At 42.8% G+C, this 57,671-nt stretch carries 52 protein-coding genes (1 of these 52 running past the window's edge); 18 read left to right on the top strand and 34 right to left on the bottom strand.

Translation table 11 applies throughout. From position 1 onward, the window contains the following. Together udk and apbC are read right to left on the bottom strand one after the other, a co-directional pair. Window positions 1-638, bottom strand: partial view of a uridine kinase gene (gene udk / locus L2729_RS08970; RefSeq protein ID WP_248987970.1) — the 5' portion only. It extends 1 nt beyond the left edge of the window; 638 of the gene's 639 nt are visible here — the first part of the coding sequence; the start codon lies at window positions 636-638; its stop codon straddles the left edge of the window (only 2 of its three bases are visible, at window positions 1-2). Between the two features lie 8 nt (window positions 639-646). Further along, entirely contained in the window at window positions 647-1,762 is a 1,116-nt protein-coding gene (gene apbC, locus L2729_RS08965) for an iron-sulfur cluster carrier protein ApbC (RefSeq protein WP_248987969.1), read from the bottom strand. 160 nt (window positions 1,763-1,922) lie between these two features. On the opposite strand from apbC, the gene metG reads away from it, so the two are divergent. Next, window positions 1,923-3,968: a methionine--tRNA ligase gene (gene metG / locus L2729_RS08960; protein ID WP_248987968.1), complete on the top strand. Its 2,046-nt coding sequence runs from the start codon at window positions 1,923-1,925 to the stop codon at window positions 3,966-3,968. Window positions 3,969-4,040: 72 nt separating this feature from the next. Here the strand turns inward: metG and L2729_RS08955 are convergent, their stop codons facing one another. Beyond that, on the bottom strand, window positions 4,041-4,793 hold the full coding sequence (locus L2729_RS08955) for a Nif3-like dinuclear metal center hexameric protein (RefSeq protein WP_248987967.1): 753 nt from the start codon (window positions 4,791-4,793) through the stop codon (window positions 4,041-4,043). 292 nt (window positions 4,794-5,085) lie between these two features. Between L2729_RS08955 and L2729_RS08950 the strand changes: the two genes are divergently transcribed. Continuing rightward, window positions 5,086-5,427, top strand: coding sequence for a hypothetical protein (locus L2729_RS08950; protein ID WP_248987966.1), 342 nt, complete (start codon window positions 5,086-5,088; stop codon window positions 5,425-5,427). 150 nt (window positions 5,428-5,577) lie between these two features. Here the strand turns inward: L2729_RS08950 and L2729_RS08945 are convergent, their stop codons facing one another. After that, complete coding sequence (locus L2729_RS08945) at window positions 5,578-7,440, bottom strand: choice-of-anchor I family protein (RefSeq protein ID WP_248987965.1); 1,863 nt, start codon at window positions 7,438-7,440, stop codon at window positions 5,578-5,580. Window positions 7,441-7,932: 492 nt separating this feature from the next. On the opposite strand from L2729_RS08945, the gene L2729_RS08940 reads away from it, so the two are divergent. The 3 genes from L2729_RS08940 (at window position 7,933) to ilvN (ending at window position 11,646) form a co-directional block, all read left to right on the top strand. Next, window positions 7,933-9,078, top strand: coding sequence for a multidrug effflux MFS transporter (locus L2729_RS08940; protein WP_248988055.1), 1,146 nt, complete (start codon window positions 7,933-7,935; stop codon window positions 9,076-9,078). A 352-nt stretch (window positions 9,079-9,430) separates the two neighbouring features. Then, a complete protein-coding gene (locus L2729_RS08935) occupies window positions 9,431-11,152 on the top strand; it encodes an acetolactate synthase 3 large subunit (protein WP_248987964.1) in 1,722 nt (573 codons plus the stop codon). Then, a complete protein-coding gene (gene ilvN, locus L2729_RS08930; protein ID WP_101091056.1) occupies window positions 11,152-11,646 on the top strand; it encodes an acetolactate synthase small subunit in 495 nt (164 codons plus the stop codon). The genes L2729_RS08935 and ilvN overlap by 1 nt, the downstream gene beginning before the upstream one ends. Window positions 11,647-11,769: 123 nt before the next feature. On the opposite strand, the gene L2729_RS08925 is transcribed toward ilvN, so the two are convergent. The 3 genes from L2729_RS08925 to L2729_RS08915 form a co-directional block, all read right to left on the bottom strand. Further along, window positions 11,770-12,210: an Hsp20 family protein gene (locus tag L2729_RS08925; protein WP_248987963.1), complete on the bottom strand. Its 441-nt coding sequence runs from the start codon at window positions 12,208-12,210 to the stop codon at window positions 11,770-11,772. A 300-nt stretch (window positions 12,211-12,510) separates the two neighbouring features. Beyond that, a complete protein-coding gene (ushA, locus tag L2729_RS08920) occupies window positions 12,511-14,223 on the bottom strand; it encodes a bifunctional UDP-sugar hydrolase/5'-nucleotidase UshA (protein WP_248987962.1) in 1,713 nt (570 codons plus the stop codon). 383 nt (window positions 14,224-14,606) lie between these two features. Continuing rightward, window positions 14,607-15,278 carry an alpha/beta hydrolase gene (locus L2729_RS08915; protein WP_248987961.1) on the bottom strand — a complete coding sequence of 224 codons (672 nt, stop codon included), beginning with the start codon at window positions 15,276-15,278 and terminating at the stop codon, window positions 14,607-14,609. Between the two features lie 438 nt (window positions 15,279-15,716). On the opposite strand from L2729_RS08915, the gene L2729_RS08910 reads away from it, so the two are divergent. Then, window positions 15,717-16,727: a glutathione S-transferase family protein gene (locus tag L2729_RS08910; protein WP_248987960.1), complete on the top strand. Its 1,011-nt coding sequence runs from the start codon at window positions 15,717-15,719 to the stop codon at window positions 16,725-16,727. Window positions 16,728-16,739: 12 nt separating this feature from the next. On the opposite strand, the gene L2729_RS08905 is transcribed toward L2729_RS08910, so the two are convergent. From L2729_RS08905 to L2729_RS08890, 4 genes are all read right to left on the bottom strand, one after another. Next, window positions 16,740-16,958, bottom strand: coding sequence for a DUF3389 family protein (locus L2729_RS08905; protein WP_248987959.1), 219 nt, complete (start codon window positions 16,956-16,958; stop codon window positions 16,740-16,742). A gap of 79 nt (window positions 16,959-17,037) precedes the next feature. Further along, entirely contained in the window at window positions 17,038-17,520 is a 483-nt protein-coding gene (locus L2729_RS08900) for an FKBP-type peptidyl-prolyl cis-trans isomerase (RefSeq protein WP_101091062.1), read from the bottom strand. Window positions 17,521-17,592: 72 nt separating this feature from the next. Further along, entirely contained in the window at window positions 17,593-18,456 is an 864-nt protein-coding gene (locus tag L2729_RS08895; protein ID WP_248987958.1) for a WYL domain-containing protein, read from the bottom strand. Between the two features lie 127 nt (window positions 18,457-18,583). After that, the gene (locus L2729_RS08890) at window positions 18,584-19,774 is read right to left on the bottom strand and encodes a lytic murein transglycosylase (RefSeq protein ID WP_428848234.1); all 1,191 of its coding nucleotides are present in this window, start codon (window positions 19,772-19,774) and stop codon (window positions 18,584-18,586) included. A 373-nt stretch (window positions 19,775-20,147) separates the two neighbouring features. On the opposite strand from L2729_RS08890, the gene L2729_RS08885 reads away from it, so the two are divergent. Continuing rightward, on the top strand, window positions 20,148-20,507 hold the full coding sequence (locus L2729_RS08885) for a DUF2750 domain-containing protein (protein ID WP_248987957.1): 360 nt from the start codon (window positions 20,148-20,150) through the stop codon (window positions 20,505-20,507). A 189-nt stretch (window positions 20,508-20,696) separates the two neighbouring features. Further along, window positions 20,697-21,263 carry a hypothetical protein gene (locus L2729_RS08880; RefSeq protein ID WP_248987956.1) on the top strand — a complete coding sequence of 189 codons (567 nt, stop codon included), beginning with the start codon at window positions 20,697-20,699 and terminating at the stop codon, window positions 21,261-21,263. A gap of 14 nt (window positions 21,264-21,277) precedes the next feature. Here the strand turns inward: L2729_RS08880 and L2729_RS08875 are convergent, their stop codons facing one another. Then, the gene (locus tag L2729_RS08875; protein WP_248987955.1) at window positions 21,278-22,231 is read right to left on the bottom strand and encodes a chemotaxis protein CheV; all 954 of its coding nucleotides are present in this window, start codon (window positions 22,229-22,231) and stop codon (window positions 21,278-21,280) included. A 224-nt stretch (window positions 22,232-22,455) separates the two neighbouring features. Between L2729_RS08875 and L2729_RS08870 the strand changes: the two genes are divergently transcribed. After that, window positions 22,456-23,100 (top strand): sigma-70 family RNA polymerase sigma factor, encoded by a 645-nt coding sequence (locus tag L2729_RS08870; protein WP_248987954.1) that lies wholly within the window; start codon window positions 22,456-22,458, stop codon window positions 23,098-23,100. Next, the gene (locus L2729_RS08865; protein ID WP_248987953.1) at window positions 23,093-23,758 is read left to right on the top strand and encodes a ChrR family anti-sigma-E factor; all 666 of its coding nucleotides are present in this window, start codon (window positions 23,093-23,095) and stop codon (window positions 23,756-23,758) included. Before L2729_RS08870 ends, L2729_RS08865 begins: the two co-directional genes overlap by 8 nt. A 62-nt stretch (window positions 23,759-23,820) precedes the next feature. Here L2729_RS08865 and L2729_RS08860 read toward each other — a convergent pair whose 3' ends face one another. Together L2729_RS08860 and L2729_RS08855 are read right to left on the bottom strand one after the other, a co-directional pair. Continuing rightward, entirely contained in the window at window positions 23,821-25,428 is a 1,608-nt protein-coding gene (locus tag L2729_RS08860) for a mechanosensitive ion channel family protein (protein WP_248987952.1), read from the bottom strand. A gap of 881 nt (window positions 25,429-26,309) precedes the next feature. Next, window positions 26,310-27,227 (bottom strand): 1-aminocyclopropane-1-carboxylate deaminase/D-cysteine desulfhydrase, encoded by a 918-nt coding sequence (locus tag L2729_RS08855; protein WP_248987951.1) that lies wholly within the window; start codon window positions 27,225-27,227, stop codon window positions 26,310-26,312. Window positions 27,228-27,451: 224 nt separating this feature from the next. Here L2729_RS08855 and L2729_RS08850 point away from each other — a divergent pair, with 224 nt between their 5' ends. After that, window positions 27,452-27,859 carry a YccF domain-containing protein gene (locus tag L2729_RS08850; RefSeq protein WP_248987950.1) on the top strand — a complete coding sequence of 136 codons (408 nt, stop codon included), beginning with the start codon at window positions 27,452-27,454 and terminating at the stop codon, window positions 27,857-27,859. Here L2729_RS08850 and L2729_RS08845 read toward each other — a convergent pair. The 3 genes from L2729_RS08845 to L2729_RS08835 all read right to left on the bottom strand — a co-directional run bounded on the left by L2729_RS08845 (window position 27,856) and on the right by L2729_RS08835 (window position 30,516). Then, the gene (locus tag L2729_RS08845; protein WP_248987949.1) at window positions 27,856-28,602 is read right to left on the bottom strand and encodes an alpha/beta fold hydrolase; all 747 of its coding nucleotides are present in this window, start codon (window positions 28,600-28,602) and stop codon (window positions 27,856-27,858) included. The genes L2729_RS08850 and L2729_RS08845 overlap by 4 nt on opposite strands. 32 nt (window positions 28,603-28,634) lie before the next feature. Next, complete coding sequence (locus tag L2729_RS08840; RefSeq protein ID WP_248988053.1) at window positions 28,635-29,630, bottom strand: M14 family zinc carboxypeptidase; 996 nt, start codon at window positions 29,628-29,630, stop codon at window positions 28,635-28,637. A gap of 124 nt (window positions 29,631-29,754) precedes the next feature. Next, window positions 29,755-30,516, bottom strand: a complete 762-nt coding sequence (locus L2729_RS08835; protein ID WP_248987948.1) for a substrate-binding periplasmic protein — start codon at window positions 30,514-30,516, stop codon at window positions 29,755-29,757. A 347-nt stretch (window positions 30,517-30,863) separates the two neighbouring features. Here L2729_RS08835 and L2729_RS08830 point away from each other — a divergent pair, with 347 nt between their 5' ends. Continuing rightward, window positions 30,864-31,091 (top strand): PGPGW domain-containing protein, encoded by a 228-nt coding sequence (locus L2729_RS08830; protein WP_248987947.1) that lies wholly within the window; start codon window positions 30,864-30,866, stop codon window positions 31,089-31,091. A gap of 233 nt (window positions 31,092-31,324) precedes the next feature. Next, window positions 31,325-32,317, top strand: a complete 993-nt coding sequence (locus L2729_RS08825; RefSeq protein ID WP_248987946.1) for a cytochrome-c peroxidase — start codon at window positions 31,325-31,327, stop codon at window positions 32,315-32,317. Window positions 32,318-32,404: 87 nt separating this feature from the next. On the opposite strand, the gene L2729_RS08820 is transcribed toward L2729_RS08825, so the two are convergent. Next, on the bottom strand, window positions 32,405-32,764 hold the full coding sequence (locus L2729_RS08820; protein WP_248987945.1) for a DUF6508 domain-containing protein: 360 nt from the start codon (window positions 32,762-32,764) through the stop codon (window positions 32,405-32,407). A 309-nt stretch (window positions 32,765-33,073) separates the two neighbouring features. Here L2729_RS08820 and L2729_RS08815 point away from each other — a divergent pair, with 309 nt between their 5' ends. After that, window positions 33,074-33,259 carry a hypothetical protein gene (locus L2729_RS08815; protein ID WP_248987944.1) on the top strand — a complete coding sequence of 62 codons (186 nt, stop codon included), beginning with the start codon at window positions 33,074-33,076 and terminating at the stop codon, window positions 33,257-33,259. A 488-nt stretch (window positions 33,260-33,747) separates the two neighbouring features. Here L2729_RS08815 and L2729_RS08810 read toward each other — a convergent pair whose 3' ends face one another. Continuing rightward, window positions 33,748-34,653, bottom strand: coding sequence for a LysR family transcriptional regulator (locus L2729_RS08810; protein WP_248987943.1), 906 nt, complete (start codon window positions 34,651-34,653; stop codon window positions 33,748-33,750). Window positions 34,654-34,811: 158 nt separating this feature from the next. Here L2729_RS08810 and L2729_RS08805 point away from each other — a divergent pair, with 158 nt between their 5' ends. The 3 genes from L2729_RS08805 to L2729_RS08795 all read left to right on the top strand — a co-directional run bounded on the left by L2729_RS08805 (window position 34,812) and on the right by L2729_RS08795 (window position 37,935). Continuing rightward, window positions 34,812-35,972, top strand: coding sequence for a homogentisate 1,2-dioxygenase (locus L2729_RS08805; protein ID WP_248987942.1), 1,161 nt, complete (start codon window positions 34,812-34,814; stop codon window positions 35,970-35,972). Window positions 35,973-36,036: 64 nt separating this feature from the next. Next, window positions 36,037-37,080: a 4-hydroxyphenylpyruvate dioxygenase gene (gene hppD, locus L2729_RS08800; RefSeq protein ID WP_248987941.1), complete on the top strand. Its 1,044-nt coding sequence runs from the start codon at window positions 36,037-36,039 to the stop codon at window positions 37,078-37,080. Between the two features lie 234 nt (window positions 37,081-37,314). Further along, window positions 37,315-37,935, top strand: a complete 621-nt coding sequence (locus L2729_RS08795; protein ID WP_248987940.1) for a LysE family translocator — start codon at window positions 37,315-37,317, stop codon at window positions 37,933-37,935. A 32-nt stretch (window positions 37,936-37,967) separates the two neighbouring features. On the opposite strand, the gene L2729_RS08790 is transcribed toward L2729_RS08795, so the two are convergent. Then, window positions 37,968-39,182, bottom strand: coding sequence for a GNAT family N-acetyltransferase (locus L2729_RS08790; protein ID WP_248987939.1), 1,215 nt, complete (start codon window positions 39,180-39,182; stop codon window positions 37,968-37,970). A 223-nt stretch (window positions 39,183-39,405) separates the two neighbouring features. Between L2729_RS08790 and ggt the strand changes: the two genes are divergently transcribed. Beyond that, window positions 39,406-41,157, top strand: coding sequence for a gamma-glutamyltransferase (ggt, locus tag L2729_RS08785; protein ID WP_248987938.1), 1,752 nt, complete (start codon window positions 39,406-39,408; stop codon window positions 41,155-41,157). Between the two features lie 90 nt (window positions 41,158-41,247). Here ggt and L2729_RS08780 read toward each other — a convergent pair whose 3' ends face one another. The 14 genes from L2729_RS08780 to L2729_RS08715 form a co-directional block, all read right to left on the bottom strand. Continuing rightward, window positions 41,248-44,424 carry an NAD(P)-binding protein gene (locus L2729_RS08780; RefSeq protein WP_248987937.1) on the bottom strand — a complete coding sequence of 1,059 codons (3,177 nt, stop codon included), beginning with the start codon at window positions 44,422-44,424 and terminating at the stop codon, window positions 41,248-41,250. 198 nt (window positions 44,425-44,622) lie between these two features. Further along, window positions 44,623-45,840, bottom strand: a complete 1,218-nt coding sequence (nqrF, locus tag L2729_RS08775) for an NADH:ubiquinone reductase (Na(+)-transporting) subunit F (protein ID WP_248987936.1) — start codon at window positions 45,838-45,840, stop codon at window positions 44,623-44,625. A gap of 55 nt (window positions 45,841-45,895) precedes the next feature. Beyond that, the gene (gene nqrE / locus L2729_RS08770) at window positions 45,896-46,504 is read right to left on the bottom strand and encodes an NADH:ubiquinone reductase (Na(+)-transporting) subunit E (protein WP_102040038.1); all 609 of its coding nucleotides are present in this window, start codon (window positions 46,502-46,504) and stop codon (window positions 45,896-45,898) included. 8 nt (window positions 46,505-46,512) lie between these two features. Next, complete coding sequence (locus tag L2729_RS08765; protein ID WP_248987935.1) at window positions 46,513-47,136, bottom strand: NADH:ubiquinone reductase (Na(+)-transporting) subunit D; 624 nt, start codon at window positions 47,134-47,136, stop codon at window positions 46,513-46,515. Between the two features lie 3 nt (window positions 47,137-47,139). Next, window positions 47,140-47,913: a Na(+)-translocating NADH-quinone reductase subunit C gene (locus L2729_RS08760; RefSeq protein WP_248987934.1), complete on the bottom strand. Its 774-nt coding sequence runs from the start codon at window positions 47,911-47,913 to the stop codon at window positions 47,140-47,142. Further along, window positions 47,913-48,062 carry a hypothetical protein gene (locus L2729_RS08755; protein ID WP_157822907.1) on the bottom strand — a complete coding sequence of 50 codons (150 nt, stop codon included), beginning with the start codon at window positions 48,060-48,062 and terminating at the stop codon, window positions 47,913-47,915. Before L2729_RS08755 ends, L2729_RS08760 begins: the two co-directional genes overlap by 1 nt. Further along, window positions 48,052-49,266 (bottom strand): NADH:ubiquinone reductase (Na(+)-transporting) subunit B, encoded by a 1,215-nt coding sequence (locus L2729_RS08750; RefSeq protein WP_248987933.1) that lies wholly within the window; start codon window positions 49,264-49,266, stop codon window positions 48,052-48,054. The genes L2729_RS08755 and L2729_RS08750 overlap by 11 nt, the downstream gene beginning before the upstream one ends. Next, window positions 49,266-50,627 (bottom strand): Na(+)-translocating NADH-quinone reductase subunit A, encoded by a 1,362-nt coding sequence (locus tag L2729_RS08745; RefSeq protein WP_248987932.1) that lies wholly within the window; start codon window positions 50,625-50,627, stop codon window positions 49,266-49,268. The genes L2729_RS08750 and L2729_RS08745 overlap by 1 nt, the downstream gene beginning before the upstream one ends. A gap of 628 nt (window positions 50,628-51,255) precedes the next feature. Continuing rightward, entirely contained in the window at window positions 51,256-52,521 is a 1,266-nt protein-coding gene (locus tag L2729_RS08740; RefSeq protein WP_248987931.1) for an ABC transporter permease, read from the bottom strand. After that, window positions 52,518-53,705 (bottom strand): efflux RND transporter periplasmic adaptor subunit, encoded by a 1,188-nt coding sequence (locus tag L2729_RS08735; RefSeq protein WP_248988052.1) that lies wholly within the window; start codon window positions 53,703-53,705, stop codon window positions 52,518-52,520. Before L2729_RS08735 ends, L2729_RS08740 begins: the two co-directional genes overlap by 4 nt. Before the next feature lie 50 nt (window positions 53,706-53,755). Further along, window positions 53,756-54,922, bottom strand: coding sequence for an efflux RND transporter periplasmic adaptor subunit (locus L2729_RS08730; protein ID WP_248987930.1), 1,167 nt, complete (start codon window positions 54,920-54,922; stop codon window positions 53,756-53,758). Further along, the gene (locus tag L2729_RS08725) at window positions 54,919-55,962 is read right to left on the bottom strand and encodes an HlyD family secretion protein (RefSeq protein WP_248987929.1); all 1,044 of its coding nucleotides are present in this window, start codon (window positions 55,960-55,962) and stop codon (window positions 54,919-54,921) included. Before L2729_RS08725 ends, L2729_RS08730 begins: the two co-directional genes overlap by 4 nt. After that, the gene (locus L2729_RS08720) at window positions 55,952-56,638 is read right to left on the bottom strand and encodes an ABC transporter ATP-binding protein (protein ID WP_248987928.1); all 687 of its coding nucleotides are present in this window, start codon (window positions 56,636-56,638) and stop codon (window positions 55,952-55,954) included. Before L2729_RS08720 ends, L2729_RS08725 begins: the two co-directional genes overlap by 11 nt. A 395-nt stretch (window positions 56,639-57,033) precedes the next feature. After that, window positions 57,034-57,423: a hypothetical protein gene (locus L2729_RS08715; protein ID WP_248987927.1), complete on the bottom strand. Its 390-nt coding sequence runs from the start codon at window positions 57,421-57,423 to the stop codon at window positions 57,034-57,036. Window positions 57,424-57,671 lie beyond the last annotated feature (248 nt).

Raw genomic sequence — 57,671 nt, 5'->3', positions numbered from 1 at the left:
TATTTGACTAGAAGGTGCTGTATCCGCGCCTTTAAAATATCGGTCGCAATACGGTTTTTACCGCCACGAGGTACGATAATATCTGCGTATTGTTTTGACGGTTCAATGAATTGTAAAAACATCGGCCGTACAGTCTCTGTATACTGTGACATCACCGATTCCATTGTTCTGCCACGTTCAGCTACGTCACGAGAGAGTCTGCGCATAAAACAAATATCGAGTGGGGTATCCATAAATACACTCGCATCCATTTGCTCACGTAAAGCAGGGTCAGTAAGCAGTAAGATCCCTTCAAGAATAATCACTTTCTTAGGGGTTAAGGTTACTTTCTCATCGGTACGTGTATGTTCGTTATAGCTATAAACTGGAATATCAACAGCGTTGCCTTCTTTGAGCGCTCGTAAATGTTCACAAAGTAACTCGTGATCAAGCGCTTTAGGATGATCGTAGTTAGTTAAAACACGTTCATCCATCGACATATGACCTTGGTCACGATAGTAAGCATCTTCAGCAATAACACCAATTTGATCAGTGCCTAAATCACGGCATAATTCTTCATAAATCGTTTTGGCAATAAGACTCTTACCTGAGGCCGATGCGCCTGCAATTGCGATTACAACACATTGTTTTGAATTCATTTTAAAACCTACTCATCGTCCGATATGCTTATTGACACTTTAGATTGCGCTTGGCATAACGCAAGTTGAGCGCCCACTTTGCGGGCTATTTCACGATACATGCTAGAAACCTGACACTCGCTATCAGCGACTACCGTTGGTATTCCTTTATCGACATCTTCTCGAATATTTAACTGTAATGGCAACTGCCCCAATAGTGGAACATTGTAACGAGTTGCCATTTTTTCGCCGCCATCAGCGCCGAAAGGATGATCTTTATGACCGCATTCAGGACATAAATGGAAACTCATGTTTTCAACAATACCGAGTACGGGAATATTGACCTTTTGGAACATATTCACGCCTTTTTTAGCGTCAGCCAAGGCAATATCTTGCGGTGTTGTCACAATGACGGCGCCACTTACCGGTACTTTTTGCGATAAGGTAAGCTGGATGTCGCCTGTTCCTGGTGGCATATCTATCACCATGTAATCCAGCTCTGGCCATTCGGTCTCAGTCAGTAATTGAATCAACGCACCCGCTGCCATTGGGCCACGCCATACAGCTGCTTGGTCACCATCTAGCATAAAACCTATCGATTGCGCAGCAATGCCATGAGCTTTAGCGGCAGTCATTATCTTTCCATCCGGAGAGACAGGTTTAAAACCTTCAACGCCTAGCATCATAGGAATGGATGGACCATAAATGTCAGCATCCAAAATACCCACGCGGGCACCTTCTGCTGCCAGCGCTAATGCAAGGTTGACAGCCGTTGTTGACTTACCAACACCTCCTTTACCTGATGCAACTGCAATAATTTGTCGTATATTTGGCAGAGGTTCTACCGCACTGATCGCTGACACAGTATCAGGCTGAAAATCGATTTCACACTCGACTTCATCAATTGCATCCAATACCGCTAATGCTTTCGTTACCGCCATGACAATATCTTGATATTGCGTTTGGCACGGGTATGAATAACACAGGCCCAATTGCAAGCGTTTACCTTCAATTGCAAGCTTGGTCACCATGCCTGCGCTCAAAAAGCTTTTGTTTAAATATGGATCTTGGAATGTATCAAGAATGGCTAAAACGGGACTGAGAAGATCATCAGTGAGATGGTAATTTGGATGAGCTGAAGACAAAATGTAGACCCCCTAAATATGATTTGCGCAATTGTACCAGAATTTCATGCAAACATTAGTCTAGATTTACCACAGTTACGCTAGGTTTTGATGAAACTCAGCATTGGATCGGTTAGTATCTATTCCATTCTATTTAGGTTCCCAGCGATTTCGAGAAAAGATGGCCAATTCACAACGTAAAATCTTAGTCACTAGTGCACTTCCGTATGCCAATGGTCCGATTCATTTAGGCCATATGCTTGAGTATATTCAAACCGATATTTGGTCGCGTTTTCAAAAATTACGTGGACATGAATGTCACTATATCTGTGCGGATGATGCCCATGGCACGCCAATTATGCTTAAAGCACAGCAGATGGGCATTGCACCAGAAGAGATGATTGCTCAAGTACAAAAAGAGCATGAAAAAGATTTTGCTGATTTCAATATTCAATTTGATAATTTCCACAGCACTCACAGCGAAGAAAACCGTGAACTTGCCAATGAAATTTACCTCAAGTTACGTGATGCTGGTTATATAAAAACCAAAACAATTTCACAGTTATTCGATCCAGAAAAGTTAATGTTCTTGCCAGACCGATTTGTCAAAGGCACTTGCCCAAAATGTAAAAGTGAAGACCAGTACGGTGATAACTGTGACAACTGTGGTGCAACGTACAGCACTACTGATTTGTTAAATCCTTATTCAGCGGTTTCTGGCGCAACACCAATAATGAAAGATACCGAACATTTCTTCTTCGACTTACCTGCTTTTGAAGGCATGTTGCTTGAGTGGATCCAGTCTGGTTCACTGCAACAAGAGATGGCCAATAAGCTGAAGGAATGGTTTGAACAAGGCTTGCAACAGTGGGACATCTCACGTGACTCACCTTACTTTGGGTTTGAGATCCCTGATGCGCCAGGCAAGTTTTTCTATGTTTGGTTAGATGCGCCTATCGGTTACATGGGTTCATTTAAAAACTTATGCGACAAGCGCGACGACCTCAACTTTGATGATTTTTGGAGCAAGGATTCTACCGCTGAGGTGTATCACTTCATCGGTAAAGATATCGTTTATTTCCACAGCCTATTTTGGCCTGCAATGCTTGAAGGCGCCGGTTTGCGTAAGCCCACAAGCGTTTATGCGCACGGTTATGTCACCGTAAACGGTGCCAAAATGTCTAAATCTAAAGGCACATTTATTAAGGCCCGTACCTACCTTGATAATCTAGACCCTGAATATCTACGTTATTATTATGCCGCTAAACTCAGTAGCAAAATTGATGATTTAGATCTGAATCTCGAAGATTTTGCGCAACGCGTTAACTCTGATCTTGTCGGCAAGCTTGTTAATCTAGCTTCTCGCACTGCAGGCTTTATCTCTAAGCGTTTTGACGGCAAGCTCGCTGATGTGACGGATAAGAGCCTAAGCGAGATGTTTATCGCTAAGCAAGAAACTATCGCTAACTTATATGAGACCCGTGAATTCGGTAAAGCGATGCGTGAGATTATGGCACTGGCCGATACCGCCAACGCCTATGTTGCTGACGCAGCGCCTTGGCAGTTGATTAAAGATGAAGCCAAGCAAGAAGAAGCGCATCAAGTGTGTAGTAATGCATTAAACTTATTCCGAATCTTGGTTACTTACCTTAAGCCGGTATTACCTAAGCTTGCCCAAGACGTTGAAGCCTTCTTACAAATGGAGCTCACTTGGAATAATTTGGATGTTGATCTTGCCGGTCACGAAATTGCCAAATTTAAAGCATTAATGCAACGCATTGAGATGAAGAGTATTGAAGCTATCATTGACGCATCGACTGAGAACCTCCAAGTCACCAAAGACGTTGAAGCGCCTAAAGTTGAAGAGGTGCAAACGGAACTTGAGAAAGAACCGTTAGCAGCCGAAATTAGTTTTGATGATTTCGCCAAGATTGATTTACGTATTGCGCTCATTTCAAAAGCTGAACATATTGAAAAAGCCAACAAACTACTTCGATTAGAGCTTGATTTAGGTGGCGAAATCAAACAAGTTTTCGCCGGCATAAAATCAGCTTATGCGCCTGAAGATTTGGTTGGCAAGCACACGGTAATGGTGGCTAACCTTGCGCCGCGTAAAATGAAATTCGGTGAATCTGAAGGTATGGTACTCGCTGCTGGCCCAGGTGGTAAAGACATCTGGATCCTTGAGCCACATGCAGGTGCAAAACCGGGTATGCGAGTGATGTAACACTCACTGACCATAAAAAAGCCGCTCAACGTAGAGCGGCTTTTTTGTATCCGTTTTCGATATCGACTCAGTCTAAACTGGATTACTGATATCAACAAAATGGTGCTTTAACCCAAATTTATCCGCTAGATGTTTACCGAGCGCCTGAATGCCATAAAGCTCTGTAGCATGATGCCCCGCGCCGTAATACTGAATATTTTGCTCGATTGCGCAGTGATATGTGCGCTCCGATGCTTCACCACTAATAAATGCATCAATACCAAGGGATGCTGCAATGTCTATGTAGTCCTGCGCGCCCCCCGTACACCAAGCAATAGTCTCGACTAGACTTTGTTCGTCACCAAGGTGCAAACACTCTCTTGATAGCGTGTGTGAGATAGCCGCAGCAAGATCTTTTGCCAGTACGGGTGTACTGAGTTCTCCACGCCATATTAAGTCTTGCGCGTGTCCTTCAATCACTCGGGCGTTTTCTATGCCAATCACTTTACCAAGCTCAGCATTGTTGCCTACCTCAGGATGTGCATCTAACGGCAAGTGGTAACCAAACAAATTAATATCATTAAGCAATAACGCTTTAATCCGTTTCTGCTTCATCCCAACGATAATCTCAGGCTCACTTTTCCAAAAAAAACCATGATGCACAATAATCGCATCGGCGTTTAACGCTATAGCTTCATCTATCAAGGCTTGGCAAGCCGTCACGCCGGTCACAATGGTGTTAATCTCTTGCTTGCCTTCAACCTGTAATCCATTAGGTGCGTAATCTTTAAAATTGGCGACCTGTAGGTATTGTGCCAAATACTGGCTTAATTCTGTCCGTGTCATTCGCTCACCTATAAAATGTTCTTTTACATGCCCTATTCTCGCTTTTTATGCCCAAACAAGCCAATTCAAGTTCGATTTAAACAGCACTCTTTTACTGGCAAGCTAACGCCTACCGAAATTGAGATTGTCATATCCCAAATATCAGCAATTTTGACTCACATAATGGCGATAAAATGTCTAAATCATCTTATAGTTGAAGGCATTAGTGGTGAAAATTGGACTTTTTGGTGCATTAAACGATAAAATCACTCGAAACCTTCATGTAAACACAAAAAATAAACAGGTTATTATTATGTCAAAACTGACCAAAGAAGAGGTTATCAGTACACTTGAGGCCACACTTGCTAAGCAAGAAAGCCAAGCTGTTAAAATTGAACAGAAAGGTAGCTGGTACAAAATCGATGGCGGTAAGTCATTACGCTTCAGTGAGTTAGAAGCAATGTTAGCCGAAATGGGTGACAAAAGTGCTCCCGTAGAAGCTAAAACCGATAAACAAGTAGCAGCCAAGCCAGCTGCCAAAATAGCCACTCCTAAAAAGGTCGCAAAACCCGCGGCTAAAAATGGCGGCAAAACAGCAAAAGAACTTTGGCGTGAAAAGTTAGCGGGTAAAGGTCAACTTCCTCGCGGCTTCTAAGTCGGTACTTGCGGCAATTTGAGTATCGCTCATCATTTACCTTGCTTAAGTGCTATAAAACTCCGTTACTCTTGCAGCAACGGAGTTTTTTATTTTAACGAGTCTAGCCCTTAATCATTTTAATCAGCGACTGTGATAAATGACTTAAAGTCAAAAGTGCAGTGCATACACACTGGTGGTTCCACTCACTTCATTGCCGATAACTAACAAAGGCTGCGAAGTAGGACTGTCATCTACGCTGATAAACTTCATCCCTTCTGGGCCGAGATCTCCTGCAAGACTGGCATCACCTTCCACTTCACCCGTATCACTATCAATTTCAAAGTCTGTATCAAAATCACGATTGACCACATAGTCAACAAAGCTGACTGAAAATGGGTTGGTGATATTGTAAATCATAATGCCACCGGTGCGTTCTAAACCGATAAAAGCATAGTATTGGTCGGCTATTTTTCCAATCGCTAATGCCTCTGGTTCGCCGGCCTTGTCATCACTGCGACTATCGCCTTTGTTCTCATCGTTATTATTATTAAAATTGTCTCCAAGTACCGCGGCGGTAATACGGGAAAACTCTGAGCCACTGTCAAACACCTGATTACCATGCTCGTCCCAGATAGAGAATGAGCGTGCGCCATAACTGATAATTTGATCTACGTCACCATCGTTATCAAGATCACCCATGCTAGTCGTCACTTTAAGGCGGCCTAACTGGGTCTTGTCTTGCGCTGTGCTTAATTGTGGGTGACTGGGGTCTAAATTCAAGTCATCTGCTCTGGCTTCTTCTGAAAAGCCATCGTAGTCCCTAGCATCACCTTCGTTGGCGGTGACAATAAAATTGGTCTGCCGCCACTGATAACTACTAATGGTATCGGGTTGATACATGCCGTAGACCCCAGCATATGCACTGAAGTTAATTCTGCTGTCTTTGTCACTAGCGTCAATTCTATTTTCATGTAAGCCATAATCTTTAAGCCCAAGTGGCAGAATAGATTCAATCTTTTTATTTTTAAGATCAATGACGGCAATGGCATTGTTTTCTTGTAAAGACACATAAGCCTTTAGGTTATCTTCACTCACCGCAATATATTCAGGCTCCAAGTCTTGTGCGACAGAGGCATTAGGCCCGTTGATCTTGATCATTGAGTCGAGCTCACTTTCGCGGGATCCGCCTCTGTTAAAATCAGCAAAACCGATAGCTATAGCGGTCATCGCTGGAATATTGTTTTCAATGGCAATCATTGAGATGCTGCCTTCAGGATCAAGGTTATAGGCCGTGTTTGGTTCTCCTTCATTAGCCACTATCAATAACGAACCATCGCGATTAAACGCCACGTTATCGGGTAATGCTCCGACTTCAACGGCATGAAGGAAGCTTGTTTCACCCGCATCATTAATACGGTAAAAAGCCACGAAACCATTGGCTTGTTTACTGTTACCCAGCGCATCACCTCGCTCTATCGCCACCGCGAGCAGGCTCCCATAAATACTTAAACTATTAACCCCGCCCAAATGAGTAAGACCCACATCTACAGCCACATCAATATCAGTGATTTTAACGATATTATTTAGCGCTAGCGCACCACTGCCTGACACCGCATCATTGACATCAATATCAGCTGCATTAAGTACATCGACTTTGCCGCTCTTAGCATTTATCACAAATATTTGCTTCGATAACGGGTCAAAATCAACGATTTCAGCAGCACTCAGTCCGTAGATCTCGCTTTGGTAGCGGCCGACCAGTTCAGCCTTTAACGTCGCCCCCTGGCCATGACAAACAGTTTGGGACTGAGCATCGTCAATCTCACTTTCATCCAAAACACCATTAGCATTTACGTCTAAACCTGACTGCAGTAATTGTCCACCCATAGCGCATTGTTCACTACCAATCGAGAGTGTTGAAATGTTCACCAAGGCATTACTGCCATTTTGCCCAGATGTGCCATCATCACTGCATGCCGTGAGTATTAATGCCGACATTAACAGCGGTACAATTGTGTACTCGTTATTCATTTCATTCCCTTTGTAATAAGCAATTCGCTACCACTACTTTTTTAGCAACTTGAATTATAAAGTTGCCTAATTTAGAACGAAATAAAGTCACGGCAATGACATTTAGATAACAGTTTAATGACAGTCGCGCTAGAAAATGGACTGGCTAATTAGTCCTGAGGCTTTCAACACAAATTGAATCAATTTTTAGCACGATTACAATATAATTTTGATTGGTTAAATGTTTTTAAAACGATAATATAGCGTCGTAAAATACTTTTTATACAATGAGCACCATCTCAATTCGACCTTAAATCAACTAAACTTACGGATCCTTAAAGCATTAATTAAGCCACATTAAGATCGACACCCTAGCTAATATATTCAAGTATTTCCGACAAATCCGCAGCTCAACAAGCAACACTCAAAGAGGCAGTATTGAAGAACACGTCCAACAATGAACAACCAAGCACCCATCCGGTTGGCATCCCCAATTTAGCATTACTCATCCCAATGCTTGCCGCGATTGTAGCCATTACACCGTTAGCCATCGATATGTATTTACCGGCCATGGCAGCGCTAGCCAGCAGTTTTGACACTGGCATTACGTTAGTTCAACAATCCCTTAGCCTATATTTAGCTGGATACGCTCTAGGTATGCTGTGCTTTGGTCCACTTGCTGATAGGTACGGTCGCCGCAAGATGGTGATGATTGGTTTAACGGGCTTTATGCTCACCAGCTTTGCTCTGACATTTGTTCAATCAATTGAAGCCTTTTTAGCATTAAGGTTCCTGCAAGCTTTTATCGGCGCGGCCGCCACGGTTGTTGTGCCCGGATATATTAAAGAAGTTTACGGACAAAATACGGCTAAAGGGATGTCTTATGTCAGCCTTATTATGATGCTTGCACCGCTTATTGCGCCGAGTATTGGTAGCTTAATTCTAGAACTCGGGGACTGGCACCTAATCTTCTTTATTCTAGCGTTTTATGCGCTGGCATTACTTTTTTTAGTATGTTTTAAATTAAAAATGCCGAGTGACCGTGATGCGAGCAGCCGAAGTGGTAAATCATTTTTTGGTGCCTATGCCACCGTATTGACCAAACCAGGTGTGAAGCTCAATATTACCTGTGGCGTACTCACCTCCTTTGCCTTTTTCTGCTATTTAACCGCCTCACCGTTTGTCTATATGGAAGTGTTCGGACTCGACAAATCACTATTTGCCATTTTGTTTAGCACCAATGTTGGTGCACTGATGCTCGCGAATGTAGTCAATAGCAAGATAGTCGGTCGTTACGGCTCAAAAAGAATGTTACGTGTATCGACCATTTTCGGTGCAATAGCCGCAAGCGGCTTATTACTGGTCAACATGCTCGACTTAAACTACCTATTTACGGTTGTTATGTTACTGCCATTAATGGCGTGTCTCGGTGTGATGTCTGTCAATGCCGATGCGATAGTATTGATGAAGTTCCAACAAGAAACCGGCACAGCAACGGCCGTAATCGGCACACTTAGATTCGGATGCGGCGCACTCGCAGGTCCGCTACTTGCGTTGTTTTATACCGGAACCGCAGTGCCCTTCTCTGCACTCATGTTGGCTGCCGTTATTCTTGTCGGCTTATGCCAGCTGTTTAGTAAACGAGAGCCAAACCTATAACAATGTAAGACAATCACGCTTAACGTGATTGTCGACTTTCTATAGCCACTCCTTCCTTTAATCACTTGTAATTCATCACCTACCACTTAGCTATTCTGTCAGCCATATTGAAAATTCTTCATTTAGAACGATTTATTTGCATTCATGCCTTGTAATCATATGGGGGTTTTATATGATGAAGCTGACTCAAATTGAAGTCATTGCCGCACAAGTACCTCTGTGAAGACTCATTTTCAGTTGAGATTAACGGCAAACGAGAGCAAGGATTACCATCCAAGCTTAATTTTAGAGCGATTACCGTCGCTGTAGTGAGATACTGCATACCGTAGCGGTAACTTAAAAAGGAATTATTATGGAGAAGCTATCAGGCGCCAGTATGGTCGTCCGTTCTCTTATCGACGAAGGCGTTAAACATATTTTTGGCTATCCCGGCGGATCAGTTTTAGATATTTACGACGCACTGCACGAAAAATCCACCATTGAACATATCCTAGTCCGACATGAACAAGCAGCCGTGCACATGGCTGACGGTTATGCTCGTGCTACAGGAGACGTTGGCGTAGTCCTTGTCACCTCAGGTCCTGGTGCTACCAATACCATTACTGGTATTGCTACCGCTTATATGGACTCTATTCCTTTAGTGGTTATTTCAGGTCAGGTTCATAGCCACCTCATTGGTAATGATGCATTCCAAGAATGCGACATGATTGGTATATCTAGACCGGTTGTTAAGCATAGTTTTTTAGTCACGGATCCCCGTGACATTCCAACTATCATCAAGAAAGCCTTTTTCATTGCCGCCAGTGGTCGTCCGGGTCCTGTGGTGGTTGATGTGCCTAAAGATTGTATGAATCCAGAAATTTTGCATGAATATCAATATCCAGAAGATATTTCCATGCGCTCATATAACCCCACTACATCTGGCCACAAGGGCCAGATCCGCAGAGGTTTACAAGCACTCTTAGCCGCTAAAAAACCGGTTTTATACGTCGGTGGCGGCGCCGTTATATCTGGGTGTGACAGCCAGATCCTCGCGCTGTCAGAAAAGCTTGGAATTCCAGTGGTAAGCACTCTGATGGGACTAGGTGCCTTTCCTGGTACTCACCCTAACAGTGTTGGTATGCTCGGTATGCACGGCTGCTATGAAGCAAACATGACCATGCATAACAGTGATCTTATCTTTGGTATTGGGGTTCGTTTTGATGACCGCACCACCAATAATGTAGAAAAGTACTGTCCAAATGCCACTATTTTACACATTGATATCGATCCCTCTTCAATCTCAAAAACCATTAAAGTCGATATTCCAATCGTGGGTTCTGCTGATCAAGTATTGGATGAAATGCTAAAACAGATAGAAGCCAATGATTATGGTATTACCGATCCGACTGCCAATGATCATTGGTGGGGCGACATTGCCAAGTGGTGTGGTCGCAAGAGTTTAGATTACCAAAAATCAGATACAAAGATAAAACCGCAGCAAGTTATCGAAGTCATGCATAAATTGACTAATGGTGATGCCTATGTCGCATCCGATGTTGGTCAACACCAAATGTTTGCCGCGCTCTACTATCCATTTAATAAGCCACGTCGTTGGATTAACTCTGGCGGCTTAGGCACTATGGGCTTTGGCTTGCCAGCAGCGATGGGTGTTAAGCTTGCAAAACCCGATGAAACGGTTATTTGTGTCACCGGAGATGGCTCTATTCAAATGAATATTCAAGAGTTATCAACCGCACTACAATATGACATTCCAGTTAAAATCATCAACCTAAACAACCATTTTTTAGGAATGGTTAAGCAGTGGCAAGACATGATTTACGCCGGTCGCCATTCACAGTCTTATATGGACTCAGTACCTGATTTTGCCAAAATTGCCGAAGCATATGGCCATGTAGGCATGACCATTCGCGACCCTGCCGAGCTAGAATCAGGTTTAGAGAAAGCATTTGCGATGAAAGACAAATTAGTATTTGTCGACATTCACGTTGATGAGACCGAGCACGTATACCCGATGTTAATTCGTGGCGGTGCGATGAATGAAATGTGGTTGAGTAAAACGGAGAAAAGCTAATGCGTCGGATTATATGTGTATTACTTGAAAACCAGCCGGGCGCGCTTTCTCGGGTTGTAGGGCTATTTTCTCAGCGTGGTTATAACATTGAAACCTTAACGGTAGCGCCAACAGAAGATAAAACCCTATCTCGCTTAACCATTGCCGTAAAAGCTGATGAAGCTGTTCTTGAACAAATAGAGAAGCAACTACATAAGCTCATTGATGTACTAAAAGTATCTAATATCACTGAGTCTGCGCATGTAGAAAGAGAAGTTGCACTGATTAAAGTCAAAGCGCAAGGTGAGCACAGAGAAGAAGTCAAAAGGTTGGCAGATATTTTCCGTGGTCAAATTGTCGATGTCACTCAGAGCTTATATACGGTCCAATTAATTGGCACCAGTGATAAGTTAGATGCCTGCATCTCCGCCTTGGCAGATGTGACTAAAGTGATTGAGATTTCACGCTCAGGTGTGGTGGGTCTAGCACGCGGCGAAAAATCAATGCGCGCATAGCAACTAAGCTAAATAGCATTAGTAAATTAGCTGATAAAAACAGCCACTAAAAAGGGAGTCTAAAGACTCCCTTTTTTACATCTTACACTGTAAATAGATCAGCCAACGAGGCTGATAATGTATTTACTTAGCATCCAATATTCTTGATGTGCCGATCTCAATTTTTCTCGGTTTTAACGCCTCGGGGATCTCTCTTTTAAGATCAACATTGAGTAAACCATTTTCTAGGTTTGCACCCATAACAGTGACGTAATCAGCCAATTGGAATGTGCGTTCAAATCCACGCTCAGCAATACCTTGATAGAGGTATTTACTCTCTTTATCTTGCTCGGCTTTCGTGCCTTTTACCAGTAGCTTATCACCTTCACTGGTAATATCGAGTTCATCCATCGTAAAGCCAGCAACCGCCATAGTAATGCGATAACGATGTTCGTTAATGAGTTCAATATTATAAGGTGGGTAACCAGAATTACTTTTGTTCGACGCGGCATGTTCAGCAAGTTGCGCTAAACGGTCAAATCCAATAGCACTGCGGTAAAGTGGAGTTAGGTCGTAATTTCTCATGGGTATATCCTTGTATTAAGCAATATATTTAATTAATTTGGCCAACTAGATTGCAAACGCAATGTTGTCGCACCAATTTGTTAAAGGTTAACTTTTATGACCCCGAAGGCATCAATAATCCCGTTAACTTAAGAACCTCGTTGAGCGTTCCATAGTTAATATATGTAGGCATTTTTTTTGTTTTCAAGGCCGGAGTTACAATTATTTGCAGAAATAATAATATTAGTAATATTTTTAGAATATGAAAAAATTGGACATAAAAAAAGCAGCCTCAAGGCTGCTTTTTAAAGAGATATTAAATTAGAGCTTACAAGCCAAAGTGCTAGTACTGTTCAAGAACTGTACATCACCAGCAACAGGAGCAAAATCAGCAACCTTGATATCACCAATATCTTTAATGAATGTATACATAACTTCAGCATCAACATAACCAGTCATAACTGGAGTCAGCTTAGGATAGCCATCACCGCCAGCTGCATTGTAGCTAGGCACTGTAAAGCTATACATTGCGTCAGCAGCGTAGCCTTTGCCATTAATATCGTTAATTGAAACTGTTTTAGCTTCACAATCAACGTCCATCTTAATACCCGCAAGTTGTGGATATGCTCCAGAACCTGTTTCACCGACATCAACTGTTGCTACAACATTCAAATACTCAGTAATTTCAGCACCGGTTAAAGTACTCTTAGTAATTGAGTTGCCAAATGGCTGCACTGTCAGAACATCTTTATATGTGATGTTAGGTCCATCGATAGACGCACGTACACCACCTGAGTTCATTACCGCAAAGTCAGCATCAACTTTAGTGCGCTGCGCATCAGCAATCAGACGACCCATGTTAGTCTGTTGTGTACGAACAACAGCACGTTCACCTTCCAATTTGCCATCAGTAGTGCCGATAATTTCAAGCAGCTCTTCCTGACCCACATTTTGGTACTGCTGCATAACCTCAAGCACGGTAGCATCAGGTGTAATTTCTTCACCAATGAATTGACGAACACCCTCAGCATCTTTAGCTTTCAGGTTAACAGGGATCAACTTGTAGCTGGCTAAATGGAGTTCACCATTGAAATATTCAAAATTGGCTTGACCAACATACTTACCCCATTCATGCGCTTGCATGATGTAAGTACCGTTTTGAACGTCTGGCTTACATTCAGCACCCGCCGTGAACTCTGGATCGTATGCATCGCCTTCCATACAAACAGGATTCTGAGAGTGGCCACCAATAACAGCCGCTAAGTCACCTTCAGTCATAGCACGTGCAAGAGCTACATCACCAGGAGCATTACTGCCGCTAGCGCCATCGGCATAGTGGCCCATGTGAGTTGTTGCAAAAATCAAGTCAGCAGTATCTGCGTCTTTGATATCTTTAATAACTTTCTTAAGCTCTTCTTGCGGATCGGTAAATTCAAGACCACTGATAAATTCAGGATTACCAATTTTAGCAGTATCTTCAGTCGTTAGACCAACAACTGCGATACGAAGTCCATTAACATTAAAAATTTTGTACGGTTCGAAATAACGAGCGCCAGACACTTTGTCGTAGATGTTAGCTGCTAACATCGGGAACTCAGCAAGTTCACGCTGCATATCAACTGTTGATAATGGATTATCAAACTCGTGGTTACCGACAGCCATTGCGTCATAACCAATCAAGTTCATACCAACGAAATCTGGACGTGCATCTTGCAAGTCTGATTCAGGTACACCCGTGTTGATGTCGCCACCAGATAGTAAGATTGACTCACCACCATTTGACTCAACTTCGGCACGGATTTGATCGATCAGCGTCTTACGCGCTGCCATACCGTACTCGCCGTATTTGTTTTCAAAGAAACGACCATGGTTGTCATTTGTATGAAGTACAGTGAAAATAGTACAAGCTTCACCAGCTTCTACACATGTTGTCGGCAATACAACTTCTTTGTTGTCATCATTGTCACTGCCACATGCTGTTAACGCTGTTACAACAGCAGTCGCCACTAGCCCTTTGATTAAAGTCTTATTCATTACAATCAACCCCTTGATTATTTTTATGTTTTCGTAATATTTTAATTAGTTCGGCAGAAATAACCCTATTTTCGCCGTGAAGCATCTTAGCAAAGATTATGCTTTATTTGTGTTACAAATATTACATTAGATGAACTAAATAGCTCTTTTCTAAGTGTTTTATTTCAAATTGCGTGCTAAAAACAGAACAAAGGGGTAACCATATTGAATAAGCGAGGGTGTTCTAAACTGCGGCAACATAAATACTGGGAACTAAAATAAAGCATTTCATCAATTTAGATATTTTAACGGTTTATAAAAGATTGTCTTTAAATGAGAACAAGCGTTGCAACAACTCACAACGCGAAATCGTTCAAAAAACAAGCTATTAGACTATTCTAATCTTACTCTAGGACTTTTTGTAGCCATTTTGAGATATCACGCAGCTGTTCAGGTAGCACATTATGTCCCATATCATAAGTTTGCCACTGATTAACATAGCCTTGCGCTTTAAGAAGTTCGAATGCCATTAACCCTGCACTTAATAGGACAACCTCATCTTGAACACCATGTTGCTGAAGTATTGGGGTCGATACATTCACACTCGCAAGGTCATTTGGCAATTTATCCGCGGTAGGCAAATAACACGACAACGCCATTATTCCTGCCAATTTATGTTGCAGTCTTAAACCGGTGAACAAACTCATTACACCGCCTTGGCTGAATCCTGCTAGCACGATGTTACTCGGCTCAATTCCCAACGCTATTTGTTCATCAATAAGCGCTCTAATGTGAACTTCACTTTCTAAAACACCCTGCATGTCAGCGCGGTCATGTAAGTCCATACTTTTTATGTCATACCATGCACGCATAATATAGCCACCATTAATGGTGACAGCTTGCTCTGGGGCATGGGGAAAGATAAATCGAATAGCATGGTCACTTGGCAGCCCTAATGCTGGCACCACAGGCGCAAAACCAGCACCTGAATCTCCCAATCCATGCAGCCAAATAACACAGGCAGTTGCCTTAGTGAGCGGCTCGACAGTAATTCTCTCTAACGGCTTATCTAACATGACTTTCCTTTTCAATGGTAATGCGAATTAACTGCGTGCAATAATATCAGGAGCAGAGCTGTTAATACCAGTTCCATTAAGTATGTAACCAATTCAGAGCTCTCTCAGGGCTTTCAATTCCAGACGCATTGTGGAAGAAATGGTTATTCCCTTTTAAGGCGATGCAACGCAGGAGTAAAAGTCCTGAGAAGCTCACAACGTGCGGGTTTAAAATCACTTTATACTGCGCATGTGGCTTTCGATATAGAATAACTATTAGCTACAACCCACTTGCTTGCCTAAAGTAATTTTAATTCCCGCTGAATGGGCAACTATTTAATGGAATTGGTATAACACATATTTAATAGAAAGGTTTAAACCACTAAATGCGCTTTAATGTCGACCTTCTGGCAACTAAGCTGTGACTATTAACAATAGATAAAATGGAAACCGAACATAATGGGCTTACTGCATAATGGTCAATGGGTCGACAAATGGTATCCAACAGATGAAACGGCTGGCGAGTTTAGTCGCTCAGAATCTAGCTTTAGAGACTGGATAACCCTAGATGGACAGCCTAAACAAGCAGGTACACTGGGGTTCAAAGCCGAAAAAAATCGCTACCATCTTTACGTATCATTAGCGTGTCCCTGGGCGCATCGAACATTAATCTATCTACAATTGAAAAACCTACAACACATCATAGGCGTTACTGTGGTTGAACCGCATATGCTCGCTAATGGCTGGGAGTTTTCTGGCGGCAACCAAAGCGAAATTGCACATCACATCGATGGCGCTCAACACGACGCATTAAACGCTGCCGATTTTCTCTATCAGATCTATCAAAAAGCGGATGCCAACTATAACGGCCGCGTGACAGTACCTGTGCTATGGGACACGCATACACACACCATTGTCAGTAACGAATCAGCTGAAATTATTCGAATGCTGAACAGTGAGTTTGATCATTTAGTTGATAACGACCGTGATTTTTATCCTGTGCAATTACAAACTCAAATTGATGAATTAAACGCATGGATATATAGCAGCATTAATAATGGTGTCTATAAAGCCGGTTTTGCCACCAGCCAAACTGCCTATAATGATGCTTATGAGCGACTCTTTGATGCACTCGATAAGTTAGAACTGCGGCTTTCAACTAAACGCTATCTGACAGGTAACACCTTTACTGAAGCTGACATTCGCCTGTTTACCACCTTAATTCGTTTTGATGCTGTCTATGTTGGACACTTTAAAACCAATAAAAAGCGCATAGAGGACTACCCTAACCTCTCAGGTTATGTGAAAGATATCTATCAAATGAAGGGAGTAGCAAAGACGGTAAATCTTGAGCATATCAAACAGCATTACTATTTTAGTCATGACATGATTAACCCAACTCGGGTTGTTCCCAATGGGCCTGCACTCGATTTTAACCAAGCGCATGGTCGACAAGACATAACGTCATGATTGCAAACTTAGTTAGCCAATGCCGAGCTCTGTTTTTATGGTTTGAAGCTGTTCGTTGCTGTCCAATTTAATACTCCAACGAACAGCGCCAGCATCGGCAACCATCATTAGCGCATCTGGATGAAACTTAATATCTTCCACCATCGCATAAAGCTGACACTGATTATTTAGTCTGATTTGAACTTCAAATGGACTCAGTACCATTTTGCCACTGCTTAATTCTATGATCATGTTTTGTCTCTGAGGTATTGACTCATTAATCAAAAAAGCCCAAACAATGTTGGGCTTTTTTGTTGCTGATTAAATCAGCTTAGTGGTGGTGACCACCTTTACCGTGGGCGTGACCGTGGGCAACTTCTTCAGGTGTTGCATCACGAACATCAGCCACTTCAATATCAAATGTTAATTCACGGCCCGCAAGAGGATGGTTAACATCCACAGTCGCCATAAACTTACCCATTTTGATAATAGTCACCTGACGTTGACCGTCATCGGTATTAATCAATGCACGCATACCCGCTTTCCACACTTTAGCGCCTTGCAGATGCTTAACCGAAACACGCTGCTCTGCGTCATCATTACGCTCACCGTAAGTTTCGCTTGCTGGCAGAGTGACTGAAAAAGTAGCGCCAGCGTCTTTACCCACAAGTGCTTTTTCAACACCAGGCATCATATTGTTGTGACCATGAAGGTACGCAATCGGCTCAAGGTCTTTATTGCTCTCTAGAACTTCGCCCTGTTCATCACGTAGTGTGTAGTTAAATTGCACTACAGAATTGTCTTTAATACTCATGGTAATCCTTAACTCAAATTTTGTTGCGTGAGCTTAACAAAAGTCTTTCAAAGCCACTAGTGTTATCTCTTGTTACGATTTGGCGCCAGGTACTATGGTCAAATGTTCTATCTGCTGCAGCACCTCATGGTTGGCCAATGCTAATTGGCATACTCCTGAACCAATCTGATGCTTTGCAGAGCAATCAACGCTCCATTGCCGAAGCAGGTAACCCGCTAACGATGCCCGACAATTTAAGGTGAGATGTTTGTCGACCATTTGATAGTCCAGCTCTATTGCCTCAGGGTGAGCTAAAGAGGGGTGAGGAATGAGCGTTAGCTGCACTTCTTGCTGCCAATATTGGTCATTTGCGCAAGTCTCCAAAGATTTAGCACTTACATCTGACATCGAAGCTGCCTTAATTCGCGTCACAACAAAATCAGTAAACACCTGGTTTGCTCTGTCAAAAGCGCGCACATGCCAACGCTGGCCGTTATTAACCAATGCATGGGGCACTATTTCTCGTTGTTTCTTGCCCGATGATACCGACACGTATTCAATAGCAAGTGCCTGTTTAGCTTGAATGGCTCGCATTAGCGCCGCAATGATCTCTGTATTTGGGTGAATAAGCTGTATCGCGTCAATACACACTGCGCTCGGCTTTATGGGGTGTGATAAACCATCGCCAAAGCCCTTAGCCAGCCCATGCAGTATAGCTTCGGGCTCGTGGGTAAATAGCGCGGTAAACTCGGGTAAACGGTGATAGCACTTCGTTTGATGTACCAAGCGCATATTGGTCGGCGCCAATGTTTTATAACTTTGAAAATCACGTGTGGCTGCGGCAAGTCCAGTGGCAAACTTATTAATTAAATCGTGACGGGATACTTGACCAAAATACTGTAGGCTGAAATCGATAAATGCTAAACGTTGACGTTGTGCGTGGGAGAGATTGTCCATTGATATAAGCCATTCCAGTCGATAACTTTATTGATGGAATTCAATCTAATTGATCAACAAAAAAGATGCAATCTTTTTGATTGCATCTTCATTGTAGGAAAACGATATGCCTAATAACCGCTAATGATTACTTTACGGCAAGGGCCTTAAACGTCGCTTCGCTCGGATAGCCGTCAGCAACTAAACCCTTGTCTTTTTGGAATGCTTGCAAGCCCTTTAATGACTTAGAACCCAAAATCCCATCAGGTTTACCCACATCAAAACCGAGAACATTAAGTTGAGTCTGTAACTCTTTTACCCTTGCTCGGCTTAAATTAGGCATTTTAGGCGGGTTAACGTTAAGACCTGCCGCGCCGTTTATTCTGTCAGCAAGATGGCCAACGGCAATGGCGTAGAACGTAGAACGGTTCCATTTCATTATCACATTGAAGTTGTCATAACCTAAAAAAGCCGGCCCGGTATGCCCTGATGGCAAATATAACGCCGCTTGCATATCCGGTGTGCTAAGCGCGCTTCCATTGGTTTGTCTCAAGCCAAGTTCTGCCCACTTAGTCAGTGGCTGCGCTTCAGAACGTCCAAGGTATGCGTAGCTGAAATCCGCAGGCAGTGTTACTTCACGCCCCCAACGCTCCTCTCTTTTCCAGCCTAAGTTTTGCAAAAAATTGGCTGCTGATGAAAGCGCATCTTCCGTACTGTTCCAGAGATCGACTTTGCCATCACCATCACCATCAACCGCATATTTGGCATAAGCTGACGGCATGAACTGTGTGTGTCCCATGGCACCAGCCCAGGACCCCACCATTTGTTTTTCATCAAAGCCATACTGCTCTTTTAGCTTTAATGCTTGCATCAACTCAGTAGTAAAGTATTGGCTTCGACGAGGATCACATGCCAATGTTGCCAAAGAGTTCAGCACCGACATCTTACCTTTATATGAACCAAAATTAGTTTCAAGCCCCCAAAATGCTAATAAGTACTGCGGGGGAACGCCGTATTCTTTGGCTAAGTCTTGCAGCAGTGCTTTGTGCTCTTTATAGAGTTTTCGCCCTTGTTGAACTCGCCAATCAGTAACCCGCTTAGTGAAGTAATTTTCAAACGAGGAACTAAATTCAGGCTGTTTATTATCCAGTTCCATCACTCTAGCCACATACTTTACATTCGCGAGTGTGGTATCGATGGTATGTTGCGACAAACCTTGAGATTTAGCCGTTTGCTGAAGATTGGCCACACAAGTTCCCCAGTCGGGAGAAGCCACAGAAGCGATAGCGGTGGAACTTGTTAATATAAGCGTTGCTGCCAGGGGGATTGATTTAAACAATAGAAGACTCCCAAAAAAAATTTAATGACACTAACGTGTTACTTTGACGTGTAGAGATGAAGCTTACCTTAAACCGGTGAGTTAAATGATGATCTTTAATTCATTAAACACTCTATTTGGACCTGTAAGCTGATTTACTCGAAAAACAACATCCTGCAGCATTAATATAGACTAAATCAATGTCGTTATTGCAGTTATCTTCACTCATTTGCTTAACCGCTCAATTTCCGCACGCTAGCCCATAAACACCTGAGCTTATCACGCTAAAAACGTCGTAGAAAACCATTAAATAACTTGCTAAAAGTAACATGCAGTTGCAGACTATTGTGAGTGGATATAATCGATATCTTCCAATAACCAAAAGAGATTAATCATGACTGAGATCACTCCAGCATTAGAAAGCTTTATTAATAACGTAAAGCAACACCAAGTGGTTTGGGGCCTGCAAGATGAAACAGGTGAAGGTTGGGTCGTATGTGATTCATCTGAATTCGAAGCGACTGATGTGATGCCTCTATGGTCGGAAGAAGCGCAAGCTAAAAGCCATTGCACTGACGAATGGCATGGCTATAACGCGGTTGCCATTACACTTAATGAATTTTTAGACTTTTGGGTTGCAGATCTAAATGACGATGGTGTGCTGGTCGGTGTTGATTGGGTAGCAGAACAAGACTGCCTTGAAATCGATCCCATTGTGCTAGCCACTTCACTCGTTAATGTTGAAGAAGAGTAAATTTTTCTCCAAAGCGAATAAGACATTAAAAGTAAGCGCCAATCATCTGTGATTGTGCGCTTTATTTTTAAGTGAAACCCGATTTTTATCAATGCTATTAAGTGAGCCATTGTGTTTGAATTAGCCCCTTTAATCGACATCCCATTTGACTGCAGACACCAATGTTGGTTTTGTGGCGAACCCAGTTCCATGCAATTGAGTTATATCAAAGAGCACTACACACCGCACCCATCTCTTATGGTTCCCGCGTGTAAAGAGTGCTGTAAAATTGCTAACCAGCATAAGCTGACCTCTATCTGGGATTGTAAAATGGCGGTCAAAGATGAGCTGATGAGAATTTATGAAAAGCATCTCGCCATTGGCATCAATTGGACAAAACAAGAGCTCGAAGAATCAGAGTTTGAAGATAAAGTCTTTGGCGGATTTAAAAAAAGTGCTTGGATGATGTATGAGATAGCCAGAGATAGAGTTAATTATCCAGCTTGGCCATTGAGCCTTACTGGTGTCACCATTGATGACTACGGTTATAACGCTGACTTTAATTTTGATGGCGTCAATTACAGTTCAGTGACTCAAGCAATTAAATTCTACGCTAAACAGTTTGTGCTCGATAAGCGTTTTTTAGAAGACATCATTAGCATTGTTGGCAAACAACGGTTTGGTTTTGCTATTCGAGTCGCACAGATCAATATTGCTGCCGCTCCAGAACTCAAGCGACAGATCATTAGTGACTTAAAGCAAGAACAAGAAGACTAAATTATTGACTGGCTCTACTGCGCCTTAATCAATTCTGATTGGCGCAATTTATCTTGAACAACTTCGACGAGCAGATCCGGCTGAAATTTCGAGATAAAACGATCACAACCCACCTTTTCAACCATCGCATTATTAAAACTACCACTCAGTGACGTATTCAAGGTGATATAAAGATTACTCATACGCTTGTCGTTACGGATCTCGTGGGTCAGCTTATAGCCATCCATTTCGGGCATTTCTGCATCGGTGATCAACATGATGATATGCTCAGTTACATCGATACCATCATCGCACCATTGGGTTAATTGATTTAATGCCATCAAGCCGTCTGAGACTTCAATCACCTCTAAGCCTAATTGTTCTAATGTCTCTCTTACTTGACGCCTTGCGGTGGCCGAGTCATCTGCGATGAGTACCCTTCTTCCCTGCATTAATGGCAGTAATTGTTGATCTAATACACCGTCAGATAGCTTAATGTCGTAATGAATAATTTCAGCCAGTACTTTTTCAACATCAATAATTGACACCAATTCTTGTTTATCTTGATATTCAACCCGCGTTATTGCCGTCAGATAATTATTCCGTCCTACTGTTTTGGGCGGCGGTAAAATATCGCTCCAAGTAAGATTGACAATGTGCTCAACCTTGTCGACTAAGAATCCCTGCACTGAACGATTGTACTCGGTAATAATAAGGTTACTGTTCTCATGCACAACAGAAGGTCTAAAGCCGATGGCCTTACGAAGATCAATCACTGGTATTGCTAATCCACGTAGGTTAGCGATACCAATGATACTGGGGTGACTCCCAGGCAAGGTACTTAAAGGTGGCACTTTTACCACTTCTTTCACTTTGAATACGTTAATGGCGAATAATTGCGTCACACTAATTCTGAACAACAAAAGTTCTAATCGGTTTTCACCAACAAGCTTTGTACGTTGATCAACACTTGCGAGCATTTGCGTCATACGGATTCACACCTAAAGTACTATAAGAACGACGATTATAACGATATGAAGTATAAAATCACTAAGCTAAGGCTAACGTTAAGGCCTACCTCTCATTAAAAGTACCTCATCTCCTATCGGCAAAAAGTGACCAACAGCTTGATCCATTCTGCCACTAGCTGCGTAATAACGTTAAGGAGCTGATACTGAAAGTATCGGCGGCGTTACAACACAGAGTGAGAATAATGCAAAATATTCAATCACAACGTTCGCAAAGTCGTTATGCTAAGGGTTATGTCCTCTACAATAAGCCCTATATGGAAGAGAAAAATTCCGATATAACAACTGAACAACTAAAAGAAAAGCTTATTAGTGTTGCTAACAGCCGCAGCAGGTCCGACTACGCGATGCTGTTTAGCTATTTCGCGCCCAAAATTTTAGCCTTTGGTCACCAACGATTATCCACCCAAGGCTTAGCGATGGATCTAGTGCAAGAAACAATGACAGCGGTGTGGACTAAGGCGCATCTATTTGACGCTGACAAAGGCGCAGTAACGACTTGGATATTCACCATTATGCGCAATCGCTGTTTTGATATGCTGCGCAAAGTTCAGCACAACAGAGAAGATACGGTCAGTGATGATATTTGGCCTATTTTTGAAACCGCTGAACATGTCGAACCAGAAGATCACATGCTAACCAACAAGTTAATGAAGCATGTCGATGAGCTACCACCACTACAACAGCAAATTGTCAGGGGGATTTACTTACAAGAACTAAGCCAGCAGGAACTCGCCAGTAAACTTAATGTTCCTCTAGGCACCGTTAAATCGAGATTAAGATTGGGTTTGGTCAAACTTAGAAGCATTTTGGAGAAACACCATGATTAATTACCATCCAAATGACGACATGTTGCTTGAACATGCTAAGGGCAGCCTCAGTCTAGCAATGACAACCGCGTTATCTGCTCATTGTGAACTTTGCTCAATATGCCAAGAAAAACTGACCACTATGACTCAGCAGCATGCACATATTGCATTAATTGAAGAAGATGCCGCGGCTGATGAACTCGAAACCAGCATTGACCTTGATGATATGTTAAATAGCATTATGCTTTTAACCCCATCGTCCACCAGTGAAAGACTATCACAGAGTGCCATCGTCACAGTGAAAGGTCACGAATATCAATTACCTAAAGCTTTCAGGCAGCAGGTTCGTGAGACTTGGAATGGCTTAGGTAAAATTAGTCGAATGCGGCTTGAAACTGACAGTGGTGACGCACGCGCGAGCTTACTGCATATCGACGCTGGTGGAGAAATACCTGAACACACTCATCAGGGAACCGAATTAACGCTGTTACTTGCAGGCCATTTTGAGGATGAATTTAATCGTTATGGCCCAGGGGATTTTATTTTACTCGATAGCGACCACCAGCATACGCCTAAAACTGAAGATGGATGCCTTTGTTACACGGTAGTCGATGCCCCTTTGCGATTTACCAAAGGGATCAGCAAACTGCTAAATCCTATTGGTGAACTGATTTATTAAAATAGTATAGCCCTAAAAAAGGCCGCTGATTAGCGGCCTTTTTTTATTCTAACCCTATTGCTCTATTCTGCTGCAATAGGCACTACTGGCACAATTCTAGTGCCATGTTTTACCACTGTATTCATAATACTAAAATGCAGATCTTCAGAGACCAGCTGAAATTCAGCAAAGTCGGTAGTACCAATGTAAGCAAACACATTGAGTTGCAGGCCGTGTAAGCCAAAACCTTTGAATGTCACTCTTAACGGTGTCTCATCTACTTTTTCGTGCTCTATGAGGAGTGCACGTATATCTTCGATGATGCCATGTAACTGCGCTGTCGTGGTTTTATAATCCAAGCGGATATCAGTCTTTAAACGGATTTTCTCCCGCTCAGAAATGTTTTCAATATCCATTTCAGATAAACGTGCGTTTGGTACATTTATCACCGTTCTATCAATAGTCCTAATGCGAGTGCAACGTAGACCAATCTCTTCTACGGTTCCCGTAATCGTCCCAAATCGACCAACATCCCCAACCCTTATCGGTGCTGATGAGTATAGGGTGATGGTACCAATAAAGTTCTCAATAGATTGCTTAGAGGCTAATGCGATCGCAACACCACCAATACCAAGACCGGCAAGAATTGTGGAAGCATCAAAACCAAGATGTTCTAACCAGATCAAAATAGTCAGCGCAACTAAAATCACTCGAAGAAAGTTTGCTAATGGCCGCAGTAAAGAAGCGGTTTGGCTTTTACCCTGACTAATCCAACGTAAGCGCAAACTGTTTTGCAGTACATCTGCTAAGTTCCAGATAAACCAAATAACGGCGATAACAAGTAAAAACCCCGTATTAACGACTTCCATTACATTGGCTGAAAGCGTGGTATTCGCCATCCATGCACGGTCCAATAATAGCGCAAGCAAAAGGCGTGAAGGACCAACGACAAGGTGCGCAACATCATCTTTATACTGATATTTGCTACGTAAAATAAGTTTTTTTGCAAACCAAGTTAACGGAATTACCACAAACAATGCCAAGACGAGATAACTTATCAGCAGCGCCCATTCCCATAAGTTAAGTTTAAATAGGTGGCCTGGTGGAATATTTTGTACGTACCACTCAACGACAGGCCCATAACCAAGTTCGCTATAAAGCATCGGCACTTTAGCCACCGTCGCATTCGATATCTTCCAGATTTTACCTAGCTGTTTATCAGGTACTTTTTGCAGTAAAAGTGTTATCTCATTACCTTTAACTTCAACTCGGCCAAAAGCATCTCGGTAATTTGGCAGTTGGTCATCGCTAGTACCACTTGGTAAATCACTGATCTCTTCTAGATTAACCCAAAGATTACGCTCTATAATTGCCACTAGTTGCTTTGCGTATTCTGGCCCAAGCTCTTTTGACATGCCTTCTGGCAAATAACGTAAATCTAAGTATTTGGAGGCCTTTTCGAAGTTCTGTTCAAATGTTGCTTCAAAAAAACCTTCAATGGTGCCTCGAGGTGTATCTCTAAATAAGCTGTCTTTATAGTCATAAGTACTGGCTTTAACGCTCGTCGGTTGCACTTCTTCAGTAGGCTCTGCACTCTGTTTAACAGCGCTCACTAGCCCTGTAGCGCCATATGCCACGGATATATTGCCCATTAGCATGACGAGCAGTAGAGAGAAAATAATCCTTGTCATCGATAGACTCCATTTAAATACACCGATAGTTAATAATATCGACAAAATATGATTAAACTTAGCACTGATTAACGTATTGTTAACACTTAATAATAAACTATCTTAAACACAAGCGTTTTAATTTTAATTGTTGACAAGATTCATTTACTCGATATAATCCAGTCAGTTTTTAGAGATATACCCTTTTTTGATATACTTTCACCGCCTTCTGTAAACATCCACGATTCGTCGTTTGATCCCCACATAAGCGTTATCACAACTGGTTCAATCATCTTAATAGACAGTCATTTTACTGTCATATCTTTATGTTTTACTTTGTTCAGCTTGAGATTAGTTTTGTTTTTGCGACATAAACAACACATTCGTTAACAAAACTGACTACAAGCCACTTGTATAAGCATAAAAAGATGAGTACTCTCGAATTGAACTTAAATTCATCTTTCGCAAAAATGCTAAGGATATCTTATTGTTATAAATCACTACCAACTTGGTAGCTTTAATAAAAGGAGTGTGACCATATGTCATACCTAGTAAATGGACACGAAATTACAGTCAACTTTCCAGTAGATTCAATTTCAGTCAACAAATCTTCAATCGCCTTCACAGACAGTCAAGGCAAAAACAGACAGACTTTTTCAAAGCGCACTGAAGCGCTTAAATTTATGAATTGGTTATTGTCTTCAAGTAAGTAATTTTCAATTAAGTAAAAAATGACTTTTCGATACACTTCCTCTCACTCGTATCGATAGTTTGTCTTCATAGACAAACGAGTAGGACTGAAACATATTCAGCTATTTGGTCAACTTCATTTGGTTTAGGCTTTACCTCTGCTCAGGTAAGTAGCCTAACCAAGTGGAAACACCCCACTCACGATACACTCATTACACTGCCGCATATTTACGTTGATAACGTGGCAACATTGTCACATTTCCTAATAAACCCCCTTGATGAATATAGAGAATATCTGCGTTAGGATGAACAGTTAAATACTGCTCGACACACATCCACCCCTTAGGATCATACAGTAATTCAAATTCAATCCCCTGCTCACCCACTTTACGCCAAATGTCATAAAAGGTTTTATATAGCTTTCCGAAATGATATTTTTTAGCTGTGCTTATGATCTCTGGGTGAAATGAAGTGTCATTGATTAGCTCAGAAAACTGCTGATTAAGGTAGTCTTCATCTCCTACACAAGCGCATGTCATTACTTTTATGTTGTTATTATTAAGTACAAAATATTCATTTAAGAATACCGCAGTAGTGCCGGTTCCAGACGGTAGAAAAACAGTCAATTCATCTAGCTGACTAGACGCTAACCAGCTGACAATCTCTTTTGCAAGTTGGTGTACCCCTTCCCGAGCATAAAGACAACGGCCTCCCTCAGGAACAAACAAAGCCTGACTATCATTTGGTAACACATCTTGCTCGATATACTCTTTACAGCCCCTACCCTTCCTATTAGCAACCAAAGACAGATCGATGACGTTTGCGCCATTTGCGATAGCCGCTGCATAATTTCCCTTTGACGATGCTAAAACTTGTGCTGCAATATGATCAGTATAAAAATCAAGTTGCCAACCTTTTAATTTGGCTAAAGCTGACATCGAATAAAGCGAGTTTGCAACAGGAGAGCCATAACCGACTAATCGGGTAATGCCTGGGAAGTCATTATGTAGAAAGTAAGCAAATTTACGAGCCTTGTTGCCAGAGAAATCTTTATGTAACAGATCATCTCTTTTTACAAAAACACGGCAACCATTAAAGTCGATACTATCAACTGGAGTGAGAGTAAACACAGAGAATTCTCTTAATGTAATGAGAGTCTATTGTAACGCTTTACTTAGTGCAGTTTTGACTTCGATGTCTAAAATTACTAACTTTTGGTCTATTCCGTTATTCGAAAACATTCACAAACCAAAAACAACTTACAAAACAATCCATTAAAGCATGGCGCGAAAATTGCTTCATACAATATAGCAGTGCCCACAGGGCAGTACATTTTTATAGTGAGGGATCTTTCATGGCAGTTTTACGCTTAGTGTTTAATATAGCTTGGTTTGTGTTGGGCGGCTTTGTAATGGGGCTAGCGTGGTGGTTAGCCGGCCTTCTGTGTTTTATTACCATAATTGGTATTCCATTCGGAAGAGCGTGTTTCGTTATAGGTGAAATGACATTTTGGCCATTCGGGCAAGACTCTGTCAGTCGACGTTCTTTAACAGGAATGGAGGATTTAGGCACAGGTGCATTTGGCATGCTGGGTAATATTGTGTGGTTTTTACTGTTTGGTATTTGGCTTGCCATTGGTCATATCGTCCACGCTTTTGCATGCGCCGTTACCATTATTGGTATTCCGTTTGCGATACAGCATTTAAAGCTCGCCATTTTAAGCTTAACGCCTATAGGTCAAACCGTGGTAGCAAAAGCTTAAGTCGATGACAAAAGTACTTTTTCCAGCTGCGCAATTAGCGCAGCTGGACAATCTAAACTAATATCATGTCCCGCCGCTTCAAACTCAATCAGTTCAGTTTTATAATAAAGTGCCAGTTGTACACTACAACTTGGATTAACTAACCTATCAGAGCTACCATTGAAAACAAAAATGGGCTGCTGTAAATTATCAGGGCTTTGAAAGTTACCACAGGCCCATATTTGCCTAACGACATTATGCATCTTGCTTCGATAATCTAACCTTAGTTCACTCCAATGCTCACACATCGCTTGATTGTCACCATAACGCTCACTCGAGAGTTTAAGCGCTGTGCACTCTAACCAATGTACCGGCCCCTGTTTGACTCGCCTTAGATAGGCTATAACGATGGCTTTTAAATTAAACCTTGCATACCAAGGAGACAGGTTAGCCGCACTTGCGTTGATAACAACCACCTTAGTTACTTTTTGTGGCGCTAAGCGAGCCATTTCAAGCGCGATCATTGCGCCCATAGAAAGCCCTATAAGACAGTTGTCATTGCCTGCTAGTTGTTTAACTAATGCCTTAGCATATGCCGTTATGGTTAACGGGCTAGTGCAATCACTCAATGTCCCATTGCCTAACGTATCGAGCGCGATAACATCAATTTTATTCGCTGCCATTTGCACCGTTAAATCATCTTCAAATTCTCGCCAATGACGCTTATCTCGCATCAGGCCCCTAATAAGTACCCAGCTTTGCATAGTCCGCCCTTAAATACCTTTTATGCCTGCCATTAGTTATACCAGTCTTGCATTGCAGCAGCGTATTGACGAGTCAATAACTCACCACTCATGTCCTCTATAACTCGGCTCGCCGCCAAGTCCATTAGAAACTGCATCAATACTGTGTGTTTTCGCAACGTTCTTACATGTCGATGTTGTTTTTGAGGGTTAAATAAACCGGCAAAATTGAATAGCTGTCGTGGATTTTTCTTTACCCATGCCCAAGAGCCCATCTCCAATGTCAAAGGCAGCAACGGCGTGTCATTTTGCTTCATTGCCAAATAATCCCATATATCACCATGAGTACGATAAATAAGGCTCTGGGGGGAGAACTGATAATGATTATGGTGCGGGAAGCTTGCTTTATAAAGCTGCTTTAAATGATAAATTTGGCCTAAACTCTTTATCGGTTGATGAGACCCTGCAAACGGAAACCAAATATGATCTGATAATCCAAATCCTGAGTGTGCATCCAGTGAAATAACACTAGAAGCATTTGATTGCAGTAATTCTACATAGCTGATTAAGGCGGCGGTTTCTGGCTCCACCCCTTTTGTACCTCGATACCAGGGTAATAGCGGAGTCACTCTTTGCCCACCCACTAAAAAGGTCACTTTCGTTGTCGCATCAATTGGCGCGTTACGCATTAAATCCACTTGCTGACCATTGCACCGAGTGCCATTTAGCAAGCCTATTGGATTAACGATAGGCACAAATGCAATTCTAATTTTTGTTAACAGAATTTGTAACTGACTATCCCAGTCCAGCCTGGCTAATAGGCTTTCGAGTAACGCGAGGATCACTTGAGTACCAATTCTTTCGACTCCATGTACACCTCCAACAAACAGCACACAAGGCTTGTCTGCTACTTCACTGCCTAGTTCAGCACAAATGACAGGGAAAGACTGATTTTTATATGTCAGTTCAGTTAGTATTTTGGCTCGCAATTGTGGAAAGGATTCAATCAGGGCTGTTAGTGTATTGAGTTCTGGTGGCGTTATCTGCATCATACCACTTGCAAAAGAGATGAATAGTGCCGTAACAATAACAGCAGATTAAGACAACATGAGGTCAGCTACATGACAATATCTGATGGGTAATATCAAATCGTTCGAGCCTAATTAAACGAACTTAATCGACCATATTGTCTTTTAATATTTTATCGACATCTATTTGTTTCAAACCTCGATTAAACAAGTCTCGCCACTTCTTCCCCTCTGCATTATTTTTAAAGGCAATATAGAGTTCTTTTTTTGTCAGTGTGCGTTTATTTAACTGAACTCGACTGGCGACAGACTCCATATCGGGTTGCACAAGCAGGTAACGCAGCACATAAACATCAATAACCGCAGCGTCAATTCGTCCAGACACCACTTTTTTAATGTTATGAATGTCAGATGCGACCACTTCAACAGGCTGAACACCTTGAGCAATCATGTTATCGAGTTGCTCGGTATTAACATAACCTTGCACCACACCAATATTGTATTGGTTAAGGTCGCTTTGCTCTGACCAACTAATAGGATGCCGTTTTTGCTCAACCAGTCCCAGCGGGCTGCTTCCCATCGAGTCTGAAAAAACAAACTTGTCTGTTGGATAAGCATATTCTGGTAAATATCCAGAGTATTTTGAGTCCGCTCTTGATGCCATTCTTACCGCTCGGCTCCATGGATAGAAATCGACCTCCACTTTATGGCCTACCGCAGCAAGAGCGGCTCGCGTAATAGCAATACTCGCACCCTCATTTTTGAGCTGACTTCCAGAATAAGGCGGCCAATGCAATGATGTTAAGTACAGGGTGTCCGCACTCACCATTGGTGAGAAGCAAACCGCTATCAGTATCAGCCGCCTAAGCGCTGGAACAATATTAATCGTTCGGCGTACATAATCCATTAAATAACAACACATGTATATTTCGCAGCCTTTCGTTTAGTAAGCCGTTTCAGTTTAACTGCTCTCGTGATGACTCACTGTCATTACCCCCTATTTTAGTCAATGGTACCAATATCACCAAGCTCACTGTACAAAACAATGTTATCTCTTATTGGCTATAAACACTCAATTTTGGCTAAAGCGGCTCTTGAGGATGCGAAAACAAACAGAAAAGGATTTGTTACAGTTCGGTCAAGAACTGAAGATTAAATGCGCATATACTAAACGCTATAACGCTAAATGAATGAACCTGCGCATAACGCGTCATGCATCTTTAGCAGCTGATACATACACCCTTGGAGTCAAAGATGTTAAAAAGAGCACTTATCACCATTGTGGGTGGTATATTGACCTTAACAGGTGCTGCACTGATTATTCTTCCTGGTCCAGCTTGGTTGCTGTTACCTATTGGCTTAGCCGTATTGAGTATTGAATATCCTTGGGCTCATCGTTGGCTAAAGAAGAGTCAAAACCACATGAGTAACACTGCTCGCTCGCTCGATAGAAAAATCCTACTGCGTAAGATGAAACGATAACAACCGTTATGTTATTCAATGGTGATAACCATCACCATTTCTAGGACGAAAGGTAAAGCACTCTAGCCAGCCCTACCAAGGCAATTTTCAATAGTCTGCGACTAAGGTCGCAATAAATCAATCCAAACTAACGATAGCCTCAATCGAAATAAAGCGTTACCCACTATAAAGATAACTATTTATTATGGCCTTAGAAATAATAACCACAATAATTGTAAGTCTATAGGGTAACCATGATAAAACTGACCACGCTCACTATCGCTATTGCAGCAATCTGTTCTGCTAGTTCATTTGCAGCAAGTGAACCTATTGAAATAATCCCCGCCGCGGTTATCACTAATCCAGAAAAAGTTGAACTGGGTAAAATGCTATTTTTCGAGCCTAGACTGTCTAAATCTGGTTTTATCTCATGTAACTCTTGCCACAACCTATCACTTGGCGGCGTTGATGCACTGCCAACATCTATTGGTCATCATTGGCAGCAAGGTCCTATAAACTCACCTACAGTATTGAATGCCGAATACGGCTTAGCCCAATTTTGGGATGGCAGAGCTAAAGATCTGCAAGAGCAAGCCGGTGGTCCGATTGCCAACCCTAAAGAGATGGGCTTTAGCCATGAACTCGCGGTTGACACTATTCGCTCTATGCCAGCGTATCAAACACGCTTTGCCAGCGTGTATCAAACAAACAATATCAGTATTGATGCAATAACGGATGCCATTGCTGAATTTGAAAAAACACTGGTAACACCTAATGCACCTTTCGACCAATACTTGCTTGGCGATAAAAGTGCCATTAATAGCGATGCAAAAGCCGGCTACCAGCTTTTTAAAGACAAAGGTTGTGTCAGTTGCCATAACGGACCAGCCGTTGGCGGGACTATGTACATGAAGATGGGGCTAGTAAAACCTTTCCATACAAAGAATCCTGCTGAAGGACGAAAAGGGGTTACGGGTAAAGAAGCCGATAAATTTGTCTTTAAGGTGCCTACGTTAAGGAATATAGAGCTAACCTACCCTTACTTCCATGACGGCAGTGTATGGAACCTTGCTGACGCCGTGAATACCATGGCAGATATTCAACTAGGTCAAGCTTTAACAGCGACAGAAACCAAGCAAATGGTGTCGTTTTTAAATTCGCTTACAGGTGAGCAACCACAAATAGTCTTACCTATCTTGCCACCTTCAACACCGAATACGCCAAGACCAGTGCCTTTTGCAGACTAGATAATCTAAACTCGATTTAAAATGTGATGACAGTAAAAAGCCGCTAAATGCGGCTTTTTATTTTCAAATGAATGTTCTATCTACTCGTTACATAACAGGTTCAAACGATAATGCTTTAAATCGTTCTGCAATCGCATTAAGCACCCCTTGGCGGCGCATATTACTCAATACACCGGGGCTAAATCGATCTAACCTCGACATGGCGGTGACCAATAACTGGCACTCATATAACGTGGCGTCGGCAATATACTCAGGACGTTCAACCATATAACTATTGTTATACCACTCATCCCATTTAAAGCTTTCGAGTAATAATCCTTCACGTGCTAGATCAGCCACAAATTCTTGTAAACGTTTGTCTGACACAAAATGGTTACCAATCATAAGATCTTTAGCATACTCATTATATAAACCAGTAGCGTGGCTCTGTATTGTTGAGTTGTTCATACTGTACCTCCGTTTAGAACTGGTCTTTTTGCCTCGGTGTATAGAGGACAAAATATGCAGAATGTGTAAACATTGATTTGCATAAGCCATACCAGCTTTTAATGAGGCAATTCTAATTGAAGGTAACTGAACACAACCTTAACAACGGATAGTCAAATTAAGCGACTGTTATAAAAAGAAATAAATACAGTGCTATTAAAAAAAACCGCTTTATCAATACGCTGTTAAGGTTGATAAAAGCATCACAGAGTACCTAGAAACCTTATTTTGGCCTCCTTACTCAGGTCCACTTTCAACGGTTATTGCAAAATGCAGTCGCAATTTGCGATAACGATACTAGGGGCTGTTGATCTTTCACGGTTGTTTTTGCCGCAGTTTATTGGCTATTTTGACAAGGCGGAGGCTATGTCGTTTAGTCATTCTCCACAAATTGCCTACAACACCGTAAAAATAGCCAAGAAGCGCGGCCCTTCGGGTTCGTTTCAATACTTTTAGTCTTTTATGACTAGAATGCGTTACGAGCTTTTCGCTTAGCCAGCTAAGCATCATCGCTCAAGCCTTCTACTAAAATCATTATTCTTTACGGGAAAGAGTCGAACAAAAACTAAGCTCGAAAGATCAACAGCCCCCTAGAGCTTGATAAAGCATAACATTAAGCCCGCTATAACATTTACCACCCGCAGGATGCTGTTATTACTTATTGCCAACACATCTGCTCTATTCTCGCTTATGTGTTGGCTAAACACGATAAGGATGAAAAGCAAAAAGGTAGAAAGAAGAGAACCTCTGCCGCCAGAATGGCAGAAGACAGGTTAGGTGATATTCAATTTTTAAGAGCTAGGATAACGGCACCTGTAGACTCTTATGGCAACATAGCCATCAGAGCCATCGATTAACCTTAATCGTATGATCAAAGAGAGAATCGACATTATGATTAAAGCTAACTTACACCCAAGTAAAAAAACGTCATCCTTAATAAATAATTAAGTTAATGCAGGAGGTTCTTCGGCATTAAACTCTTCCATAATCAACTCGGTAAACAAACGCCCGGCTTTGCCGAGTGGTCGCTCCATGGTAGAGACCAATTGCGGCGTAAAGCTGTAGCGGTTACCACCATTGAAATCGACTTCAGCTAACTGACCACTGGCCAGCTCCTCTGTTATCAAAAAGTCTGGCATCCATCCAAAACCTAATCCCATCAACAGGGCATTTTTTTTCATAATGAAGCCCGAAAGATAAAACACCTTATCACCACCAAACTGCAGCTCATCGCGGTATCGTTTCTCCGGAGAAGAATCTTCAATGGTTAATTCAACATGGCGTTGCAGTTCAAATAAGCTAATATTTTTTTCACTGGCCAAGGAGTGACTATTGGCAACAACCAAAATACTGGTAATTTGAGGTAAGGCTTGCGGCCGGTAATTGGGACCCGTTCGATAATCTTTAACCAACATTAAATCGGCACTGTCCCGTTCGAAGCGCTCCTGCACGCCGCCCAAAAACTCCATATTCAATTGTACTTTTGTAGGTATTTGCTGCTCAGCCATTCGTTTTAATGCCCGCATAATAGGCTTCATTGGCAATGCACCATCAACCACTAACTCCAACTTGGGTTCCCAGCCCTCACTAAATCTGCTGGCTAAATGCTCAATATTTGCTAGGTATTGCAGTAACCTTTGGCCTTCAGCCAAGATAACTTTACCCTCAGGCGTTAATTCTGCACGGTATTGATCGCGACAAAAAAGATTTACACCTAGGTGTTGCTCTAGCTTTTTGACTTGATAGCTCACTGCCGACTGCGCTTTGTGCAATCGCTCTGCAGCCTTAGCAAAACTGCCTTCTTCGACTAATACTTGCAGTACTTTAAACGCATCTACATCAATACGCATTTGGCTCTCCTAGCGTAAACACAAACATACCATCTATTTTTTAGATGGAGATAGAGTAATTATTATTCTTTTTTTTGCGGTTGTTAGCAACTAAATTGATACCTAGATCACGTTATCGACTAGATAAGTGCAATGTGCACATTACAAGGAAAGCGAGCATGCCATTTTATGTGAAGCAAGGGAGCATTCCCACAAAGCGTCATATCACATTTAAAAAAGACAATGGGGAGCTCTATCGTGAAGAGCTGTTTTCAACCCATGGCTTTTCCAATATCTACTCCAATAAGTATCACCATAATATGCCGACCAAGGCATTAGAAGTTGCGCCTTACCGTCTGTCTCATGGTAAGGACTGGCAAGACTCTTTAATTCAAAACTATAAGCTTGATACTAAGCTGGCTGATAGTGAAGGTAACTTTTTCAACGCTCGCAATAAAATATTCTTCAATAATGACGTTGCGATGTACACCGCTAAGGTAACAGAAGATACAGACGAGTTTTATCGTAATGCCTATGCTGACGAAGTGGTGTTTATCCACGAAGGTGAAGGAACGCTTTATAGCGAGTATGGCGCTTTAGCGGTTAAAAAGTGGGATTACTTAGTTATTCCGCGCGGTACCACCTATCAATTGAAATTCAGTGATTATAGTGCTGCACGCCTATTTGTTATTGAGTCCTCAACCATGGTTGAAGTGCCAAAACATTTTCGCAACGAATACGGACAGATGCTTGAGTCGGCGCCTTACTGTGAACGAGATATCCGCACCCCTGAGCTACAACAAGCGATCGTCGAAAAAGGCAATTTCTCTTTAGTCTGTAAGTTCGGTGATAAGTATCAACTGACCTCGCTAGAGTGGCACCCATTTGATTTAGTCGGTTGGGACGGTTGTGTATACCCGTGGGCTTTCAATATCCAAGAGTATGCGCCGAAAGTGGGTAAAATCCATCTTCCACCATCAGACCATATTGTCTTTACAGCGCATAACTTTGTGATCTGTAACTTTGTACCACGTCCATATGATTTCCACCCTCAATCGATCCCAGCGCCCTACTACCATTCAAATATAGATAGTGATGAAGTGCTTTATTACGTTGATGGCGACTTTATGAGCCGTACCGGTATTGAAGCGGGCTACATGACATTACATCAAAAAGGGGTGCCTCATGGACCACAACCGGGTCGCACAGAAGCCTCAATAGGCAAAACAGAAACTTACGAATACGCAGTGATGGTCGATACTTTCGCCCCACTCAAATTAACTGAACATGTAAAGAACTGCATGAGCATCGACTACAACCGTTCTTGGATTGAAAGCTAAGCAATTAACCAAGCACACCGGCCATCAACGTAATGGCTAGTCTGAATTGATAAAGGATATAACAATGGCAAGCGAAAAAAACCCACTAGGCCTACTCGGTATTGAATTTACTGAGTTTGCGACGCCTGATCAAGATTACATGCATCAGGTATTTATCGATTTCGGTTTTTCTTTGTTGAAGAAATCTAAGTCAAAAGATATTTTGTACTATAAGCAAAATGACATCAATTTTTTACTTAATACTGAGCGTAAAGGGTTTTCTGCTGAATTTGCTAAGAGTCATGGTCCAGCCATTTGCTCAATGGGTTGGCGTGTTGAAGATGCTAACCTCGCCTTCGAAGGCGCTGTAGCGCGTGGCGCCAAGCCTGCGACTAATGCAGCATTGAAAGATATGCCATACCCAGCCATTTATGGCATTGGTGATAGCCTTATCTACTTTATCGATACCTTTGGCGAGTCGGACAACATTTATGCCACTGACTTTGAAGATTTAGATGAGCAAGTTATCACTCAGGAAAAAGGCTTTATTGAAGTCGACCACCTAACCAATAACGTCTACAAAGGGACGATGGAGCATTGGTCAAACTTCTACAAAAATATTTTTGGCTTTACCGAAGTACGTTACTTTGATATTAAAGGCTCAAAAACAGCGCTTGTTTCTTATGCGCTGCGTTCTCCTGATGGTAGCTTCTGCATTCCGATCAACGAAGGCAAAGGCAGTGACAAGAACCAAATCGATGAATACTTACGTGAATATGACGGACCAGGTGTACAGCATTTAGCCTTCAGAAGCCGTGATATTGTAGGTTCTTTAGATGCGATGGAAGGTTCATCGATTCAAACTTTGGATATTATTCCTGAGTACTACGAGACTATCTTTGAGAAATTACCCCAAGTCACTGAAGATCATGACCGTATTAAACATCACCAGATCCTGGTTGACGGTGATGATGATGGTTATTTATTGCAGATTTTCACCAAAAACCTGTTTGGTCCTATTTTTATTGAGATCATTCAACGTAAAAATAATGAAGGGTTTGGTGAAGGTAACTTTAAAGCATTATTTGAATCAATTGAACGTGATCAGCAACGACGCGGCGTACTTTAACTTTAATACTGCACGTTAATTAAAGTGCTCGCATAAAAAACGTTTATAACACCTTACCTCTCCATGATAAAACCAGCTATAGCCTTATCAATTGGCTAAGCTGGTTTTTTTCTGCCCCATAGTCTCCATATTTATAACTCGTTAGTATCCAAAGCTAATTATCTTCTCTACAATGACGCTTCCGTTTTTCCCTAAGCTACTAATCCCTTTTTAACTCACGAGACTTGCCACGCCATGCCAGATATCGCTTTACTCGCCGTATTTTTACCGACCTTCTTTTTCGTCTCGATTACACCCGGTATGTGTATGACGTTGGCCATGACACTTGGTATGAGCATTGGTGTTCGCCGCACTATGTGGATGATGCTAGGCGAATTGGTCGGTGTTGCATTGGTCGCTGTAGCGGCGGTAATGGGGGTTGCTAGCATTATGCTCAATTACCCCGAGATGTTTGCAGTACTCAAGTGGGTTGGCGGTCTTTATCTCGCCTACATTGGCGTTAATATGTGGCGTTCTAAAAGAAAAATGGCGTTAGTCGAAGGTCAAACTGCACCAAGTGTCGGCAATATAGAGCTGATGACACAAGGCTTTATGACCGCGATTGCTAACCCCAAAGGCTGGGCTTTTATGGTTTCGCTATTACCGCCATTTATTAGCGTAGAGCGTGAAGTTGCGCCGCAGCTTTTAGCCCTGCTCAGTATTATTATGCTTACCGAATTCACCAGCATGATGGCCTATGCCACCGGTGGTAAAAGTTTACGCGTGTTTTTAAGTCGCGGTGACAACATTAAGTGGATGAACCGTATTGCAGGAACGCTAATGATCGCGGTCGGATTTTGGTTGGCGCTAGGCTAGGGGCTAGCTAGAAGCAACAGCTTCGCTATTTCTTAGCTGGGGTCTTGTCGATAAGGCAGCTTGCAGGTTAATTGCTGCATATAAGTTTTAATATTGTCAGCCTCCTGAAAAGTAAAGTTTTCAATCGCACTGCGAAACTCGGGGTGAAGTACCTCGTGAGTCGAGTATGTCGCCATAGGCTCAAAACCGCGGGCCACTTTATGTTCCCCTTGAGCCCCAGCGTCAAATACTGCCAATTGATTCGCAATGCAGTATTCAATGCCTTGGTAGTAACAGGCTTCAAAATGTAAGCCGTCGATATCAACCAAACTGCCCCAGTAACGGCCATAAAGATGGGTTTTAGACTTAAAATATAGGGCTGATGCGACCACTCCCCCTTCAACATTACGTACCAATAACAGCAATACGTTGTCGGGTATTGTATTAGCTATCGACTCAAAAAATGCCAAATTGAGGTAACCAACATGGCCTGAACGTTTGGCATAGGTTTGCCTGTAACAGGCATAAAACGTATGCCACATTGCTGTCGTCGCTTGCGCTGCATTGATAAATTCAAAGCTCAGCTCATGTGGCGTCAATTTAGCGCGTTCTTTGTTAATGTCTTTACGCTTACGAGATGTTAGTGCCGCTAAAAAATCATCAAAATGTTGATAACCTTTATTTTGCCAATGAAACTGAGTACTGAGTCGTTTCAAGCAAGAGTGACTGTCTTCAGCAGGTTTGGACATCTCAATGAACTGCTCTTTTGGCAGGAATAAACAATGCCAGCTAGAAAACCCATGCTCCAGTAAACTGCCATCCAGCTCTTTTTTAATCACATCCCACACTAATGACGGTTGAGTAACATCACTGGCAATACCGATACGTTTCCCTGTGACGGGGGTAAATGGAATAGCAGAGACAAGCTTTGGATAATAAGGGATTTGATGTTTGTCGTAAGCCTCAGCCCATGCCCAATCAAAGATATACTCCCCGTAGGAGTGTGTCTTTATGTACAGCGGCATAACGGCAATGATCCGAGAGGACTCGCGCACTAACAGATGTAACGGAGTCCAACCCGTTTGCTGGCTGACACAACCACTTTGTTCTAGCGCCGCTAAATAGGCGTGTTGATTAAAGGGATTGTTATCATCCATTAAATCATCCCAAATACTCGCATCCACAGCATCGATAGCGCTAATAAACTCTAAGCTTAGATCCAACGCCGCTCGCGGTGGCTGCTCCACTGTTAACTGATTTTTGTCCAAACTTAATCCCTGAGCCTTTAGTAAAAGTGATGTTCAATAAGCCTGTTAGCGCCTAATACTGCGCCTTTACCTTATCGCTATTGCATTTAATTGCGATAACCGTCACATTGCTAAACTCAAATGAAGAGTTGGACTCAAGACCTAGAGTTAACCTGGCGCTAACGTCGAGTTAACCAAGAGATCCAACCACAATAGACAATACAAAAAATACAAAGGATTGAAAATGCGTATGTTTAAGAGCTTAGCATTTGCCATCTCCATGGCAATTCCACTCACAACTCTAACATTAACCGCCAGCGCCCCGCTATCGGTTAATGCTGCTGAAAATTCCATATACAGCCATATGGCAACCGCTCTCCCCGTATGGGCCGAGCACGGTATGGTCGCGAGCCAAGAAGCATTGGCGACAAGGGCGGGAATTGAAATTCTTAAACAAGGTGGTAATGCCGTTGATGCCGCCGTTGCCGTAGGATTCAGTCTTGCAGTGACTCTGCCGCGCGCCGGTAATATTGGTGGCGGTGGTTTTATGTTGGTTCATTTAGCCGAACAAAACAAAACCATCGCGATTGATTATCGTGAAATGGCCCCTGCTAGCGCGCACAAAGATATCTTTCTCGATGCGAACGGCAATGCCGTCAATAAACTTAGCCGTGAGCATGGCTTGGCGGTTGGCGTACCAGGCACTGTCATGGGCATGGAATTGGCGTTACAAAAGTACGGCACCATGAGCATGACGCAAGTGACTCAGGCCGCGATTAAAATGGCTAAAGATGGCATCATCGTCACGCCCGATCTATCATCCTCGTTAACAGGGTTAAAAAGACGTATTGCACAGTGGCCAAGCTCTGCTGCAGTGTTTTACAAAAAAGACAATTCCGACTATCAAATTGGTGACACGCTTAAACAGCCAGAGCTAGCTCACTCGCTATCACTCATCGCAACACAGGGCAGTAAGGGCTTTTACCAAGGTGAAACGGCTGAAAAAATTGTCACGGCGATTAAAGCGGCTGGCGGAATAATGACCCTTGATGATCTAAAAACCTACCAAGCTATCGAAAGAAAGCCCGTAACAGGCAATTACCGAGGCTACCAAGTGGTATCAATGCCGCCTCCCTCCTCTGGCGGAGTGCATATTATTGAGATGCTCAACATACTCGAGCAATACCCTATTGATAAGTTAGGTCACAATACCGCTGCCACTTTGCATTTAATGACAGAGGCGATGAAAAGAGCTTATGCCGACCGTAGTGAGTATTTAGGTGACCCAGACTTCGTCAATGTTCCCGTCGAGGCTTTGACTAACAAAGATTACGCTAAAGCCTTAGCTAAAAAAATCAACATCAATAAGACCACGCCCAGCAGTGAGATAAAACCAGGTAAAATAGCGCCTTATGAAAGTAATCAGACCACCCATTATTCTGTCGTGGATAAGTGGGGCAATGCAGTTTCCAATACTTACACGCTCAACTTCAGTTATGGCTCAGGTCTAGTCGCTAAAGGAACGGGGATTTTACTCAATAACGAGATGGACGACTTTTCAGCAAAACCAGGTGTACCCAACGGTTTTGGCTTAATTGGCGGAGACGCAAATGCGGTTGAAGGCAGAAAACGCCCCTTGAGTTCAATGAGTCCGACGATGGTGATGAAAGACGGTAAACCTTACATCATCACTGGCAGTCCAGGCGGTTCACGCATCATCACCACCACCTTACAAGTAATAATGAACGTAATCGACCATGGCCTGAACATCGCAGAAGCCACTAATGCTGCGCGTATTCATCACCAATGGTTGCCCGATGTGCTCCGTGTAGAGCATACGTTAAACCGCGATACTCGCGACCTACTTGAAGCCAAAGGGCATCACATAAAGGTGAATAATTCGATGGGTTCAACTCAATCAATTATGGTCACTGACCAAGGTGTTTTCGGTTCATCTGACCCTCGCCGAGCGGGCAGTGAAACCCTTGGTTACTAACGCATAAGAGATAAATAAAAGGCGCTTCAACATTGAGTTAAAGCGCCTTTTTTATTGCTAGCGAACGTCATTTACTTCCAAAAAAAGAGCTTAAAAGTCTTGCTCACCTTTTATCACTTTTGGGAAGCCGCTAATGGCTTTGGAGGTTTGCATTCCGGCCATTGTTGCCGCTTCAACACAACTGGCATTAATCCCGGTTTTTATCCAATCGCCAGTGACGAAAAGGTTATCTATCCCCGTACCATCAGTTGCGATACGATACTGCGTACTGCCTTTTACTGACATCACATAACGCTCAGACGGGTCGACATTGGCTCGCCAGTATTGGCTATCAAACCTCGCTACGCCAGAAGCCCCACTCTCATCATGTAACCACTTCCATGGGAATGATCCTGCTGTATCAGCCAGAGAACTGCCCGGCGTAGGAACATTGCCCCAGAGTTTATAGATTTGATGAGTAAGCTGGCCAATGGCCCCGGCTTTTGCCTCTAATGTCTTTTGAGTTTGAAAATCGATATCACTGCTCGGTGGATAACTATCGACAGGTAAAGCCGAGCAAAAGTAACTGGCATTTTTAGGCTGTATGCCTGGCCAATCTTCTTTATCGATAAGATGGGTTAATGACGCCCAAGTGTCAAAAGGTTCAGTAAAGCCCGATAACACGGGTTCTTCACCATTATCAGGCCTTAAAGGCCAACCCATGCCCGCTAAATCTTGATCCATCCATAACTGATAAGCCTGCGTTGCAACCGTTTTGACCTTGTCGACGCTAAGACTTAGTGCTTTGCTCTGTGCCATCACTTCGCTGGCAACATGTGGCACTGAACCAATTGATAAACCAAAGATCACTGTGTCAAAATCGACTCCTTTCAGTAGTTGTTTTTTTGGTAAAGCTTTACCGTAATGTGCTCGGTACACTTCATCCCAATCACTCCAAAAGTGTTCCAAGTTAATATCATTATCTTGCATTAACTGTGCTTGAATCGGCTCAAGTTGATCTGAATTTGGCTTGCTAGGCCAACAATCTAAGCCTTTTACATCGACTAGAGGTGAATAAGATTCCAGCCCCTCTTTTAAAGCCACTTGCTCGGTGATCTCAATCGCCTGAATACTGCCATCTTTGCATTCAAGATTATCGACTTTATTGAAGAAATGAAAATTAACGCCACGGCGTTTAAGCACTTCATAGTAAGGCGTAAACACGGTATCGCCCATACCTGCTTGCATCTCCCACATCACCCCGCCTTGATAGCAAAGCGCAATGCGCATCATAGACCGAATGATCGTCCCCGCCTCAAGATTCGGTTTGTCAAAGTTGCCTTTTTCATAAGCAAACACCAGATCATAAAAACCACGTACTGGCGCAGAATCAACTGTAAATGTTTGGTTGGCACCGTGTTTGGTTAACCATTCACGATAATCATAATCGTTAATCACATCAAAACCGTGCTTAAATACATCATCAACAAACATGCCTTTAAGAATGGTTAAGCCAAGATCCGCGGCAATATACAAGCGGCGCAGCTCATCATTGGTTTCTAGTTTGTCAACGAAACGTTCTTGCAAACGCGCTCTAAAGGCGTCGACAGCTGATTCGACAAAACCGCCTTCATCTTCAGTATCATGATGATGTGCTTCACAGTCGCGACCGATCATTTGATTGAAATGACATTCCAACTTATCGGCAAGTGATGACAAATTCAATTTTGCGTCATCAATAGAATCTTCAATGTTGTCGTTTAGCTGTTCAAACCATTCCCGACTGAACCAATGTATCGGCTTTGCAGATTCTTTAGTCGCAGCGGTATCTTCATCTTCTAGTGCATCTAGCAGATCGTCCATCTCGGTTAACCAATGGCGGATCCAGCTAAATGCTGCCTTGACCACTTTCCACAGTGTTAGCACTTCCGTACTGTCACCAGGCAAGCCACTACGCTCAGGAAATTGAATAGGCCAACTGTCAGAATCGCCTCCCACATCTTCTTGCAGCACAATAAAATTATGCGGTTTAAAGGCATCTAAAAATGTCGCGAGTGGTGCCCCCGCCGGTCTATCAAGTTCTTCGTACGCTTTACGCATTAAGCTAAAGGCATTTTGATAGAACCCAAACCAGATATGCAGGCCATGCTCTTCAATACGTTGGCCTTTATCAGCATTACGTCCACTGGCCCCTTTTCCACCAATACGCCAGCCCATTTGATAAACATCTATCTCATAACGATTTTTCCAACCGGGTTGCTCCGTTAGGCAAACAGCGGCCGTCATTGCTGCGACGCCGCCACCCAATATCGCGATTTTTTCTTTTTTAACGATCGAGTTATCAACAAGCACCTCGCCTTGCGGTACCTCAAAATCGAAATTAACATGGTAAGGCAACAGTACATGCTGCTCACCCAGCTCAACGCCAAGTGAGTCTTTAAATGAGAATGAAGCATTGTCAAAAATGGTCGCCAGCAAGTCATTTTCTAATAACGCAATTGAATGTACTTTATTCACTTTGGCTGGCGCTGCGGTAATGGCTTGATACACCGCTTTGTTACCCGCGCTATCCGGTAACTGCTTGAGGAACACTTGATCGATTGCAGGTTTAAACAACAAACTAAACAATTGGGTTTCACCCAACTTATCAAGCTCAGGGATAAAGTCAGTCTGCGCTTTAAACAAGTCCCATGTCTGGCTGATGGCTTCTAATGTCGATAATTGTTGCTCTTCCGCTGCCTCGCAATCAACGCTAAGTAGGGGGTGAATGGCAAGTTCACTCTCCGCTGAGAACACCTTAAAGCTTTTAGCAGATAAGCTAAGCTTGGTTAGCGGCGCTCCCACCTCAGGCATTTCGTACTCGCACATGTACTTGGGATAGCCAAAAAGCTCACGGCCATTGATCAGCGCCATCGCGTCGTTGACAAAAATATGTAACGGGTGGAAGTAAACATGACTCACGTCATCACTGTCACTGCTGTTTTGCCTCCCCACCATCACCCAAGTGACAATATCGGTTTCTTGGATCCAGCCTTTATCTCGATCTTGAGGAGCCTCAGAATAGGCTTTCTCTACCCGCGTAAAACTGGTTAACACGTAGGGTGATAACACTCTGAAATACATGGCACCGCCAGCCACTTGATTAAGACAGGTATCGATAGATTTTTGCAGGTTTGCCATTTTGCCTTTTAAGAAAAAGCCGTACATATCCGCTTTACTTAAAATCAGTGGTGAGTGCATTAACATTGAGCCAGGGGGATAGATAAAATTGGGGCGTTGAGCGTCCATTGCCAGTTTCCTGTAAGTTCCAGAGTAAAAGTAGTTAACCCCTTATTAAAACAGTAAAAACACTGATTAACAATGGCGGTACGTTTATACTATTTCACGTTACATCTTGGTCTAACATCGAATAGGTTTGTAGTTTTCAGCCAATAAAAAACGCAGCCGATGGGCTGCGTTTTATTATTTTAAACGATGGGGATTAGCTTAGTCACCAAAATCATCGAGTAAGATATTCTCAGGTTCCACGCCTAAGCTTTCAAGCAGGTTGATCACCGATGAGTTCATAATCGGAGGGCCACACATGTAGAATTCACAGTCTTCTGGCGCTTTATGATCACGCAGATAGTTTTCAAATAAGACATTGTGAATAAAGCCGGTGTAACCTGTCCAGTTATCTTCAGGTAACGGATCAGACAGTGCCACATGCCAAACAAAGTTTTCATTCTCTGCAGCAAGCGCATCGAAATCCTCTTGGTAAAACACTTCACGTGTTGAACGTGCGCCATACCAAAAGCTCATCTTACGCTGAGTTTTTTTACTCTTAAGTTGGTCGAATATGTGTGAACGCATCGGTGCCATACCTGCACCACCGCCAACAAATATCATTTCAGCATCCGTTTCTTTGACAAAGAACTCGCCAAATGGACCTGAAATCGTCACAGTATCACCCGCTTTCAGGTTAAAAATGTACGAAGACATTTTACCCGGCGCCACTTTATCATTTGGCGGCGTAGCGATACGCACGTTCAACATGATGGTGCCTTTCTCGTCAGGATAGTTAGCCATTGAATATGCACGTAGCACTTCTTCATCGACTTTAGAGACTAACTTAAAGAGGTCGTACTTAACCCAATCATCACGATATTCAGCTGGAATATCAAAATCAGCATAGTTAACTTTATGAGCCGGCGCTTCAATTTGAATGTAGCCACCTGCTTTGAAGAGTACATCTTCGCCTTCTGGAAGTTTAAGCAGCAACTCTTTGATGAACGTCGCAGTGTTATTATTAGAAATAACCTCACACAGCCATTTTTTAACACCAAAGATCTCCTCTTCAACTTCGAGTTCCATATCGGTTTTCACAGAAACTTGGCAAGCGAGGCGACAACCTTCCTTAGCTTCTTTCTTGCTGATATGGTCTAGCTCGGTAGCCAAAATATCACCACCGCCCGATTTAACGGTCACTCGGCACTGGCCGCATGTTCCGCCACCGCCACACGCTGATGGAATAAAGATATTCTTATTTGCGAGTGCTCCGAGTAATTTATCACCCGCTGAAGTTGAAATGCTCTTCTCTGCATCATCATTAATACGAATGTTGACGTCACCCGTAGACACCAGTTTACTTTTGGCGAACAAAATCACCATGACCAAGATGCTAACCACAACGGTGAACATACCGATACCAATTGCCATTTCCATCGAATCTACCTTTTGTTTAATTCGTTTTCATTAAGCCGTTTAATCGCTAACTGACTTAAATAGAAATACCAGAGAAAGCCATGAAGCCTAACGCCATCAAGCCTGTGGTAATAAAGACAATACCAATGCCTTGCAGACCTTCTGGTATTGCATGGAATTTCATCCGCTCTCTAAGCCCTGCGAGCATGACAATAGCCATCGCCCAACCAAAGCCTGAACCTGCTGCAAACACCACTGACTCGCCTAGATTGTAATCACGGTTAGCCATGAAAATAACGCCAGCAAAAATCGCGCAGTTTACCGTCAGCAAAGGTAAGAAAATACCTAAAGAGTCATAAAGTGCAGGAATGTACTTGTCTAAGAACATCTCTAGGATTTGCACTAGCGCAGCAATAACACCAATAAAGGTGATTAACTGTAAGTAGCTCAAGTCCAATGCTGGATATCCTGCCCATGCAAGTGCACCAGGCGCTAAGATATTGGCATAAATCAACTGGTTAAGAGGGACTGCTAAGACCATCACCACGATAACCGCAACACCCAATCCGAAAGATGTCGATACTTTTTTCGATACCGCTAAAAAGGTACACATTCCCATAAAGAACGAGAGCGCCATATTGTCGATAAACGCCGCCTGAATAAACAGGTTTATATAATGTTCCATATCGCTTACTACCCTCGTTTACGCTGAATGACGTTTATTGACCAAATCATTAAGCCAATTAAGAAAAACGCACTTGGCGGTAACTTGAACATTTCATTGGCTAAATACCAGCCACCGTTTTCAACAGTCTTTAGAATCTCATGCCCAAATAAGGTGCCGCTACCCAAGAGTTCACGTACAAACGCGACGCCTAATAAGATAACGCCGTAACCCATTGCATTACCGATAGCATCAACCACTGCTAGATGCGGCGGATTCTTCATGGCAAACGCTTCTGCACGTCCCATAATGATGCAGTTGGTAATAATGAGTCCTACGAATACCGAAAGCTGACGTGATAATTCATAAGCGATGTCTTGCAATACCATATCAACGATAATCACTAACGAAGCGATAATCGTCATTTGCGCAATAATACGAACACTATTCGGGATCAGAGAACGTATGCTTGAGATAATGAGGTTTGAAAACACCAGTACAAACGTCACGGCCAATGTCATCACCAATGCAGTTTGCATTGAGTTACTGACGGCCAGTGCCGAACAAACGCCAAGTACTTGCATGGCGACTGGATTATTACTAAAAATGGGACTGGTTAAAATGTCACGAGTCGATGCAGTTTGAGTACTCATCAATTACCCCTCCGACGCTTTTAGCTTATTAAAGAACATTTCGAATCCTTGAGCGCCAAACCAAAACTGCACTGCTCGCTGAACGCCACGGCCGGTCATGGTTGCACCACTAACGGCATCAACGCCATGTAGGTCGCCCGCTTTAGCACCCCCTTTAACGATCTTAAATGAGACCTTACCGTTAGCATCAAAAATCTGCTTACCGTGCCATTTATCAGTCCAATCTGGATCATTAAGAAAGTCGCCAATACCTGGGGTTTCACCATGTTCATAAAACACCACGTTCTCTATGGTATTAAAGTCGGATTGCAGCGCAACATAGCCGTATATCATCGACCATAAGCCTTTACCGTAGATAGGCACCACGACGCTGGTTAACGTGCCATTGTCGTCAAAAACTTTGAACACTCGCGCTTGATCAGCACGGGTCTTAATTTTTGCTTTATCTTTCTTTCTCTCTAGTTTACTCGACGTTTCTGGGTTTATCGCCGCCATACGCTCGTCAAAATCAAGCACTCCGGCATTGGCTTCAACAACACCGGTATCAAGCGACACCAACATCGATTTAACGTCTTTATCAAAAATGGCTCTAAAGTCTTTATCTGCGATATCGACATCTGCCGCGATTAATACATTACGCTTAAGTTCATCACGCTTTTTTACCAGCTTGCGCTCTTTAAGTAGCTCTGCTGTGCCAGTGATCATAAATGAGCACAATAGGCATAGGGTCACCGTAAAAATCATGGTGCCCACAAATGAATCTTTCTTAAATGCCATTACGCTTTATTCCTCGTATTGACCTGCTTTGCACTTGTTGGCGTACGATAAAGTAGGTACTCAAATATCGCTTCCCAAAGTTTTGCTAACAACATTGCTGGCATTGCCACTGCGGGTAAGTCAGCTTTCTGATTAGGTTTAAAGGCCATTGCGTTTAAGTCTCCGTTTAATATTGGCTTTAGCCACGAGATAATCGAAGATAGGCGCCCACAAATTAGCGAACAATATTGCCAACATCACGCCTTCAGGCATTTTGGGGTTAACCACACGGATAAGCACGGTCATAAAGCCAATGAGCAGACCATAAGCCACCTTACCTTTACGGGTATAAGATGTTGTCACTGGATCAGTTGCCATAAACATCATCGCAATCGCAAAACCACCCGTGACTAAATGCCAAGTCCATGGCATAGCAAAGAGTTCATTTTTAGATGAGCCGATAATATTGAACAAGGTTGCTGTCGCGATCATGCCAGCCAATACACCCGCAACGATACGCCAATCAGCAAGGCGAGTAAGGATTAAAAATCCACCACCAATAAGTAATGCCAGCGTGCTGGTTTCGCCAATCGCACCAACGGTAAAGCCGAAGAAAGCGTTCCACCAATTAGGGTCTGAAAATGCTTCGTACCAAGCGTAATCAGCAAAGCTTAAATCGCCAGCAGCGGTTTGCATCAGTGTTGTTGCACCTGAGAAACCATCGACCGCAACCAATTGAGTCACCGCGGTAACTTGTGATGGATAGGCAAAGTAGATAAAGGCAAGACCTGCAAGGGCTGGGTTAAGGAAATTATATCCCATCCCTCCAAACACCTCTTTTGCCATTATTATGCCAAACGTTATCCCCATCGCAACTAACCAAAGTGGTGTAGAAACCGGTAAAATTAGCGTAAATAGCAGTGCAGTAACAAAGAAGCCTTCGTGTAACTCTTGGCCACGGACTTTAGCAAAGACCATTTCCCAAAACAGACTCACCAACAGCGCCGTTAAATAAATAGGAGCATAAAGGCTTAGACCGTAAACAAATAGGCCAAAAAAACCAGTTTGCTCTGTCATTCCACCAAAAACAAAATTAAAGGGGATAAGCTGCCAAATATCGGAAGCCACTAGACCTGATGCTATAGCGATTTGCGCTTGTAACCCAATATTGTACATGCCGAACAATATTGCTGGCATTAAGCACAAGCCAACAATCGTCATGGTTCTCTTTACGTCAATTGCATCACGTACATGGACTTTGCCTTTAGTGCTGCGACCATTTGCAACTAATAAAGAGTGTAAGTAGCCTCTGACTGAGCTGCCCGGTGCATAATAATCCTCTTGGATATCAGGCTTTTTATCTTGCTGACTCATCAACCTTCCCTCTCAATAATTTCTAAGCAAGCACGTAACTCTTTACCAAAGTCGTACTTACCTGGACAAACAAAGGTACACAACGCGAGATCTTCTTCATCGAGTTCGAGCGCTCCCAAAGCTTGTGCTTCATCTGTATCTCTAACAACAAGATCGCGGACCAAGAGTGTTGGCAATATATCCAGCGGCATCACTCTATCTAATTGACCGAAAGCCATCATGGCACGAGCCGAACCACCGGTGTGGGTGGTGAAGTCAAATAGTTTCTTAGCACCCTTAAAGCGAGATGTTACCGCTCGGGTAATTGAAAACTTCTCAGAGCCGCCTCTGATCCAAGGCAAAACCTGATGTTTTGAATCTTCTTGAAGGACACTAATTTGATTATGGAAACGACCCAGAAAATCATGTGCACCAAATGCAGTATGCCCTGATAGCACAGAGCCAGAGACCACACGGGAGTTGCCCTCTGTGAGTTCGCCGGCAACCACTTGGGATAAACATGCGCCGGTTTGAACGCGGATTAATCGAGGTTCAATAACATCTGGCCCTGCGAGTGAAACGACGCGGTCGGTATAAATTTCACCGGTTAAGAACAGCTTGCCGTAAGCGATGACATCCTGATAACCCAAATGCCAAACTGGACGCTCAATACTCGCAGATAAGATAAAGTGAATATGGGTACCGACAAGCCCTGCCGGGTGCACACCAGTAAAACAATGATTGCTTACATGCGCTAAATCGCTACCAGGGAGTTCTGCACCAGGAGCCTGACACAAATGGACTTTACCATCGGTTAGGTGACCCAGTACCGCGATACCTGCAGCGAAAGATTCAGCTTGTTCAGCAATAACAATACGAGGGTCTGCTGCCAATGGATTGCTGTCCATTGCGCTGACAAAAATACCTGAAGGCGTAGTGTCTAACTGAGGTACTCGAGAGAACGGGCGAGTACGCAGCGCCGTCCACAGACCACTGTCGACTAATTTAGATTGCACTTGGCTGCGTTCTAGCGCGGCGATATCGTGACTAATACCAAAGTTAATAGCGTCACCTTGGTTACATTCAATGACGATAGATTGAAAAAGTCTACGATCGCCACGGTTGATAGCGATGACTTTACCGCTAGCAGGAGCGGTGTACTTTACGCCAATGTTCTTTTTATCTTCCAAAAGAACCTGACCTTTTTGCACGAGTTCGCCCACTTCGACTAGCATAGTCGGTTTTAGGCCAACATATTCTTCTCCGAGAAGGGCAACATGGGAGCAAGATTTGCTAGTGTTAACAACTTGCTTCGGTTCTCCTGCAATAGGCACATCGAGGCCTTTTTTCACTGTTATAACTGGGTTTGAATAACCTGTCATCACAAACATCAACCGTTAAATAATTGGATGACTAATAGTAGTTGTTTGTTAACTAATATTCCACGTTTAACATCACACTTTACGGTCGATTTCGTAACTTAACTACAGAACACATTAATCCCAAGCTAGATTGACACTATTACGCGGTAATTAATTAATACAAACGTGACGTAATGTAATTTTACAACACAAACCAGTGATCACTTTCCGCTCAAGGATTGTGCTCTTAATGACCTAAATCAGATTATTTTTTGGAAGTAAGATAGATATTTCAATAGCCGCGATATCAACCCGTATAAATTAGTTCAAATCACTACTGGTATACAAATAACCAGTCGTTTAGGCTTTTACTATAAAATCCTTCTTCTTTGATGACATCTAATAAAACTACACAAACTTGAAAGTTTACTCATAATATAAAACTGAGCACTTTTTTTGTAAAAAAATAGCTATCTTATTGGATAACAATGATAAAAATGAGAATTTTGCGGTGGGTCTAGCGCTGATGTGTCGGCACCTTAAAATAGTGTTATCTAGGTTAGACGTCATCAATAAAAAAGGGGCAATAAATTTATTATTGCCCCCTTCACAGGTTACTTTTATCGCTTCACTAGAGCCTATAAGCTATTTAATCGCGCTGTAGCGCAACAATCGGGTCTAACCTTGCCGCCTTTTTTGCAGGATATAGACCAAAGCCAACCCCTATCGTCATACAAACCCCTAAGGCAAGCACAATGGCGAAAGGAGACCAAGCAACAGGCCAACCTGCGGCAGTGGAGATAACCAATGCCAGCAATAATCCAACCCCTATACCGATAATGCCACCGGTGGCTGATATTGCGATACTTTCAATAAGAAATTGACGTGCAATATCTTTGCGCTTGGCACCTAAAGCTCTCAATAACCCTATTTCACCGGTTCTTTCTAAAATGGTCGCTAACATAATATTCATTATGCCTATACCGCCCACAAGCAAAGAGATCCCTGCGACGCAGGCCATCACGATATTAAATATTTGTTGGGTTTTTTGATGCTGCGCTAGCAGATCCGCTGGCACCACGACATCAAAGTCTTTTTCGCCGCCATGACGACGATTGAGCAGATGCTGCACACTTTTAGAGGCCAATGTGGGGTCAATGCCGTCAACAAGTGCTAATTTAAAGGAGTCCAGCTCATCTTCTAAATGTTTAAACTGCATCTTTTTTAATGCTGTACTGAGTGGGATAAAGACTTGGTTCCGCTCGCCACCCAATTTAACACCTTGAATCGTTGACTTGGTTCCCTCTTTCTCAGACAAAACCCCCACCACCGTAAACCACTGATGGTTAACTTTAACTAAACTGCCTATCGCGCTGCCCTGTGGGAATAGGCTCCGTGCCGCTTCAGGCCCAAGTACGGTCACTTGCTGAAAATGCGACTCATCAGCCGCATTAAGCGTGCGACCCTCTCCTAAATCTAATGCACTTAAATCAAAGTAGCTTGGCGTTACGCCCAGTACTTTTGCATCGCTTCGACCTTTCAAACTAAACAAGCTAAATACTTTGACGTTTTTTTCTGCGCTCCAGTTTTCAACAAAAGGTAAGGTATCATTAGCACTGTCGATATCCCTTAGACTTAAGCCAATACTATGTTCGCGTATCGACTTTAATGCTTCACCCTCAGTTGCTCTGGCGTTTACAACGAGGTTGTTCACCCCCATTGATTCAATCATCTTTAACGCTTCACGTTCAGCGCCTTCACCAACACTGAGCATCGCGATCACCGCACCCACACCAAAAATCATGCCTAGCAAGGTTAATAAGGTGCGTAACTTATGATGACGCATCTCATCGAAGGCTTGTTTTATACCATCCCAGTAAATCGACATATTTGCCGATGGTCTGTTACCCGTCATACTCGATTCCTTTTCGGCGGCGTCGTAAGGGCGATAGTATCGCCTGGTGTGAGGCCTTCGGTAATGACAGTACGATTTAAACTGCGGTTACCTGGCGCTACTTTCTGCTTTATAAAGCCTGCTGACGTTTTTAAGTAAACCCAATAATCACCTGATTTCTGGAATAAAGCTTGATTCGGCACCGTGATGACATTTTTAAGATCTAATGCATGAACATTGGCGTTAACTTGTCTGCCGGGTTGCATCACTTCAACCAAGGTTTTATCAATGCTCACGACCATCTCAAAATAGTTAACCGGACTGTCTTTCTCTTTCGCTTTTGACAAAGCGTCAAGCTGGGACACAGTGCCATGTATCGGCATTTCAGGATAAGCATCAAGATATAACGTCACCGATTTACCCACCGCTAAACCCAGAGCTTCAGACTCGAGCACATACAACTTGGCTTGCATCTTTGACGTATCGGGTAAAGTACCGATTGTCATGCCGGACCACATCATATCGCCCACAACCGGTGGTACCCCGCTCCAACCCGGTTTAGCCACAAATACGCCATCATGAGGGGCGATAATCTGCATTTGGTTTAGGTTATTTGAATAGCGAGTCATTTTCGCCTTATGACCCTTCTGCTTAAGCTTAATCAACTCCTGCTCAGCTTGTGCTTGAGAACCATGCTGATCGATGCCCCAGTTATAAAACATCATTTTTGCTTCTAAATAATCTTGATTACGCATCTGGTCGATAATGTCTATCTTGGTATACACTCGCTCATCTTCACTAAAGAAGCGATCGGCGAGCTCGCGTTCCTGCCCCGTTAACTTAGTGTCTGTTGTTAAAGTCTTATCGATAGTGTTGTCTTTCTCTGTTTGGATCTGACTGTCTAAGCCTAAGCGGTCAAAGTCCAACTTCTCCATTTCTAAACGATAACTCTCACGAGTTGAGTCCATAGTGGCAACGACATCACCCGCTTTTACATTGCTAAAGTTATCCATGATCCATGCCAGTGATTGTGGCCCTCTAAGCCCAGATGGCACGGTTACGGTCGTTGAATTACTGGCCTCTAGCTCCCCTGCTGCAGGGATATCAACCTTAAAATCAGCTGTCGCGATTTCAAGCGTTAACACGCCATCACTAGATTGTTGACTACAGCCTACAGTGCCAATTAAAAGCAATGTGCTTACCATGCTAATCGCGATACGGATTGCAGTCGAGTTGTGGCTTTTCAATGGATTATTCATGGTAACAGTACCTCATCGCCTTCATTTAAACCGGAGGCGATAACAACCTGCTCCTTTCCCATCGACCCTAACGATACCGATTGTTTACTATCGCTAAATAAGCCTGGGGTATACACGTAAGCATTACCCTGCTCGTAATGCACAGCATCAACAGACAACAATAATTCTGGGATATCATTGGCGATATCGATACTGATTTTTGCCGTCATTCCAGGCCTCATCAACTCTGTATCCACCTCAGCAATACTGGCTACAGCATCAAAGATAACCAGAGGAACATCCTGATTTTTCACCCTAAATATGACACCAAGTTCTTTGATCTCACCATTAAAGCTTTTTTCTGGATTAGCATCTAATCGAATTTTTAGCTTCTGCCCAACCTTAACCCTACCGGCTTCAACTTCAGGAATCGTCATATTAACTTGCATATGCTTAAGGTCTGGAATGCTTAACAGCGTATCCCCATTAAACACATTTTGGCCTTCGGCGACTTTATTACCTTGTTGATCATTACCGTAAACGACCATGCCGCTGCGGGGAGCTATCAAAGTAAGAGATTGGATGCCTTTTTTTAGCGCAGCCACTTCGAGTTGAAACTTTTGTTTATCTCCTTCAAGCATTTTGACTCTTTGTTCAGCACCCATGATCTCAAGTTCAATTTTCTTGTTAATCAAGCTCACTCTATCCGTTGCAATAATCGCATCACGCTGATACTTCTTTTTATCGATGACAGAGATGGTTTCATCAGAGATCTCAACTTTAAGCTGGCTTTTTTCCTGGTTCATTTTAGCTTCAGCTAACTCTAGCTTTAGCTCCTCCAGCTTCTTCGCATTGCGAAGTTTTGATGTAGCTAGATCTTGTATGGTTGTTTCTAAACTTGCCGTTTTAACCGAAAGTCGCTGTCCCAGCTCAGAGGTGTCAAGTTGAGCAACCTGATCGCCTTCACTCACAACCCCACCTTCCGGCGCTAACATTTTAATTTGATATTGCCATACACGTCTAACCGCTGGCGGTTTTAGGTTGACCGTATTAGACGAGACTAACTCGCCGGTCACCTCGATTTGCTGACTCAATACACCGGTTTCAACTTCAGTAATGGCGATGTCTGAGCAACCCACTAATAAAACACTCAATAAAGAAACACTCAATAACGATGCTTTCATGATGCATCCCTCTTAGGCTCGACTAACACACTCATTCCAGGAATAATTTTCACCCGTTCATCCCCTGAAAAAGCAATCTGAACCCTAAACCAATTACTATTACCCCAAGCAGCTTGTTTGGTTGCTTGGCGACTAATACCTTGAACTGAGCCTTTAAGGGAGATGCTTGATTGCGAGTCCAATCGAAGCTGTACCGGCTCACCAATGGTTAACCTATCAGCGTCAACCTCATTGACCCAAGCAATCACCTCTAGCTCATTCATCGCTGGAATAGTGGCGACTTGGCGACCAATTTGAACTGAGTCACCCACGGCAAATTTTTTATCTGACCAAGGATCCCGTGAATATAAAATAGGGCCATCTAGATTAGCGTTTATCTCTAACTGTTGAAGACCTTTAAGTGACTGCTCTAACTCTCTTTCAGCCCGTGTTCTATCAATCTGTAACTGTGCTATTGACGCAACTCTCTTGTCAGTGATCTCTTTCAGTAACTGCGCCTTTTTAGACAGTTCAGATATGGCTTTAAGCTTATTAAATTGATTATCGGCATAATTCTTAGCCGCGATATAATCGGCAGGGATCCCAGCATCTAATTCTGCTTTTTCCAGCTCCAGCCTCGATTGTTTCAGGTCGAACTCCGCCTGCAATATTTGCGCATCGAGCTCTATCGATTGACTCTGTTCTTGCGCCGTGACTCTTAACAAGCTCGCTTCCAATTGCTCAATTCGGTTCGCAATCGCGCTTTTGTCAAAAATAACTACAACTTCGCCAACCTTAGCAATGCTGCCCTCAGGTAGCATCCATTTGATCTGGTAGCGCCAGGCATCACCGGCTTTGGGCACCATAATCGCTTGTGAGTCTACTGACGATATTTTCCCGGTTAAAAGCAAAGGCGATAACTCAGCGGGCGAAGGTGACAGTGGTGCAGTATTGAGCTGTGTAACGGGCTTGACGGCCACTTCATTTGCGTAAGCTAGGCTGGGTGAAAAGGCCAATAGAAGACACAAACTGCTTAGCCCTATAATCGTATTAGGCTGCATTAGTCGCCCTCTCTTCAATCTCAACGATATCGCCATCTCTCATACGAATAATTCGCTGTGCATATGCGGCAACCTCCTCTTCATGGGTCACCAAAATAATGGTTTGGCCAGCCTTATGCAATTCAGTGAAAAGGGCCATAATTTCAACTGACGTTTTGCTGTCGAGCGCCCCTGTTGGTTCATCGGCGAGTAAAATTGCAGGTCGATTAACTAAAGAACGGGCGATTGCGACGCGCTGCCTTTGGCCACCTGAAAGTTGATTTGGACGGTGATCATGCCGAGTCTCTAAACCGACTCGGGCTAGTAACTCATGTGCATAACTAGGGTCTTGATCAGGATGGTCCGAAAACCTTAAAGGCAGTAACACATTTTGTAATGCTGATAAGCGCGGTAATAAGTGAAAACTTTGAAAAACAAAGCCTATCTCTTTATTTCTAACGGCCGACAATGCGTCATCATCCAATTGAGCGACTTCTTGCTCGTTCAGGCTATAGCCTCCTGAAGATGGTTTATCTAAACAGCCGATAATATTCATCAAGGTGGACTTTCCCGAACCTGAAGGCCCCATAATCGCAACGAATTCATTTTTAGCGATACTAAAGCTCACTCCATTGAGTGCTTTTACACATGTATCACCCATGGGATATTCTTTTTTTAAGTCATGGACTTCTATCATAAAAATGCTCTTTATATAGCAATGAACCAGCCGAACAATGGGCCTATCATACAACTAAAGCCCAAATGATATAGCTAGCCCTTGTGAAAAATTTTGTAAATTATCGTGATATTAACAAGCCCGTTATCTATCGATAGGCGAGTAGAATGGTTTATCGACAGTGGGAAGATGGGGGAAGGATAGTATTTGACTTAACCTTGTTTGCATTTTTCATCCTGATAGCAGCGCTCCAATCCATTTGGAGCACATTTTAGTCTGCAAACAACTTACTGATTATTCTTTATAAACACAACAAATAATACGATTAACAACGTGTAAATAATTCAACTCATTTATCTATACCAATCACCAATATTGCGTCACTCATTAGTCGTTAATTAAGGTCGGCACCTCAACTATACCAACAAAGTGCCAAGTAGAGTGAATACCGAAATTACCACGAAAAATATCCATTGGAATAGGTGTTTAAATGGCTGTTCAAGATCACTGTTAAAACCAATATAGATTTGCCATATCGCGAATAAGCCGAAGTTAAGGGCAATAAACACCAACATGCCAAAACTATGCATTTGAGAAACGGCTTCAAAAGCGCAAGCCAATAGAATAAACGTTGAAAGTAGCAGAAAGACTGAAATATAGTGAAAGACACATTGCATCACGGACTTAGCGATGGGGTCGAAAACAGCCTGCTGCATGGGCACTAAGAATTGTTGCCTGTCATAGGTGAAGTGCATGACACAAGTTAATGCAGCAATGACCCCAGCCAGTAAAAAATAGATATTCATCCCTTGCTCCGACACGATTTTTTCTTTTAAAAACAGCGCCAAAACCCTGCTTTTAAAGATAGCTCATATTTTAAGTGTTACTCATACCGGATTAGACAGGGAATATCATGGTTATCTTACAAAAAAAGAGAGCTTTCGCTCTAATGCCGATCAGTTAGTCAATATTTGATCGGTTGACCGATCTTCTCAGCATGCGAAAATCCGAATGTATTCCTTACATTCGGATTTTTTATGGACGTATCTCAAGC

Origin of the sequence: Shewanella gelidimarina (assembly GCF_023283945.1) — a bacterium.
Lineage (GTDB): Bacteria > Pseudomonadota > Gammaproteobacteria > Enterobacterales > Shewanellaceae > Shewanella > Shewanella gelidimarina.
The sequence above is the reverse complement of the archived record's forward strand: the minus strand, read 5'-3'. Positions and strand labels throughout refer to the sequence as shown.

Bases quoted from the DNA above. Each gene is read 5' to 3' on its own strand.
- metG (WP_248987968.1), top strand. From the start codon at position 1,923: ATGGCCAATTCACAACGTAAAATCTTAGTCACTAGTGCACTTCCGTAT.
- L2729_RS08955 (WP_248987967.1), bottom strand. From the start codon at position 4,793: ATGACACGGACAGAATTAAGCCAGTATTTGGCACAATACCTACAGGTC.
- L2729_RS08950 (WP_248987966.1), top strand. From the start codon at position 5,086: ATGTCAAAACTGACCAAAGAAGAGGTTATCAGTACACTTGAGGCCACA.
- L2729_RS08945 (WP_248987965.1), bottom strand. From the start codon at position 7,440: ATGAATAACGAGTACACAATTGTACCGCTGTTAATGTCGGCATTAATA.
- L2729_RS08940 (WP_248988055.1), top strand. From the start codon at position 7,933: ATGCTTGCCGCGATTGTAGCCATTACACCGTTAGCCATCGATATGTAT.
- L2729_RS08935 (WP_248987964.1), top strand. From the start codon at position 9,431: ATGGAGAAGCTATCAGGCGCCAGTATGGTCGTCCGTTCTCTTATCGAC.
- ilvN (WP_101091056.1), top strand. From the start codon at position 11,152: ATGCGTCGGATTATATGTGTATTACTTGAAAACCAGCCGGGCGCGCTT.
- L2729_RS08925 (WP_248987963.1), bottom strand. From the start codon at position 12,210: ATGAGAAATTACGACCTAACTCCACTTTACCGCAGTGCTATTGGATTT.
- ushA (WP_248987962.1), bottom strand. From the start codon at position 14,223: ATGAATAAGACTTTAATCAAAGGGCTAGTGGCGACTGCTGTTGTAACA.
- L2729_RS08915 (WP_248987961.1), bottom strand. From the start codon at position 15,278: ATGTTAGATAAGCCGTTAGAGAGAATTACTGTCGAGCCGCTCACTAAG.
- L2729_RS08910 (WP_248987960.1), top strand. From the start codon at position 15,717: ATGGGCTTACTGCATAATGGTCAATGGGTCGACAAATGGTATCCAACA.
- L2729_RS08905 (WP_248987959.1), bottom strand. From the start codon at position 16,958: ATGATCATAGAATTAAGCAGTGGCAAAATGGTACTGAGTCCATTTGAA.
- L2729_RS08900 (WP_101091062.1), bottom strand. From the start codon at position 17,520: ATGAGTATTAAAGACAATTCTGTAGTGCAATTTAACTACACACTACGT.
- L2729_RS08895 (WP_248987958.1), bottom strand. From the start codon at position 18,456: ATGGACAATCTCTCCCACGCACAACGTCAACGTTTAGCATTTATCGAT.
- L2729_RS08885 (WP_248987957.1), top strand. From the start codon at position 20,148: ATGACTGAGATCACTCCAGCATTAGAAAGCTTTATTAATAACGTAAAG.
- L2729_RS08880 (WP_248987956.1), top strand. From the start codon at position 20,697: ATGCAATTGAGTTATATCAAAGAGCACTACACACCGCACCCATCTCTT.
- L2729_RS08875 (WP_248987955.1), bottom strand. From the start codon at position 22,231: ATGACGCAAATGCTCGCAAGTGTTGATCAACGTACAAAGCTTGTTGGT.
- L2729_RS08870 (WP_248987954.1), top strand. From the start codon at position 22,456: ATGCAAAATATTCAATCACAACGTTCGCAAAGTCGTTATGCTAAGGGT.
- L2729_RS08865 (WP_248987953.1), top strand. From the start codon at position 23,093: ATGATTAATTACCATCCAAATGACGACATGTTGCTTGAACATGCTAAG.
- L2729_RS08860 (WP_248987952.1), bottom strand. From the start codon at position 25,428: ATGACAAGGATTATTTTCTCTCTACTGCTCGTCATGCTAATGGGCAAT.
- L2729_RS08850 (WP_248987950.1), top strand. From the start codon at position 27,452: ATGGCAGTTTTACGCTTAGTGTTTAATATAGCTTGGTTTGTGTTGGGC.
- L2729_RS08845 (WP_248987949.1), bottom strand. From the start codon at position 28,602: ATGCAAAGCTGGGTACTTATTAGGGGCCTGATGCGAGATAAGCGTCAT.
- L2729_RS08840 (WP_248988053.1), bottom strand. From the start codon at position 29,630: ATGCAGATAACGCCACCAGAACTCAATACACTAACAGCCCTGATTGAA.
- L2729_RS08835 (WP_248987948.1), bottom strand. From the start codon at position 30,516: ATGGATTATGTACGCCGAACGATTAATATTGTTCCAGCGCTTAGGCGG.
- L2729_RS08830 (WP_248987947.1), top strand. From the start codon at position 30,864: ATGTTAAAAAGAGCACTTATCACCATTGTGGGTGGTATATTGACCTTA.
- L2729_RS08825 (WP_248987946.1), top strand. From the start codon at position 31,325: ATGATAAAACTGACCACGCTCACTATCGCTATTGCAGCAATCTGTTCT.
- L2729_RS08820 (WP_248987945.1), bottom strand. From the start codon at position 32,764: ATGAACAACTCAACAATACAGAGCCACGCTACTGGTTTATATAATGAG.
- L2729_RS08815 (WP_248987944.1), top strand. From the start codon at position 33,074: ATGCAGTCGCAATTTGCGATAACGATACTAGGGGCTGTTGATCTTTCA.
- L2729_RS08810 (WP_248987943.1), bottom strand. From the start codon at position 34,653: ATGCGTATTGATGTAGATGCGTTTAAAGTACTGCAAGTATTAGTCGAA.
- L2729_RS08805 (WP_248987942.1), top strand. From the start codon at position 34,812: ATGCCATTTTATGTGAAGCAAGGGAGCATTCCCACAAAGCGTCATATC.
- hppD (WP_248987941.1), top strand. From the start codon at position 36,037: ATGGCAAGCGAAAAAAACCCACTAGGCCTACTCGGTATTGAATTTACT.
- L2729_RS08795 (WP_248987940.1), top strand. From the start codon at position 37,315: ATGCCAGATATCGCTTTACTCGCCGTATTTTTACCGACCTTCTTTTTC.
- ggt (WP_248987938.1), top strand. From the start codon at position 39,406: ATGCGTATGTTTAAGAGCTTAGCATTTGCCATCTCCATGGCAATTCCA.
- L2729_RS08780 (WP_248987937.1), bottom strand. From the start codon at position 44,424: ATGGACGCTCAACGCCCCAATTTTATCTATCCCCCTGGCTCAATGTTA.
- nqrF (WP_248987936.1), bottom strand. From the start codon at position 45,840: ATGGAAATGGCAATTGGTATCGGTATGTTCACCGTTGTGGTTAGCATC.
- nqrE (WP_102040038.1), bottom strand. From the start codon at position 46,504: ATGGAACATTATATAAACCTGTTTATTCAGGCGGCGTTTATCGACAAT.
- L2729_RS08765 (WP_248987935.1), bottom strand. From the start codon at position 47,136: ATGAGTACTCAAACTGCATCGACTCGTGACATTTTAACCAGTCCCATT.
- L2729_RS08760 (WP_248987934.1), bottom strand. From the start codon at position 47,913: ATGGCATTTAAGAAAGATTCATTTGTGGGCACCATGATTTTTACGGTG.
- L2729_RS08755 (WP_157822907.1), bottom strand. From the start codon at position 48,062: ATGGCCTTTAAACCTAATCAGAAAGCTGACTTACCCGCAGTGGCAATG.
- L2729_RS08750 (WP_248987933.1), bottom strand. From the start codon at position 49,266: ATGAGTCAGCAAGATAAAAAGCCTGATATCCAAGAGGATTATTATGCA.
- L2729_RS08745 (WP_248987932.1), bottom strand. From the start codon at position 50,627: ATGACAGGTTATTCAAACCCAGTTATAACAGTGAAAAAAGGCCTCGAT.
- L2729_RS08740 (WP_248987931.1), bottom strand. From the start codon at position 52,521: ATGACGGGTAACAGACCATCGGCAAATATGTCGATTTACTGGGATGGT.
- L2729_RS08735 (WP_248988052.1), bottom strand. From the start codon at position 53,705: ATGGTAAGCACATTGCTTTTAATTGGCACTGTAGGCTGTAGTCAACAA.
- L2729_RS08730 (WP_248987930.1), bottom strand. From the start codon at position 54,922: ATGAAAGCATCGTTATTGAGTGTTTCTTTATTGAGTGTTTTATTAGTG.
- L2729_RS08725 (WP_248987929.1), bottom strand. From the start codon at position 55,962: ATGCAGCCTAATACGATTATAGGGCTAAGCAGTTTGTGTCTTCTATTG.
- L2729_RS08720 (WP_248987928.1), bottom strand. From the start codon at position 56,638: ATGATAGAAGTCCATGACTTAAAAAAAGAATATCCCATGGGTGATACA.
- L2729_RS08715 (WP_248987927.1), bottom strand. From the start codon at position 57,423: ATGAATATCTATTTTTTACTGGCTGGGGTCATTGCTGCATTAACTTGT.